The organism is Amycolatopsis sp. H20-H5 (genome assembly GCF_035828755.1).
In the GTDB taxonomy this organism is placed as follows: Bacteria; Actinomycetota; Actinomycetes; order Mycobacteriales; family Pseudonocardiaceae; genus Amycolatopsis.
In genome coordinates, this window is the sequence record NZ_JAYMZS010000045.1 from 1 (window position 1) to 56,323 (window position 56,323).

Consider the following 56,323-nt stretch of genomic DNA (forward strand, 5'->3'; position numbering starts at 1 on the left):
ATCGCCGCTGTCGAGCGTGTCGTCGGTTAGCTGATGACCGCTCCGAAGGTCGGCGCCGTGGTGGACCCGTTCCAGGCTCAGACGGTCTCCCCCGACGGCCGGGTCGCGCTCGCTCAGGTGAGCTACCTGGTCAAGGGTTTCGAACTCACGGCCGAGGACCGGCAGGCGCTGATGGCGTCGGCCAAGGTCGGGCAGCAGGCGGGTCTCGACGTCCAGTTCGGCGGCGATGCGGTCCAGGGCGCTCCGGCGACCGGCGCCACCGAAGGCCTCGGCGTCGCTGTCGCGGCCGTCGTGCTCGTCATCACCTTCGGTTCGCTGATCGCCGCCGGGATCCCGCTGCTGACCGCGCTCATCGGCGTCGGCATCGGCATGGCGGGCATCATGCTGGCCTCGGGCTCGCTCGAGCTGAACTCCAACACCCCGGTGCTCGCGCTGATGATCGGGCTCGCGGTCGGCATCGACTACGCGCTGTTCATCGTTTCGCGCTATCGGCACGAACTGGCGAACGGGCGAGAACCCGAGGAGGCGGCCGGGCGTGCCGCCGGCACCGCGGGTTCCGCCGTGGTGTTCGCCGGGCTGACCGTCATCATCGCGCTGGCGGGGCTGACCGTCATCGGCATCCCGTTCCTCGCCCAGATGGGCATCGCCGCCGCGATCACCGTCGCCATCGCCGTGCTCATCGCGCTCACCCTGCTGCCCGCCATCCTCGGTTTCGCCGGTAAGCGGGCGGCCGGTGGCCGTATCCGCGTCCGCCGCGCGGCGAGCGACACCACGCACGGCGAGCGCTGGGCCCGGTTCGTGGCCCGCCGCCGGGTGCCGGTGCTCGTGGCCGCGATCGCCGGGCTGGCGATCATCGCGCTGCCCGCGACCGGCATGCAGCTCGGCCTGCCCAACGACAGCACGGCCGCGCCGGAGTCGACCCAGCACAAGGCGTACGAGCTGGTCAGCCAGGGCTTCGGCGAAGGCGCGAACGGCCCGCTCATGGTCGTCGTCGACACCGGCACGAGCGGTAACCGGCAGCAGGCGCTGGCCGACGCCGCGGCCCGGATCGCCAAGCTCCCGGACGTCGCGGCGGTCACCCCGCCGAAGGTCAATCCGTCGGGCGACACGGCGCTGCTGACGGTGATCCCGAAGAGCGGTCCGAGCAGCAAGCAGACCGAGGACCTGGTGTCCGCGATCCGCGCGCAGTCGGGCCAGTTGCGGAGCACGACCGGCGCGAGCCTCGCGGTGACCGGGCAGACGGCGGCGAACATCGACGTCTCGGAGAAGCTGTCCGACGCGATGCTGCCGTATCTGGCGCTGATCGTCGGGCTCGCGTTCATCCTGCTGATGCTGGTGTTCCGCTCGGTCGTGGTGCCGCTGAAGGCGACGCTCGGCTTCCTCGGCTCAGTGGTGGCGACGTTCGGCGCGGTGGTCGCGGTGTTCCAGTGGGGCTGGCTGAACGACCTGCTCGGCGTGGCCTCGACCGGTCCGATCATGAGCATGCTGCCGATCCTCTTGATCGGCGTCCTGTTCGGCCTGGCAATGGACTACCAGGTCTTCCTGGTGACCCGCATGCGCGAAGAGCACGTACACGGCGCCGACCCCCAGCAGGCAATGGTGACCGGCTTCCGCCACGGCTCCCGCGTGGTCGTGGCCGCGGCGCTGATCATGATCAGCGTGTTCGCCGGGTTCGTACTGGCGGAGTCGACGCTGATCCAGTCCATCGGCTTCGCACTGGCCTTCGGCGTAATGATCGACGCATTCGTGGTCCGCATGACAATCGTCCCAGCAGTAATGTCCCTCCTCGGCAAAGGCGCCTGGTGGCTACCAAACTGGCTCGACAAGATCCTCCCGAACGTAGACGTAGAGGGCGAGCAACTCACCAAGCAGCTAGACACCCCAAACGACCCGGAGGACCGAAAGCTAGTCTCCTCCACCCGCTAAAAGTGTCATGAAAGGGTCTTTCAGGGCAAAAATTGCCCTGAAAGACCCTTTCATGACACTCGCCCCAACACACACAACAAAAACCCAACAACAGCAGTCCGCCCCAACCACAGCGTCTCCGCGAGCTTTGCGAGTGGAGACTTCACCGCCGCGCGCCCTCTTTCAGGCCCGCCAGGGCCTCCCAACTCGCGACGGCAGGTCGCCCCCCTACAAACAAAAGCCGCACCTACGCTGGAAGTCAGGGGCGACCTGGCGGCGCGAGTTTGTAAGCGCGCTGGCCAAAAAACACAGGCTTCTAGCCGCACCTCAGGACGCAACCAAAAACTACCCGTTCAACCAGACAACAGCCCCGCCAACAGCCAGCACAGCAGCCACCCCCAGCAACCCGGCCATGAACTTGGCCGTCTTCCAAGTCGTGTATACCCCGCCGATCAGGAACCCGCCGAGCGCGAGCAGCAGGACCGCGACCACTTCCTTGCTCACAGCACACCTTTCGTGGACGGAATCCCGCCCGCACGCGGATCCGGCTCGGTCGCCGCCCGCAACGCCCTGGCGACAGCCTTGTACTCGGCCTCGGCGATGTGGTGCGGATCCCGGCCGTGCAGCACGCGAACGTGCAGTGCGATCTGGGCGTGGAACGACAGCGAGTCGAACACATGCCGCGTCAGCACGAACGGGTAGTTGCCGCCGATGGTAAAAGCGTTGAACTGCTCCGGCTCCCCGAGATGCACGCAATACGGCCGCCCGGAGACGTCGATGGCGGCGTGGGCGAGGGTCTCGTCCATCGGGATCCACGCGTCGCCGAACCGGCGGATGCCGCTTTTGTCGCCCAGTGCCTGGCGCAGTGCCTGGCCGAGCACGATCGCGGTGTCCTCGACGACGTGGTGCGCGTCGATGTGGAGGTCGCCGGTCGCCTCGACTTTGAGGTCCAGCGAGCCGTGCACGCCGAACGCGGTGAGCATGTGGTCGTAGAACGGGACCCCGGTGGAGATCTCGACCTGCCCGGTGCCGTCCAGGTCCAGCTGGACGGAGATGGCGGACTCTTTGGTGGTGCGATCCACCTTGCCGATACGGCTCATCGCGGCACTTCCTTGCTCGCCTCGAGAAAGGCGTCGTTCTCTTCGGGCGTCCCGATGCTCACCCGCAGGTGGGCCTCGATACCGACGTCCCTGATCAGTACACCTTTGTCCACATAGGACTTCCAACTGGCGGGCGCGTCCTCGAACCGTCCGAACAGGACGAAGTTGGCGTCACTCGGCACCGGGGTAAACCCCAGACCCAGCAACGATTCCACCACCCTGTCACGCTCGGCGGCGAGCTTCGCGACCGAGCCGAGAGTGGCGTCGGCGTGACGCAACGCGGCACGCGCGGCGGCCTGCGTCAGGCTCGAGAGGTGGTACGGCAGCCGGACGAGCTGCAGCGCGTCGACGACGGCGGGCGCGGCGGCGAGATATCCGAGCCGTCCGCCGGCGAAGGCGAACGCCTTGCTCATGGTGCGCGAAACGATCAGCTTCGCCGGGTACTCCTCGAGCAGCGCGACGGCGCTGGGCTGCGAAGAGAACTCCGCGTACGCCTCGTCGACCACCACGACGCCCGGCGCCTCGTCGAGCACGCCGCGCAGCTCGACGAGCGGGATCGACCCGCCCGTGGGGTTGTTGGGGCTGGTGACGAACACGACGTCCGGGCGGCGCTCGCGCACGAGCTCCGCGGCCCGCGCGGTGTCGAGGGAGAAGTCCGCGCGGCGCGGCGCGGGCACCCAGTCCGTGCGGGTCCCGGCGGCGATGATCGGGTGCATCGAGTACGACGGCTCGAAGCCGAGCGCCGACCGGCCGGGGCCGCCGAAGGCCTGGAGGATCTGCTGCAGGATCTCGTTGGATCCGTTGGCGGCCCACACATTCGCCTCGCTGAGCACCACGCGCGTCGACACCGTGAGATAGTCCGCGAGGTCCTGGCGCAATGCCACGGCGTCCCGATCCGGGTACCGGTGCAGCGAGGCCGCCTCGCGCCGGATCGCGTCGGCGACGTCGTCGACGAGCGCGGCGGGCGGCGGGTACGGGTTTTCGTTGGTGTTGAGCCGCACCGGCACGTCCAGCTGCGGCGCGCCGTACGGGGTCTTGCCCCGCAGGTCCTCGCGCAGCGGCAGCTGGCCGAGCGTGACATCCTCACCCGGGATCATGAGCGCTCCCCTTCGAACCGCGCCGTGACGGCCTCGCCGTGCGCGGGCAGATCCTCGGCGTTGGCGAGCGCGACGACGCGGCCCGCGATCTCGCGCAACGCTTCCTCGTTGTAGTCGATCACGTGGATGCCCTTGAGGAAGCTCTGCACCGACAGGCCCGAGGAGTGCCGCGCGAACCCGCCGGTCGGCAGGACGTGGTTCGATCCGGCGCAGTAGTCGCCGAGCGAGACCGGCGCGTACGCCCCGACGAAGATCGCCCCGGCGTTGCGCACGCGAGCGGCGACCGCGCGGGCGTCGGCGGTCTGGATCTCCAGGTGCTCGGCCGCGTAGGCGTCCACGACACGGAGCCCGTCATCCACAGTGGACACCAGGATGACGCCGGACTGCTTGCCGCCCAAGGCTTCCGAGACCCGCTCGGTGTGCTTGGTGGCGGCGACCCGGCCGGCCAGCTCGCCGTCCACCGCGTCCGCGAGTGCCTCGGAGGTGGTGACAAGGACACTGGCGGCGAGCGGGTCGTGCTCGGCCTGGCTGATCAGATCGGCCGCGACGTGCGCCGGGTCGGCGGTTTCGTCGGCGAGGATCGCGATCTCGGTCGGGCCGGCCTCGGAGTCGATGCCGATGATGCCGCGCAGCATCCGCTTGGCGGCGGTGAGGTAGATGTTGCCGGGCCCGGTGACGAGGTCGACCGGCGTCAGTTCGCCGCCGTCGGTGTCCGTACCGCCGTAGGCCATCAGGGCGACGGCCTGGGCGCCACCGGCGGCCCAGACCTCCTCGACGCCGAGCAGCGCGGCGGCCGCGAGGATCGTCGGGTGCGGAAGGCCGCCGAACGCGGCCTGTGGCGGCGAGCACACCACGATCGAGGTAACCCCGGCGAGCTGCGCGGGGACGACGTTCATCACGACCGTCGACGGGTACACGGCGAGACCGCCGGGCGCGTAGAGCCCGACGCGCTCGACGGGCACCCAGCGCTCCGTGACGGTGCCTCCGTCGACCACCTGGGTCGTGACGTCCTGGCGGCGCTGCTCGCTGTGCACCTTGCGGGCACGGGCGATCGACTCCTCCAGCGCGGCGCGCACGGCCGGGTCGAGCGCGTCCAGCGCCTGGGAAAGGTGCGCGACAGGCACGCGGATCCGCTCGGGGCGGACCTTGTCGAACCGCTCGGCGTACTCGAGCACGGCCTCGACCCCGCGGGCGCGCACCGCCTCGACCACCGGCCGCACCTGATGCAGCGCCGCGTCCACGTCGTACTCGGCGCGCGGCAGCGTGGCGCGCAGTTCGGCGGCGGACGGGACCTGCCCACGCAGGTCGGTGCGGTTCAGCATGGGTCCAGGGTACGAGGTGACCTCATCGCGCCACGCGGGGATACTCGGTGGCGACCACCGTCCCACCATCAGGGAGGCCTCGTGCCCCGTATCGGGTTGTGCCAGCTCACCGCGAGCGACGATCCCGAAGCCAATCTGAAGCTCATCCGCGAGGGCGTGGCCGCCACGGCGGCGGACGGCGCGCGGATCGTGGTCTTCCCGGAGGCGTCGATGGCCAGGTTCGGCAGCCCCCTCAAGCCGATCGCGGAGCCACTGGACGGCCCGTGGGCGAGCGCGGTGGCCGCGATCGCCGAGGAGCACGGCGTCCTGGTGGTGGCCGGGATGTTCACCCCCGCGCCCGACGGCCGGGTCCGCAACACCCTCCTGATCACCGGCGCCGGGCACCACCTCGGCTACGACAAGATCCACCTCTACGACGCCTTCGGTTTCGCCGAGTCCGACACCGTCGCCCCTGGCACGGAACGCCGCACGTTCGACATCGACGGCACCGTGTTCGGCGTCGCGACCTGTTACGACACCCGCTTCCCGGAACTGTTCCGCGCGCTGGCCGACGACGGCGCCGACATCGTGCTGGTGCCGACGTCCTGGGGAGCGGGCGAGGGCAAACGTGACCAGTGGGAGGTGCTGGTGCGCGCCAGGGCGCTGGACTCGGGCTGCTGGGTCGTCGGCTGCGGCCAGGCGGATCCCGCGGCCAGCGGGACCTCGGTGAACCCGAAGGCCCCCACGGGGATCGGCTGTTCGACGGTCGCCGACGGGTTCGGGCGGATTCACACCCAGCTGGGCGCCGGGCCGGAGACGGTGGTCGTCGACCTCGACCCGGGTGTCGCCGCGGCGGCCCGCGGGGCGACCGGAGCGCTGGCCAACCGACGACTGCGCTGACTGCGTGGCCCCGCTCGTCCGCTCCAGAAGTCCCTGAAGCCACCATGAGGGCGTCTAAGTCCCTCATGGTGGCCTTCAGGGGCACGGGTTTCGGGCGAGTGCCGGTGGCAAGGAACGGACCGTTTATCGCAGGAGGCCCTCGCGGATGGCCACGCGGACGAAACCGGCTCGTCTGCGCTCGCCGGTCTTGTCGCGGATGCGATCCAGGTAGGAGCGGACCGTCCGGACGCTGATGCAGAGGATCTCGGCGACGTCGACGTCGCGTTCGCCCGCGGCCACCAGGCGGAGAACCTGTTTCTCACGCTCGGAAAGGACGATCTTGGGCCCGGCGTGGCGGTCCTCGCTGTCCTGGATGATCATTCCGGCCAGTGTCGGGGACACGTAGGCGTTGTCCTCCGCGATGGTGCGGATCGCGCGCAGGAGCTCGTCGCCGTCGACGTCCTTCGACAGGAAGCCCTTGGCCCCGGCCTGCATCGCGCCGAGCACCTCGGGCTGCTCGGCGTGGGCCGAGACCACCAGCACCTTGTGGCCCATCTGGCCGACCTCCAGCACCGCGGCGGCGTCGGCGACCCCGCGCAGCTTGAGGTCGAGCACGATCACGCTGCCGGGGGGCTGGTTCTGCACGGCGAAGCGGGCGACGGAGTCGGCCACCGCGCCGAGTTCGATGTCCTCGGCCTCGGTCAGGACCCTCGCGACCGCGTCGCGGTAGAGGGGGTGGTCCTCGATCACGCCGACGTGGATCCGCGTGCCGTCCGCGGCGTTCACCGGCGGCCTTCGTAGCGTGCCGGGTCCTGTTTCGAGCCGGGGGGCGCCGCTCTGCCCGCCAGGTCGCCGGAGGCTCCCGCGAGGCCGAGGCGGATGGCCACCCGGACCAGGCCGGGGCGGCGGCGTTCGCCGGTCTTGTCGCGGATGCGGTCGAGGTAGCCGCGGACGGTGCGGACACCGATGCCGAGGACGCGCGCGATGTCGACGTCGCGTTCGCCGGCCGCGACCAGGCGCAGGACCTGCTGCTCGCGGGCGGACAGTTCGACCTCGGGACGGGCCGGGCGGCGGTCGCCCGCGTTGTCCTGCATGATCATTCCGGCGACGACGGCGGAGACGTACGCCCGGCCCTCGGCCACCGTGCGGATGGCGGTCAGCAGCTCGTCGACGTCGACGAGCTTGGACACGAAGCCCTTCGCACCGGCGGCGATCGCGGCGAGCACCTGTTCGGGGTCCGCCTGCGCCGAGACGACCAGGACGTGGTGGCCCAGTTCGCAGACCTCGAGCACGGCCGCGGGGCCGTGCACGCCGGGCAGGCCGAGATCGAGCAGGACCACGCTGCCCGCGGGCTGCTCCCGCACGTGGAACCGGGCGACGGAGTCGACGACGGCGCCGAGTTCGATGCCCTCGGCCTCCTGGAGCACCCTGGCGATGGCCTGGCTGTACAACGGGTGATCCTCGATCACCGCGACCATGATCCGGCCGGCTTCCACCCGGTCTCCCGTGTCCTCGTGCGGCCTTGCCTTCGTTTGCACTGTCTCCGCTTGCATCTGCATTGACCCGTTCACCCCGTTCCGGCCGAGGGCGCGAGCTGGGCGGCCGCGGCCGGATCCAGCGCGGGTCCCGTCGGCACGAGTGCCAGCAAACCACCCGAAACCGGTTGCCTGGCCACCGAACCGTAGCCGAGCGAGGCCAACGCCATGGCGTTCACCACCGGGTACTTCATCCCCATGTCCGTAACCAGGTAGACGGTTCCCGACCCGCTTTCCGTTACCACCGCGCCCCCCGAAGGTGGGACGAACACCTCGTCGGCCACTCGCGCGTCCGCGCGGGTGCGCACCGGGATCGTCTTGCCGCCATCGGGCAGCGGCACCTGGGCGGAGACCAGTATGCGCGCCGAAGCGCCGGTTCCCAGCGCGCAAAGGGTTACCGCGTTGCCGGTCACCGGCGCCTTGGCCGGGATGCGGTCCGGGTAGTCGGCCGGATCGGCGCCGCCGCCGGGCCGGGGCCGGACGAGTTTCGGCACCGCCGCGACGTCGGCGGCGCGGACCGGCACGGGTCCAGGCCTGCCCTGATAGGCGTCGGCGTTGGCAGGCGTGGTGACCAGCAAGCTCGCCAGCGTCTGCCCGACCGGCTCGAGCCCCTCGGCCCGGACCAGGTAATAGGACGTGGCGTCGGCGGCCGAGGCCATCGCGTCCACCACGCCGAGGACCTCACCGACGCGGGTGGCCGTGCCGCCGACCCTCGGCCCTGGCTGCCCGGCGTCGTCGACGGGCAGGTAGCCGAGGTCGCGTCCGGCGGGGACCGTGTTGATCCACCGCGCCGACACCGCGATCGCCGGATAGCGGTCGAACTGCAACGTGGTCGCCGCTTCGGCGCTGAGCCGGTAGCGGCGGCCCGCCGAGACGAGGTAGCGCTCGCCGCTGGGCAGGCGGACGATGATCCCCTGGTCGCGGGGAAGCTCGAAGCCGCCAGTGGGAGCGCCGAGCAGCACCGAAGACGTCGGTTCGGCCGACGACGGCGCGTCCTGGCTGGTGCGGGAGCAGCTCGACCAGGGCGTGGTGACGAGCCCGGCGGCGGGCGGCAGCGAGTCGGGGGCGCCCGCGATGCCGATCTGGGCGCCGCGGGGCGCCTTGCCGAGGTCGCCCGCCGACACGGTCACCGTCGCGTCGCCCGCGCCGCCGGCCAGCAACCGGGCCGAGGCGTAGTTGAGCACCGGGTGCAGGGCGTTGTCCTGCCCGAGGATGAACCGGGCGCCGGTGCTCTCCTCGACGATCACCTTGCCCCCGGCGAGCCAGTCCTTGCCGCCGGAGGGTTTGAGCAGCCCGATCACGCCGAACGCGGCGGTCACCAGCACCGCGACGGCGAGGCCGAGCGCGATGCCGAGCACCAGCCTGCGGTTCGGGGCCACCGGGTGGTTGGCATCGGCGGCGACGAGCGCGGAAACCAGCCTGCGGCGGAGAAACTGGTACGCCTGGATCTGGTCCCGCTGCGTCCACACGCCGCTGTACTCCCCGGAGTTCGCAAGTCCACGTTCGAGTGACCGAATGGTAGGAGCGGGAAATACCAGCAGTGAGGGTATTTTTTACGCCCACACGCGCGCGGGCAGTGGATAGCGTCGTCGGCGGGCTCGTGGAAGGGGAAAATCGTGTCCGTCGACGCTCGCGTGGCCACTCCGGGGACAGGGTTCCCCGAGCAGGCGCCACCGACCTCCACCGAAGCAGGACAGGCCGAACCCGAAAAGACTGCAGGGGCGGCGAAAGCGCGGTGGCTGCTGCCGATCCGCCCCCTGCAGGCGGCGTTCTGGGAGATCGCGGGCATCGCGGTGCTGCTGGCGTACGTGCTGGACGGGGTCACCCAGCCGGTTCGGATCGCCGTCGCGTCGGTCGCGGGCGCGCTGATATCGGCCACCTCGCTCCGCTTCGCGGGCAAGCACACCTTCGGGTGGCTGCTCACCTGGATGGGTTACCGCCTGCGCCGCCACGACAGCCGGCGCGACAGCCCGGATCCACTGCACCGCGTCGCCGGTCCGGTGCGGGTGCGCCAGCATGTCGACCGGGCAGGGAACCGGTTCGGGGTGGCCGAGCTCGACGGCGGCTGGAGTGCGATCGTCCGGCTCACCCAGGGGCCGGGCGCGCCAGGGACGCTGACGGAGATCCTGCGCGAGCACTACCGCCGCGCCGACATCCCGCTCGCCGGCGCGCAACTGCTGACCTGGACGGTCCCCCGCGGCACCGGCGTGGTCAGGGTCCGCTGGCTCACCGTGCGCTACCGGCCCGAGGACGCCCCGATCGCCGCGCTGGCCCGTGGCGGCGGCGAACTCGGCGCCCTGCGGAGCACCGCCTGCGCCGCGCTGGGCCTGATGGGCTCGCTCGCCGAAGCCGGGTACGAAAGCACTGTGCTCGAAGCAGGCGAGCTGGCGAACGAACTACGCGTCGCACTCGGCGCGGGCGGCAGTGACGTGGACTGCGGTGTCGTGGACGGCTGGCGTTCGTGGAACGCGGGATCGTCGTCCCAGGTCTGCTGGGCGCCCCGGTCCGAGCAAGGACTCCCGCGCATCCTGGACCTCGCCGTGCCGGGAGCCGCTTTCACGGCGACCTCGTACACGCTGAGCCGCACCCCCGGCGGCAAGGAACGCAGTGAGGTGACCCTTCGCGTCGGCGCCCGGCCGGACGCCGCGGCACCCGGTGAGATCGGGATTTCGGTGGTCCCGTTGCACGGCAGGCACGCCGACGCGGTCCGCCGGACCCTGCCGCTGGCGCTGTGATCCGGCACCCGAACGACTGAGTGACAGGCGAGGTCGCACGAGCTGGCTTGCCGAGGATGGCAGGGGGAGCGAAGCCAGTAAGGCCGCGGCGATGGCCGCTGCCCGCGCTACGCGGCTGGGCGCTGTGGCAGCTGCCCAGACCCGGCCTCGCCGGTTACGTCCTGGCGGTCGATCTGGCCGCGCTCGCGGGTACCGCCGCGTTCTTCGTGACCAGCCCGGTCGGCTCCACCGACGTGTTCCCGTCCGTGGTGCTGGTGGTCGGCCTCGTGCTCGGCCGCTTCGGCGGGGAGGAGTTCGTCGTGCTCCTGCCGAACACCACCGGCCACCACGCGCTCGCGATCGCCGAACGCATCCGCGGCAGCGTCGCCGCCATCACCGTGCCCACCGGCGGGGACCTGCTCCAGAGCGTCACCGTCTCGATCGGCGTCGCCACCCATCCGGCCCACGGCGACTCACTCGACGAGGTTCTCGAAGCCGCGGATCACGCGCTGTACCAAGCCAAGACGGACGGCCGCAATCGCACCCGGGAAGCGCGGCGCGCAGGACTGCTGGAGCAGAGCAGCACTGACCGACTCGGCCAGAACTAGAGAGGTCCTAGCCGCGTACGGCTTCGTACACCCCGGCGATCATGCCGACGAACGGCACCAGCGCGAGCAGCGTGAGGAACTCGGAGATGTCCAGCAGCCTGCCCCAGTAGGGCGAACGCTGCCCGCGGGCGACGCGGGTGGCGTAGGCCAGGCAGACCACGGCCGCGAGCACGACCGCGAGTCCGGCGCAGAACACGGCCGTCCGGTCCCCACTGGCCGCGAGCCACACTCCGGCGCACAACAGTGCGACAGCGCCGAAAGAGACCAGCACGAGCCGTTGCACGCGGCCCGCGTAGGAACGCGATCGCAGCATCCAGGCGAGTCCGAGCAGCGCGGCGAGCCCCGCTTCCCACGGTCCGCCGGAGCCCGCCAGCACGATCGACGAGGCGACGACGGTGAGGCCGAGTGCCACGAGCAACCCGGTCAGCAGGGCCTGGGCGCGAGTGGTCCGGCCGACCATCTCGCTGCCGAGTGACGGCTGTTCGTTGGCACGGAAGGCAGCCATGTCGTCGGGCACCTTCGGCAGCGGGAGCTTGATCAGCCGCAGCGACAGCATCGGCGCGACCGCGGCCAGCGCGGTGGCGAGCACCGCGGCCACCGCCGCCGCGGACACCGGGCGGACGTCGGCGAGCAGCACCACCGCGGTGGTGATCGCGCCGAACCCGGCCGAGACGATCACCGCGACGAACAGCGGCAGCCGGTCGGCGACCGACACCGCGGCGAGCACGCCGTAGCTGGTGACCACGGCCAGACCCGCCGCGAGCGGACCGGCCGAAAGCGAGAAAAGCGGGTGGGGCGCCACGATCGACATCCCGGCCAGCAGCGCCGCGCCGACCCCGGCGAGCGCGCCCGCCGCACCGGCTTCGGCGTCGCCGTAAGCCCGGCTGAGCGCGCCGCCGCCGAGCAGCAGCACCAGTGCCAGCAACCCCGAGCCGATCGGGGCGAGCACGCTGCCGGAAGCGGCGGACTGCACGAGCAGTCCCCCGGCGAGCAGCAGCACGACCGAGGCCACGATGCCGGACCGGCGGGCGGTCTTCGGTCCCCAGCCGCCGGTCCCCGACTCCGCGACACTGGCGATCGAGTCGACGACGTCGTCGAACAGCAGCGGCCCGCGCGGGCGTTCACGCGGGGTCAGGTGCAGGACCTCACCGTCGCGCACCTGCGCGGCGGCGACGGTCAGGCCGAGCGCGAGCGGCGCACCGCCGAGCCGCGACAGCATCCAGCCGGGGTGTTCGGCCGACGCCTGCCCGGACGCCCCCGCCAGCCGCACGAGCTGCGGGACGAGCTCGGCGAACGTGCTCTGCTGGGGCAGCGCGACGTCCACCCGCGCCCGTGGCGTCACCACGGTGACCCGCCGGGTCGACCCCGCGATCGCGGCCGGAGCGCTCATGATCCTGATTCCCTTCGCCAGCATCGAACAACGGGACCACGGTCCCTTGATCTTTCGAGGTCGCGCGTTTTCGGCCGCCAGGTTACTGATCGCGCGATGAAAACACAGCGAATTTCGCGGAGCTGGCCTCGGCGAGCTTCTGCAGCCCGTTGTTCACGGCCTCCAGGACGATCTCGCCGAGGTTGCGCGCGTCGTACTGGCGCAGTGCCTTCGGGTCGATGTCGATCGAGGTGAACCGGCCGTCGCCGCGCAGCACGACGGTGACCTCGTTCTGCCGGGAGGCGCCCTTGACCTCCATCGCCTCGACCGTGCGCTGGATGCGCTGGACCTCGTCGGTCTGCCGCCGGACCTGCTCGAGCAGTTCGTCCATGTCCGGCATCGCGTACGGATCGGTGGTCACGGCGTTTCTCCTTCTTCGGTGGGAACATCCCGGCGGAGGCGGACAGTGCCCACGAACCGCTGGAAGTCTTCGGCGAGCTCGCGGGCCCGCCCTGGTGTCGCGGTACAGGCGATTTCGAGCACGATCCGGCCCGCCGGGTCCTGCGCGGGCACGGTCAGGTGCACCTGGGTCTGGACGAGGTCCAGACCTTCGCCGGTGCGCAGCCGCAGCACCTGGGTGAGGCCCGGCGCGCCTGCGTCGCCGACCTCCTGGCGGCTGACGACGTCGAGTCCCGCCATGGACCGGCCGAGCCGCTCGATGGCCTCGTCCGCGATCGCGGCGATCGTGGCGGCGTCGGGCCGCTGCCGGACGCTGAGCGTGATGTTGGGGATGAACTCGTCGTGCCCGCCCGCGTGCACCGCGACGAACACAGCGCCGGGCGCACCGGCCTTCGCCGGGTCGACCGGGGTCCAGCCCGCGGGGACGTCGAAGCCGAGCGGGAGGGAAACGGTGTCAGCCATCGGTCCTCACCAGGACCCGGCGTACTGGGCCGCGTCGTCCCAGGCCGCGCCGACGGCGTCGGCCGCCCCGGTCGCGGCGTGGCTCACGGCGTCGTAGGCGGCGCCGCCGTATTCCTCGGCGGTGTGCGCCATCTTCGGCAGGTCGATGTCGATCTTCGCGCCGACCCCGGCGCCGAGCCCGAACGCGACCCCGGCCTTGAAGTTGACCTTGATGTGCCCGGCGTCGTACACGGCCTGGCCGTCGAGCTGGGCGCCGAGGCCGTACTGCAGGGTGCCGTTCGCGCCGACGCCGAGGCCCGCGACGTCCGCCGCCACCTCGCCCTCGACCTTGCCGCCGACGAAGGCGTTCAGGTGCGCGCCGACGCCGTGCGCCCCGGCCTGCACCGCGCCGGTGACCTCGCCGCCGACGAACCCGGACACCTTCCCGCTGATCTCGGCGGGACCCCATTCCTTCTTGTCGCCGAGCTCGCCGTGCAGGCCGAGCTCGGCGTGGCCGGTGGCCTTGAGGTCCCAGCCCTGCGAGGAAAGCTTGGCGTCGTAGCCAGGGGTGAGGCCGTCCTGCTCGTGTTTCGTCTTCCAGTAGGTGATTTCGGTGTTGTTCCACGCCTTGTCCCGGAAACCCTCGGCCTCCGGACGGCCGAACGGGGTGTTCGCGGCCTTCGGCGCCCTGGTCCCCTGTAGCCCGTCCCAGGTGAGCTTCCGCCACTGGGAGTTGGCGAACCACGACGGGCTTTTGCGCTGGCGCTTGCTCCCGTTGAGGGGTTCGCCGTTGACCCAGTGCAGCGGCCCGGTGCCCCGCTTGCCGAGTTCGTGCTCGAGCCGCCCGGCGCCCTCCGGCGGGAACAGCTCGGCGAGGGCGTCGTCGAGCGCGTCCGCGGTCTCCTTCGCCGCCTCCGCGGCGCCTTCGCCGTACTCTCGCGCCGCCGAGATGAACGCGTTCACCGCACTCGCGTCGGCCGTGCGAGCCTGGCTGACGAGCTGCGCGGAGTACTGGTCGAACTGCTTGAGGATCGCGTCCACGCTGGCTTTCGCGGACCGCAGGGCACCGGCCGCGGTGCTCAGGCGCTGGGACTTGTCCCGCAGTTCGGTGGCGGTCTCGCCCAGCTCCTCGCCGAGTTTCCCCGCGGCGGTGGCGAACGCGGTGTACGCCGCGCCGTCCCAGTCGGCGTGCAGGCCGGTGGCCGACCGGGCGATCTCCTCGCCCTTGCCGGACACCGTCGCCGCCTGGGCCACGCACCGCTGGGCGGCCGCGCTCAGCGCGCCCGGGTCCCCGGTCACCCGCCGCTGGTACTCCACCAGCAGCTCGCGATAGCCGGCCAGGATCGACCTGACCGGGCCCGAGACGTCGACGATCCCCACCGCCTACCGGCCCTTCGCGGCGTCGGCGCCCGCGTCGATGTCGACATGTTGCTCGAAGTGTTTGCCGTTGTAGGTCAGGTCGACATCGATGTCGAGGTCCTGGCCACCGGGGGCGGTGACCGTCGACTGACCGGTCGTGAGGTCCGTCGTGATGGTCACCTGGCCCGCGCCGACACCCACGGGTGCGGGGACCGGGGCCGGAGCGGGGGTGGTGCCGGTGGTGGGGTGGTCCACCGCGATCCAGCTGTTGGCGGGGTCGCTCGCCGAGCTCGGCCAGGTACCCGAGCCGGAGCCGGACCCCGCGCCGCCGCCGGTGAGGGCGGGCGGCTGGTAGTCGGTGAACGACGGCGCCTGGCCGGGGGTGCCGCCGCCCTGTCCCCCGATGGCCTGCTGGCCGGTCGGGCTGGCGACCGTGGCCGGGGCCCGCGGGGCGGTGACCGGCGACCCCGCGACGCCGGCGTTCCCGCCCGCGGGCACCGAACCGGTCTGGCCGGAGTCGTGCCCGAACAGCTTCTGGATCTCGCCGATGATCTGGCCGAGCTGGCTGATCTGCTTGGCCAGGTCCACCGCGCCGAGCGCCTTGAGCAGCACGCCGATCGCGGTGATGAACGCCTTGAGCGACGCGCTGGTCGCGGTCGACAACGCGACCGCCGCGCCGTAGGTCCACCAGTTGGACATCAGCGCGGCGACCGTGGGATTGACCGCGGAGACGACCGCCCGGTACGCCTCCTGCGCGGTCTTGATCAGGGTGCCGGACACCCCCAGGAGTTCGGCACCCTGCTGCACGGCCTGGATGATCTTGGTGAGCTGGTCGAGCGAATCGCTGATCTTCTTCAGCGCCGAGTCCGAGGCCGAGCCGGACCAGATCTTCGAGAGCTGCTCGGCCGCCTTCGTCATGTCGTTGTAGACGCTGAGGAACTTGGCGGCCTGGCTCGCGAGCTCCAGGACGTGCTTGGCGATCTGCTCCGGCTGGCCGGTGACGATCTGCGGCAGCATGGTGATCGGCCCGCCCGAGGACGCGGTCGCGTCCATCGCACTGGAATTGGGGAACGTCAGCATGGGACCTCTCGCTTCTGGGCTGCCGGGAAGGGGACTCAGGCCGACGCGGGCCGGTACACGCTGACCTTCGCCAGGCCCTGGATGTCCGCGTCGACGAGTCCGTGGTTGTAGAGCTGGCCGCCGTCGCCGGCGATGCCGATCACCGGCTTGCGGTCGGAGAACAGCAGCGGCTCGACGACGACCACGTCGCCGCCGTGGACGCCGCCGGGCACGTCGCCGAAGTTGCGTGCCGTCCCCGCGTAGACCTCGATCACGCCGACCCTGGCCTGGTTGTCGGCGTCCCTGGCGAGCCAGTCGTTGAAGTCCGCGACGCCGGTGAAACGCGCGTCGGTGATCGGGTGCTCGCCGAGCCTGCCGAGCCGGGCGTCGCCGAGGTAGCGCAGGACGTTGCCGACCGACGCGGGCTCGCCGCCCCCGCCCGCGCTGTCGTTGATGGCCACCGTCGCCAGCTCGGACGCGTGGGAGTTTCCCCAGATCGACGAGCCCGTCCCGGCGCCACCGCCCGCCGGGTGGTTGCCGCCGTAGCCGCCCGCGACCGCCTCGTCCGCGGCCTGGTAGGCGTCCGCGCTCTTCTGCACGAGGCCGTTGATCTGCTGGAGCAGGCTCAGCAGCGTCCGGACAGCGGTGACCTGCTGGCTATGCATCGCGGCGTTGGCGGCGGCGACCGCACTGCCGAAACTCGCGAACGACATCGGCTGCAGAATGGTGCGCTCGAGGTCGGCGACGACGTTGATGCCCTGCATGACGATGCCGCCGATGTTGCCTACGGCCGAGCGCATGGCCTCGGGTTCCGCCCGGTACTCACCCGTGGTGGCCATGGCTCTCCTTGACTCGCTTGCGGGGGTCGGTGGTGTTCTGCACCGAAGCGTAAGTTCGCACCCCAGCTCGGGCGGACGGCAAAAGTACCCACCGCGATGGCGTCCTAAATAGCGAAAATGGACGGGCGGATTACCCACAAGCACCCGGAAAGACTGTTGATGAGCCTGTCCCACGATCGCCTGCCCGCGCTCGGCGAACTGCCCGGCGAGATCGTCCTGCAGTCCCCGCCGATGCTGCCGAAGAGCGGCTCCGGGGGGCTGATGCAGCTGATGATGTTCCTGCCCATGATGCTGGGCATGGGCGCGATGTCGTTCGTCTACATCGGACGCGACGGCGGGGTGATGACCTGGATCTTCGGCGCGCTGTTCATCACCGCGATGGGCGGCATGGTGGTGATGTCGCTGGGCCGGGGCGGGATGGCGAAGAAAGCGCAGATCAACGAGGAGCGCCGCGACTACCAGCGCTACCTCACCGGCCTCCGCGGCCAGGTACGGGACATCGCCGACGGCCAGCGGGCGGCGATGATCACCCGTCAGCCGGACCCGGCCGACCTCTGGGCCTATGTGGAGGCCGGGAAGCTGTGGGACCGCCGCCGCGCCGACCCGCAGTTCGGCCAGATCCGGCTGGGCACCGGGCCGCAACGGCTGGCCACGCCGCTGAAGGCGCCGCAGACCGTGCCGCTGGAGGACCTCGACCCGGTCTGCTCGACCAGTCTCAAGCACTTCATCCGCACCTATTCCACGGTCGAGGGGCTGCCGGTGGCGGTGTCGCTGCGGTCGTTCGCGCGCGTCACGCTTTCCGGCAGGCGGCCCGAGACCGTCGGCATGGCCAGGGCGTTGCTCACCCAGCTGGCGACTTTTCACTCCCCCACCGACCTGCGTGTCGCGCTGTGCGTCAAGCCCGACCGGCTGCACGACTGGGAGTGGGCGAAGTGGCTGCCGCACGCGACGGCGGCGTCCTCGGCCGACGCGACCGGGCCGCGGCGGCTGGTGGCCGACGACCTGCCGACACTGGCCGACCTGCTCGGCGCCGACCTCGGGGAGCGGCCCGCGTTCACCCGCGGTCCCACTTCGCGGACGGACCAGCCGCACATCGTGGTACTGGTCGACGGCGGGGCCGCGTTCGGGGAACCCCGGCTCGCCACCGAGGAGGGACGGCTCGGGGTCACCGTCTTCGAGATCGGCACCGAGCAGCCGCAGTCCGTGTCCTCGGAACGGCTGCTGAGCCTGCACGTGGGCCCGGACCAGCTCGGCATGGTCGTCAGCGAGGGCAGCGAAGCGCGGCTCGGGTTCCTCGGCACGCCCGACAAGCTCGACCGGGGCGCCGCGGAAGCGCTTGCCCGGATGCTCACCCCGCTGCACCAGGGCTCGGCCGTGGTCAGCGAAACGCCGATGTCGGCGACGTTCGGCCTGTCCGGGCTACTGGGCATCGGCGACCCGCGCGACACCGACACGGCGGTGACCTGGGCCCCGCGCAGCGCACGCGACCGGCTGCGGATCCCGCTGGGCGTCAACCCCGAGGGCAGGCCGGTGGAGCTCGACCTCAAGGAGTCCGCCGAGGGCGGGATGGGCCCCCACGGCCTGGTCATCGGGGCCACCGGGTCCGGCAAGAGCGAGCTGCTGCGCACGCTCGTCACCGCGCTCGCCGTCACGCATTCGTCGGAAAAGCTGAACCTGGCGCTGATCGACTTCAAGGGCGGCGCGACGTTCGCCGGGATGACCGGCCTGCCGCACACCTGCGCGGTGATCACGAACCTGTCCGACGACCTCTCGCTGGTCGACCGGATGGCGGACGCGATCAACGGCGAACTGCTGCGGCGGCAGGAACTGCTGCACTCGGCCGGGAACTACGCTTCGGTCCGCGACTACGAGAAGGCCCGCGACGCCGGGGCGAACCTGGTGCCGCTGCCCTCGCTGGTGGTCATCATCGACGAGTTCTCCGAGCTGCTGTCCTCGCGCCCGGAGTTCATCGACCTGTTCGTCGCGATCGGGCGGCTGGGCCGCAGCCTCGGCATCCACCTGCTGCTCGCCTCGCAACGGCTGGAGGAGGGACGGCTGCGCGGGCTCGACTCGCACCTGTCCTATCGCATCGGCCTGCGCACGTTCTCCGCCTCGGAAAGCCGCGCTGTACTGGGGGTCGCCGACGCCTACCAGCTGCCGCCGGTGCCGGGTTCGGCGTTCCTGAAGTCCGACAACGACACCCTCACCCGGCTCAAGGCGGCGTACGTCTCCGGTGAGCTTCCCCCGCGCAGCAAGGTCGTCCGCAGCGACGGGCAGAGCCTCGACGTGCTGCCGTTCACCCTCGCGCCGGTCCGGATACCGCTTTCAGCGCGGCCCGCCACCGAGGTCGAAGAACCGGGCAAACACGAGAAGGGCACCGGCGAGACGATCATCGGCGCGATGCTGTCGCGGCTGGAGGGCAAAGGGCCGGCCGCGCACCAGATCTGGCTGCCGCCGCTGGCCGAACCGCCGACGCTGGATCAGCTCCTGCCGCCGCTGGGCACCGATCCCGAGCGGGGGCTGTGCCCGCTCGGCTGGGGCGGCAACGGCAAGCTGATGATCCCGGTCGCCCTGGTGGACAAGCCGTTCGAGCAGCGCCGCGACATGCTGTGGGCCGACTTCTCCGGCTCGGCGGGGCACGCGCTGATCATCGGTGCGCCGCAGAGCGGCAAGAGCACGCTGATGCGCGACATCGCGGCGATGCTGGCGCTCACCCACACCCCTGCCGAGGTCCAGCTGTCCATTTTGGACATGGGCGGCGGCGCGCTGGCGCCCATCGCCGGGCTGCCGCACGTGTCCGGCTACGTCACCCGACGCGACGCGCAGCGCTGCCGCCGGGTCGTGGCGGAACTGACCACTTTGCTCGAACAGCGTGAGGAGTTCTTCTCCGCCAACGGGATCGAGTCGATGAGCGTGTTCCGCCAGCGGCGCGCGGAGTTCACCGAAAGCACCGAAGGCCGCGAGTTCGGCGACGTGTTCCTGTTCGTCGACAACTGGACGACGATCCGGCAGGAGTACGAGCAGCTGGAGGAGCAGATCACCGGGCTCGCCGCGCGCGGACTCGGTTTCGGCATCCACGTGGTCGTGTCGGTGAACCAGTGGATCGGGGCGCGGGCGCAGCTGCGCGACGCCATCGGCACCCGGTTCGAGCTGCGGCTCGGCGACCCGGCGGACTCCATGATCGACCGCAAGGTCGCGCTGAACGTGCCCGCGGGCTCACCGGGGCGCGGGCTCACCGCGGAGAAGCTGCACTTCCTCGCCGCGCTCCCCCGGATCGACGCCGACCAGCGCACCGAGACCATCGGCGCCGGCGGCCTCGACCTGACCCGGCGGGTTTCCGAGGCGTGGCACGGCGAACGGGCGCCCCGGGTGCGGCTGCTGCCGCCGGAGGTCCCGCTGGACTCGCTGGCCGCGGGACCCGGCAAACAGCTCACGCTCGGCATCGCCGAGTCGAACCTGCGCCCGGTGTACCTGGACTTCGCCACCGACCCGCACTTCCTGGCGTTCGGCGACGTCGAATCCGGCAAGAGCTCGCTACTGCGGGCGATCGCGGCGGGCATCGCCGAGCGCTACACCCCGGACGAGGCGGCGATCGTCGTCGCCGACTACCGGCGCGGCCTGCTGGGCGCGGTCAGCGAGGAGCACCTGCTGGGCTACGCGGGCGCGGAGACCGCGCTGACGCCGTTGATCGAGCAGTGCAAGACCGCGATCGGCAACCGGCTGCCCGGCCCCGGCATCACCCCGGACCAGTTGCGCAACCGCTCGTGGTGGAAGGGCCCGGAGCTGTTCGTGCTGGTCGACGACTACGAGCTCGTCGCGGCGGTGGGCCGCAACCCGTTGCTGCCGCTGCTGGACTTCCTGCCCCAGGCCCGCGACATCGGCCTGCACCTGGTGATCGCGCGCGGCAGTGGCGGCGCCGGGCGGTCGCTGTACGAGCCGGTGCTGCAGCGGATCCGCGAACTCGGCTCGCCCGGCATCGTGATGGCCGGGACGAAGGACGAGGGGGTGCTGCTCGGCGACGTCAAGCCGAGCCCGCAGCCCCCGGGCCGGGGCACCCTGGTGAGCAGGCGGCACGGCACCGGGCTGGTGCAGATCGCCTGGACGAAACCTACCGAAGGCTGACGCTGCGCCAGTTACCGACTTCGGTAGGTTACGAAAATTTCCGACCGTGCCTAGGTTGGTGAAATTCCCCCTTCCCCAAGGCCGAAGGACATTACATGCGGATGTCGAGAATTATCGCGGCGGCGGCCGGTGCGGCGGCTGTTTTGAGCATGGCTTCAGCCGGTCTCGCGAGCGCGCAGTCCGAGCCCGCCATCATCGGTGGCGGCACAGTCAGTTCCGCGCCGTGGGGCGCCCAGATCTACTGGGACGACGTGACCACGTTCGGCGGGTTCGAGTGCTCCGGCACGATCATCGCCCCGCAGTGGGTGCTGACCGCGCAGCATTGCCTGAACTCCCCCGGCATGCACGTCAAGGTCGGCAACGTGACCCTGCAGCAGGGCACGAACGCGGTGGTGGACCAGCAGAAGGCGTCGCCGAACGGCGACATCGCCCTGCTGCACCTGACCACGGCGGTGAGCACGACGTACATGAAGCTCGGCACGGGCAACCCCACGACCGGCTCGACGAACCAGATCTACGGCTGGGGCCGCACCCAGGGCCAGAGCCCGCCCTCGTCCACGCTGAAGACGGCGAACGTCAGGGTTACCGGAACGAGCACGGACGCCTTCGGCGGCCAGGCCATAGCGAGCCAGGGCATCAACGGCGCCTCCTGGCACGGCGACTCCGGCGGCCCCCAGCTCTCCGGCGGCGTCCAGGTGGGAGTCTGTTCGACAGGCTCGAACTCGGGCTCAAACCCCCAGGGAACGCAGAACTACGCCAGCGTCGCCAAGAGCCGCAGCTGGATCAAGACCACCACCGGCGTCTGACCGGACACCGCAAACACTGCCCCTGAAGGCCACCATCACGGCGTAAAACGCCGTGATGGTGGCCTTCAGGGGCAGTCAAACGGATGCTCGCTTGAGGCTTAAGCGCCAATGCCCTCGGCGGTTTTCACCCCGGGAGGCGCGGCGAGCTCACGCAGCCCGTCCTTGCCGAACGACGCACCCCCGGCGGCGGCGAACAGCTTGCCCCCGGCGATCCGCAGGTCCAGCCGATCGGCGATCGCCTGGGTGAAGTCAGCGAGCTTCCTCGTCGCCTCCGCGGCCTCTTGCGCGGACGTATGAGCCTGGCTCTTGATCTTCGCGTCCGCCTGATCGGCCTTGTCGTTCAGATCCTTGTACTTCGCGTCCATGGCGGTCTCCTTGGCCATCCTGGCCGCGTCGGGCACCGGCCCGCCGACGTAGGAGAAGGCCGTGCACCCAGCCAAAGTGGACACCGGCGCGGGCGCCAGCGCCCCACCACCCAGCGCGGCCTCCTTGGCCATCCCAGGCGTGAGCCCCCGATACCCCACCGCCCGGAAAACCTCCGGCGTCTTGGGGGCGGCACCGTCCCCTCCGGACGGCGAGGAAGAGCAGGCGACCCCACCGGCGACGACCGCCACCCCGAACACCCGCCGGAACCGGTCGATCCGCGTTTCACTCACGTAGTACCCCCCTGATTCGCCCAGAACGTACCGATCTTGCTCGAGTACCCGAGCGAACTACGACGCAGCTCACCCAACGTGGCTGAGCTGGCCCTCCACCGCGTTCCGGACCCGCAGGGACAGCACCAAAGACACCACGACGGCCACGACCACGGCCGCGGCGGCCAGCAGCGTCGGGCCGTCCGGGTGCACGATCGACTGTCCGCGCTTGGCCTGCCAGGTGAGCAGGGCGAGCATCCCCGTGTAGCCCCCCGCGGCGGTGCGGACGAGCCGCCTGCGCACCAGGTCTGAACCCAGCACCGGGTACCGCCGGGCCAGTGCCACCAGCAGGAGCGCGAGGATCGGCAACGCCTGTAGCGCGTGGAGGCCGACGAAATGCGGGATCCGCAGGTCTCCGCCGACCGTGCTCCAGCCGAGGACCGGCAGCCCGGGGCCGCCGTCGGGGACGCCGACCGTGTGCGCGCCGACGATCGGCGGCTTCTGTCCACCGTGGAACTGGGCCCGCTGCTCGGCGTTCGGGGTGAACATCAGGATCGCCACCCCCATCCCGGCCACCGACAGCGCGGTCCCGGCCCGCAGCGCCGAAGCGAGCGCGCGGTCGGGCAGCCGCTGGAACATCAGCAGCAGGACGACGACCGCGGTCGCTCCCCAGGCCGAGAACGCCCCCGTCGCGACGATGTTCTGGATGTCGAGGTCGGCCCGCGTGGCCTGGTCGAAGTGCAGCGTCCGGCCCCGGAAGATCATCTGCCAGACCAGCAGGGCCATGTCCGTGCCGATGCCGATCGCGAACACCGTGCCCAGCCACCAGCCGAACCGCCGTCCCTTCCGCACCAGGGAAAGCAGCCAGGCCAGCGTCAGCGCGTAAAGCCCGATCGACACCGTGAACTTGAACGGCTTGAGCCAGATCGGCGCGTTGACGAGCGTGCGGTCGTCGAAGATCAGACCGCCGATCGAAAGCAGGCACAGCAGGATCATCGCCCCCGCCAAGATCATCAACGGGCGATGCGGCGTGCGTAGTCCGGTCCCCCCGGATTCCTTGTCAGACATGGGATCCAGCATCTCGGCAACGACCATTCCGGACACTGGGGCCGTCCCCCGTGGCGATGGTGGGGACTACCCCAGCAGAACCCTGTCGGCAATTGTGCCGTCACCCCGACCGGCAGTTGTGCCGTTTGACCGAACCCAGTCTTTTTCTAGCGTGACATTCACAACGGGCGGCCGTCGTGATCGGGCTGCCCGCCGGGATTTCCATCGAGATGAGAAGGAGGTGGCCCGTCATGTCCAGTCCGGGATTCCAGGCAGATGCGGCTGCGATGACGCGCGCCGTCCAGGGCTTCGAGGAGACCGCGTCGAACGCCAAGACGACGATGGCCGGCTTGGAGTCGGAGCTGACGGAGTCACTGCGCAACTACAAGGGCGACCAGGCCGTCGCGTTCTGGGACCTGCAGCGCCGCCTGCAGGAGAAGATGACCGTCGCGGTCAGGGAGCTCGACAACATGTCGTCCCTGGTCCACACGACGCACGTGAACTACAACCACGGTGACGCCGACACCGGCAGCAGCTTCAAGGGCGTCGGCGGGGCTCTCGAGCACGCCAACGTGATTCCCCGCCTGAACCCCTGATCGAGAGGAAACCCCATGGCTGACGTCGTCGAAGTCAACTTCGCCGCGCTGCAGCACAGCTCGGTGTCACTGGCCGCCAAGGCCAAGGCGCTCACCTCCCAGCTGGAGCAGCTGCACCAGAACCTGCAGCCGCTCACCGCCACCTGGTACGCCTCCGGCAGCTCCGCCGGTGAAGCGGCCAGGGCCTCGGAAACCCGGCTCCGCCAGGCGACCGCCGACATCGTCGCGATCATCGCGCAGTTCGGCGGCAAGGTCAGCGAGGCCCACGACCTCCAGGCCAGCCTGGAGAGCCGCAACCAGGGCATGTTCGCCTGAAGCAGCCCCATGACGTCGTTTGGCCGGTGTGAGAACCCCCCGCTCGCACCGGCCAACCGGCTTTATTCGTCCTAGGCACGGGAGAGTCGGGATCGATGCACGACCAGTCGTACTACGTTCATCTGGAATCCTTGAAGGATTTCGTGCGTGAGCTGGAAACCCAGATCCACGCGATGGCCAGGCCCAACGATTTCCTGCTCACCCTCGGCGAGCACCCGCTGCTGTTCGGTGAGTTCGGCGAGGCCGGCTCGCTCGCCGACGCCCACCGCGCGGCCGTCGCGGAGATGCAGGGGCTGCTCGACCAGGTCAAGGGCGCGATCGCGTTCGCGCAGGACGTCACCACCACGGTCGCCGACGGCTACTCGCAGGCCGACCAGAACGTGGCGGGCGACCTGCACCAGTCCGGGCAGGAGACGGGCCTGCTCGACCCGCTGCTCGCCGGGCTCGGAAATCTGCTGACCGGTGGCCAAGGGGGTAAGAACGGATGAGCACGGCGCACACCAACTTCGCCGCGTACTCGCACCAGCAGCTGTACGCGATGCTCCAGGCTGGCGACGCGACCAGCGCGCGCACCGCGGCGGAGAAGTGGAAGTCCACCGGCATCGGGCTGCACGAGCAGGCCGAGAACCTGACCGACGAGCTGGCCGACTTCTCGGGCAGCTGGACCGGCGGCGCGGCGGACAAGTACCAGACCATGATCACCGACCTGGTGGGCGGCATCCGCAAGGTCGCCCAGACCGCGTCGGACATGAACAACCTGCTCGAGGACGCCGCGGACGCGCTGGTGAAGGCGAAGGCCGAGATGCCGCCGCCGGTCGCCGTCCCGGACGTCTCCCCCGGCGACCTCTCCCTGGCGGTGAACCCGCCGCTGCTCCCGGCGGACTCCTCCCCGGCGACCATGATCGCCGCGGCCCAGCAGCGGCAGCAGGCGATCCAGAACGTCGACGCGCAGCAGCAGGCCGCGGGCGTGGCCAACGCGGCGCACGGCAAGGCGATCGTCGTGATGACCACACTGGCCGGTGACTACACCTCCGCCGAGGAAGCCATCCCGGCGTCCCCGAACGCCGTGACGCCCAAGCCCGTCCCCCCGGGCGGAGTGGTCGGCGGAGGCGGCGCCCCGGCGGGCGGCACCAACGGTCTCGTCGACCCAGGCGTCGTGGTCGTCACCCCCGGCGGCGGACATCCGCTGCCGGTCGACGGCTCCGGCCTGATCACCCCCGGCCCGAACGGCGGCGGCTCGACGAGCAGCCCGCTGTTCGGCGACATGTTCACCGCGGGTCTCGCCGCCGCGTCGGCCGCCGCCTTCGGGCGCTTCGGCTCGATCATGCCGCGGGTCCCGCCGTGGGCGAGCGGCAAGAACCCGCAGGACGACAAGGAAGAGAAGCCCGGCACCAAGCTCGGCGGTGGCGCGGCGGGCACCGGCGGTTCCGGTGGCGGGATCCCGATCGGCGGCGGAGCGCCGCCGACGGGCGGCGGGATTCCCGGCGGTGGCGGGATGGGCACCGGCGGTCCTGGCGACCTGCCGGCGGCGCACTCCGGGCTCGCCGGCGACGGCGGCGCGGGGAACGGGCTGAACGGCCTCGCCGGCGGCGTCGCGGGTGCGGCTGGCGCGGCCGCGGCCAAGAGCGGGATGCCGATGATGCCCATGATGCCGATGGGCGGGATGGGTGGCGGCGGCGAAGGCTCCGGACGGCGCATCCCGGCCTGGCTCGTCGAGACGGAGAACGTGTGGGGCCAGTCCTCACCGGTGGCGCCCTCGGTGATCGGCGAAGAGCAGCTTCCTTGACTCCAACGGCACTACTGACCGGGAGGTCGGCTCGGTGACTTCAGCAACCACGGCCGGGGGTTACCGGGTCGCCCCCGATCGCCTCGACACGGCAGCGGGCGAACTCGACACCCGCGCGGGCGCGCTCGCGGCCGCGAAAACGGCGCTCGACGGCGAGAACGTCCCGGCGGCCGCGTTCGGCGGCGTCTCGGCGTCGAGTCCGGCGGCCGCCTCCTACCAGCGGATGATCAAGGAGCTCGCCGGGAGACTCGGCGACCAGGTCACCAGGGCCCGGACGATTCAGAGCGGGCTCGGCGCCTGCGCGACCGGGTACCGCCGGGCCGACGTCCAGGTCGCGGCGATGTACCGCGCGCTCCTTCCCGAGGACCCGCTGCCGTCGGCGGGTTCGGCGTCCGGCGCGAGCGGCCGCACCGGCGCCTGGGCAGGCGCGATCGCGGACAACCGCACGAAGGTCGCCGACGCGCTGACCGCCGAGCGAAACGTCCTGACCCAGCTGAAGGCCGACCACGCGGACGCCGGCGCGCTCGCGCGCTCGCAGCACCGGATCTCGCTCTACGAGGACATCCTCGCCAACGACCGGCAGATCCTGCGGTTCGACCCGGCGGGCACCGGCCGCATCGCGGAGCTCGTCGGGCAGCTGCGGCCGGGCACCCGCAACGTCGGGCTGTTCGTGCCGGGGATCAACACCTCGTTCGACAACTTCCAGGATTACGCCGACCTCGGCAAGAGCCTGACCGGCGCCGACCCGACCGGCCGCACCGCGATGGTCGTCTGGGCCGACGGCGAGTTCCCGCAGGGCCTGGGGCTGGACGCGGCTTCGGCGACGATGGCGCAGAAGATGGCGCCGGACCTCAAGGCGTTCGGCGACGAGCTGCAGCAGCAGATCCACGCGAACGCGGGCGACGGGGTCATCGTCACCGGCGTCCCGCACAGCTACGGCGGCGACGTGATGGGCACCGCCGAGACGCTCGGCCTGAAGGTCGACCGGATGCTGTACGTCGAAGGCGCGGGCATGGGCCACGGCGTCTGGAGCCCAGCCGACCTGCCCGCGAGCCAGGCGGGGATCCAGCGGTTCTCGATGACAGCGCCGCTCGACCCGATCGAGACCGTGCAGGGCAACACGCGTGCCCTCGAATGGGTGTCGAACTTCGGCCACGGCGCCGATCCGGACACCTTCCCCGGCGTGACGCAGCTCGAGACCGGCCGCGACGCCTCGGGCGCGCAGCAGTGGGGCTACGAGTCACACAGCGGCGTGCTGAAGCCCGGCTCAGACTCGTGGAACAACATCTACCAGGTGATCACCGGCGGCGCGACCACGCCCGAAGGCTCCTTCCAGCCCCGGGGCATCGGCGAGGCGCTGGTCGAGGGCATCAACCAGCAGCAGGTCATCCCCAGACTGGAGTCGCCGCTGTGATCACCGACCACCCGGAGCTGAGCAAGCTCGCCGAGGAGCTCACCACCCTCATCGACAGCGTCGCGGCCTCCTTCGGCACCGAATCGAACCGGACGGTCGACGGCGAGCTCGACTGCGACCCGACGCACCCCGGGCACCTGGTCTGCTGGCAGTACGGCGTCCACCTCAACGGGTCCACAGGCGCGCAGCGCTGCCTGGTGGAGGTCGTGCTGCCGTCGCTGGAGCGGACCGGCTGGCTGGCCCGCGACCGCAGCAACGCCCTCGAGCTGATCGCCCAGTTCAGCCGCGAGGGCGCCGACGTCAACGTCCACGTCGCCCGCGCGGGCGGCGGCGTCGCGATCGTCGGCTCCACCCGCTGCCTCGAAACCCCCACCCCCTGACCCCCGCTGTGTCATGAAAGGGTCTTTCAGGGCAATTTTTGCCCTAAAAGACCCTTTCATGACACTTGGTGCGCTACTGGGGTCAGGCGCGGAAGCGGGACGGGCGCCAGTGGCGGCGGCGGCCGCGGCGGACGGCGGCGGCCGTGATCCCGGCCGCGGCGGCGAGGGCGACCCCGGCCAGGGCGAGCCCGCCGGAGAACCGGTCGGCCGTCGGGCGGACGGCGGGGCCCGCGGGGACGATCGCGCCACCGGGCGCGCGTTTCGGGACGGCCGTGCCGGGGCCGGGTGCGGTGGCGGGGATCTCGGCGGAGACCGCGGCGTAGACGTCGAGCATGCCCCAGCCGCGGCGCGGGTCGTGCGCGCCGGTGGACGGGCGGTTCGCGGTGAGAGTGAGCCGGGTGACGACCTGGTCCGGGGTCAGCTCGGGGTGGTACGCGCGGACCAGCGCAGCCGCTCCGGCGACGTAGGCCGCCGCGAGGCCCGCGTCGGTCACGGGCCAGCGGTGCGCGACGGTGCCGCCCGCGCCCGCCGACGTGCTGACCAACTCGGCTCCCGGTGCGGAGATGCCGACGTAGTCCCCGGCTTCGGTCTGCACCGGCTCGCCCGCCGGGTTCGTCGAGCCGACGGCGAGTACACCGGACGTCGCCGTCGGATACGTCCGGGAACCCTGTTGGGTGGCCGCCGCCGGTGAGACGACGACCGCGCCGCGCCCGCGCGCCCGGTTCACGGCGGCGGTCAGGGCTGGACTGTCCGAAGCGGCGGGCACCGCGATCAGGATGACCCCGGCATTGCGGTCCGAGGCGGCGTCGATGGCGACGGCCAGCGCGCCGGGGTCGCCGCCCGCGGTCGCGTCGCCGCTCGCCTGGGTGTAGCGGATCGGCAGGAGCTTCACGCCGGGTGCGATTCCGGCGAAGGTGGTGGCCGGATCCTGTTGTGCGCCGACGATCCCGGCCGCGATGGTGCCCCGGCCGTCGCAGTCGTCTTCGGCCGTGCCCGCGCCGCCGAGCAGCTGGCCGGGCGCGAACTGGCCGTTGCGGCCGTCGACCCCGGTGCCGATGACCGCGACGGTCTGCCCCGCGCCGCGCGTCAGCGGCCAGACGCGGGCCGGGTCGACCAGCCGCTGTCCCCACGGCACCGCCCCGGCGTACGTGCCCGTCGGGTTCGCGCACTGGGCCTGCGGTGGCGGTGCCGCCGACGCCGGGCCGGGCGCGGCGAACACCGCCATCAGCACCAGCGTCAGCCCTCCCTGCGTCTTCACGCGGCGAGCGTAACGACACCGGGAGGGCTACCGGGCGGGGAAAAACACCGTCAGCGCAGATCCATCCCGAGGTCCAGCGCGGGCGAGGAATGCGTCAGCGAGCCGACCGCCAGATAGTCGACGCCGGTGGACGCGTGGGCCCGCGCGTTCTCCAGCCGCAGCCCGCCGGAGGACTCCAGCCGGGTCTTCGGCGAGACCGCGTCGCGCCGCACGACGGCCAGCGCGCACTGCTCGGGCGTGAAATTGTCCAGCAGCACCTCGTCGGCCCCCGCCGCCAGCGCTTCTTCCAGCTGGGCGAGGTCGTCGACCTCGACCTCGCAGTGCAGCTGCGGCGCGTGCTCACGCACCGCGGCCAGCGCCGCGGTCACCGAACCGGCCGCCACCACGTGGTTGTCCTTGATCAGCACCGCGTCGCCGAGGCCCAGCCGGTGATTGGCCCCGCCGCCGCAGCGGACGGCGTACTTCTCCAGCAGCCGCAGGCCGGGCGAAGTCTTGCGGGTGTCCCGGATCGCGCAGCCCGTACCGTCCACTTCGGACACCCAGGCGGCGGTCGCGGTGGCCACCCCTGACAGGTGGCACAGCAGGTTCAGCGCGGTGCGCTCGGCGGTGAGCAGCCCGCGCACGGGCCCGCGGATCACCAGTGCGGGCTCCCCGCCCACCAGTGCGGCGCCGTCCTGGCGCGTGGCCAGCACCTCGTGCGAGGAGCCGAGGACGGCGTCGAAGACGGCCAGCGCGACCGGGACCCCGGCGAGGACGCCGTTGACCCGCGGGGTGATCTCGGCGAGCGCGCGCGCCTCGGCGGGCACTGTCGCGGCCGTGGTCGCGTCCGGGCCGTAGCGCAGGTCCTCGGCCAGCGCCGTGGTCACCACGCGGAGCACGTCCTCGACGTCGAGACCGTCGGCGACGAGTGCCTTTTCGACACCTGCGGAGAACTCGGTCATGCCACACCCTCCAGGGAAATCGAATCGGCCAGCACCGGCTGGCCGGACGGGCTGAGCCGGATGAGCTGCCCGCGCTGCCAGGAAAGCTCGTCCCGCTCGGGGAAATCGGTCCGCACGTGACAGCCGCGCGACTCGGTGCGCCGCGCCGCGGCGGCGACAAGTGCCTGCGCCACCAGCGTGAGCGCGGCGTCCTCCACCGCCTCATGTGTCCACAGCGGACTGTCGGTTGTGGACAGATCGAGCACCGAGCCCGCCACGGCGAGACCCTCGGCGTCGCGGCCGATGGCGGCGTAACGGCTCATCACCCGCTGCAGCGAGTCCCGCTCGGCCACCCGCGCGGTGACCTGCGACGGCAGCCGCCCGCGCCGCGGGTCGGCCAGCAGCCCGGCGGCCAGGTCGGCCGCCACCGCCTCGGCCACCCGCTGCCCGACGACCAGTCCTTCCAGCAAACTGTTGGAAGCCAGCCTGTTCGCCCCGTGCAAACCGGTCCTGGCGACCTCGCCCGCGGCGTACAGCCCGGTGACACTGGATCGTCCGTCCACAGTGGTCACCACGCCGCCACAGGCGAAATGCGCCGCCGGGGAGACCGGGATCGGGTCGGCCACCGGGTCGAGCCCGATCGCCCGGCAGGCCGCGAACACCGTCGGGAACCGCTGGGCGAAGCCCTTGATGCCGGTCGCGTCCAGGAAGACGGGGTCGTCGACGCCGCCGGGCGCCGACAGCAGGTGCCGGGCGATCGCCGCCGAGACGACGTCGCGCGGCGCGAGGTCGCCGAGCGGGTGCACGCCGCGCATGACGGACGCGCCCGTGGCGTCGAGCAGGGTGGCGCCCTCCCCGCGCACGGCCTCGGTGACCAGCGGGCAGCGCCCACGCGCGCCCGGGGTGTAGAGGACGGTCGGGTGGAACTGCACGAACTCGATGTCCGCGACCGTCGCCCCCGCGCGCAGCGCCAGCGCGAGGCCGTCCCCGGTGGCGATCTCCGGGTTGGACGTCGCCTGGTAGAGCTGCCCGAACCCGCCGCTGGCCAGCAGGACCGCCGGGGCCCGCACCACCCCGGGAACGCCGTTGCGGTCGAGCACCGTCACCCCCGCGACCTCGCCGGTCGGGGTGCGCACCGCGTCGACGGCGATGTGGTGCTCCAGCACCGGCACCCGCCGGGTGCCCGCCTGGGCGACGAGCGTGCGCTCGACCTCGGCCCCGGTCGCGTCCCCTCCGGCGTGGATGACCCGGAACGCGCTGTGCCCGCCCTCGCGGGCCCTCGCGAGCTCGGAGCTCGCCGCGGACGTCGGGTCGAACCGGGCGCCGCCGTCACGCAACCGGGTGACCGCGGCGGGCCCGCCGTCGAGGATCGACCGGACGGCCGCCTCGTCGCAGAGCCCCGCACCGGCGACGAGCGTGTCCTCGGCGTGCTTGCCGACCGTGTCACCGGCGTCGTGCTGGTCCGCCAGGACCACCGCGACGCCCCCCTGCGCCCAGCGGGTGTTGCCGTCCTCCACCGCCGCCTTCGTGACGACGAGGACGTGCAGCCCGAGCTCTTGGGCGCGCAGCGCCGCGGTCAGCCCGGCGACCCCGCTGCCGACCACCACGAGGTCCGCCCGCGCGTCCCAGACCGGCGAGGTTTTCGCCTGATGAGCACTAACCTGGCCGGTCATTCGGCGCCGCCGGGCTTGCCGATCTCGATCATCCGCCGCACCGAGGCACGGGCCCTGGCCGCCGTCCCGGGGTCCACGTGGACCTCGTCGGCGCCGTCACGCAGGCACCGCAGCAGGGCTGCCGGGGTGATCATCTTCATGTACCGGCAGGACGCCCGGTCGTTCACCGCGCGGAAGTCGATCTCCGGCGCGGCCTTGCGCAGCTGGTGGATCATGCCGATCTCGGTGGCCACCAGCACCGACTTCGCCGAGGTGGCGCGCGCGGCGTGCACCATGTCCCCTGTCGAGAGGATCTTGACCCGCTCCGGCGCGACGACACCCTCCCCCGCGAGGTAGAGCGCGGAGGTCGCGCAGCCGCATTCGGGGTGGATGAACAGGTCCGCGTCGGGGTTCTCGGCGGCCCGTTCGGCGAGCTCGTCACCGTTGATCCCGGCGTGCACGTGGCACTCGCCCGCCCAGATGTGCATGTTCTCCCGGCCGGTCTCCCGCTTGACGTGGGCGCCGAGGAACTGGTCCGGCAGGAAGAGAACCTCCTGGTCAGCGGGGATCGAGGCGACGACGTCGACGGCGTTGGACGAGGTGCAGCAGATGTCGGTCTCCGCCTTGACCTCGGCCGTGGTGTTCACGTACGAGACGACGACCGCGCCAGGGTGCTCCGCCTTCCACTCGCGCAGCTGGTCCCCGGTGATGGAGTCCGCCAGCGAGCAGCCCGCCCGCGCGTCCGGGATGAGGACGGTCTTCTGCGGAGCCAGGATCTTCGCGGTCTCGGCCATGAAATGCACCCCGCAGAAGACGATGGTGGACGCGTCGCTGCTCGCCGCGATGCGGCTGAGCGCGAGGGAATCGCCAGTGAAGTCGGCGATGTCCTGAATCTCCGGAACCTGGTAGTTGTGCGCCAGCAGGACGGCGTCGCGCTGCTTCGCGAGCGCGCGCACCTCATCCGCCCAAGCCGCATTCGCCTCTACCCCGCCGAAGGGGATGAGGCCTTCCGGAACCAACGTGGTGGTCATTGAGGCCCTCCTGGACCGCTCACCGGTTTTCGCCTTATAATCGAAAACCGTGCGAAGTCATATTAACACCCACGCCCCCCTGGCACACGAGGTTCTGGGCGCAGTACTTCAGGTGCGCTGCGACACACTCCGCGTGCTGCTGTGGCGCCGCGCGCTCGATCCGCACCTCGGCCGCTGGTCGCTGCCCGGCGGCAGGCTGCGGCCCGACGAGGACGTCGAAACGTCGGTCCGGCGGCAGCTGAAGGAGAAGGTCGACGTCCGGCAGCTCAAGCACGTCGAGCAGCTCGCGGTATTCAGCGACCCGGACCGCGTACCCGGCCCGCGGGTGGTGGCGACGGCGTTCCTCGGGCTGGTGCCGTCCGATGTGGACCCGGTCGTGCCCGAGGACACCGAGTGGCACGACGTGGCCGCGCTGCCAAGGACCGCGTTCGACCACGAGGCGATCGTGCTGCGCGCGCGGGACCGCCTGCGGTCGAAACTCTCCTACACCAACGCGGGTTTCGCCCTCGCGCCCGAGCAGTTCACGATCTCCGCGCTGCGCGGGCTGTACTCCGCCGCGCTCGGCTACAAGGTGTCCGCGACGAACCTGCAACGGGTGCTGTCGCGGCGCGGGCTGCTGGTGCCCACCGGGGACACCGCGCCGCCCGGCCGCAGCGGCGGCCGTCCCGCCGCGCTGTTCTCCTTTGCGGGCAAGGGCATGCAGATCACGGACCCGTTCGCGGTGTTCCGCCCGCCCCCGGCACCGTGACTGTGCTGCGGACGGACCGGCTTCCCCGTACCTTGAACGGGTGGCGGAAGCGAAGCGGGAGACGAACGGGACGACGACGTTGCCCCTGTTCCCACTCCAGACGGTTCTGCTGCCGGGAGTACATCTCCCCTTGCACATCTTCGAGCCCCGGTACCGGCAGCTGACCGCGGATCTGGTCGGCGGCAGCGTGCCGGGCCGGGAGTTCGGGGTGATCACGCTGCGTACCTCGCTGGTCCGCGAGGTGACCAGTCAGGACCATCTCTACGACGTCGGCTGCAGCACCGTGCTGCGCGAGGCGAAGCAGCTTCCCGACGGCCGGTTCGACGTGGTCACGACGGCGCGGCGGCGGTTCCGGCTGCTCGAACTCGACACCACGTCCGCGCCGTATCTGCTCGGCTCGGTCGAATGGCTGCCCGACGAGCGGCTCCCGATGAGCGGCGTCGAGACCTACGGACGGCTGGCGGCGATCGCCCGCGCGGCGCACCGGCGCTACTGCGAATCCGCCTGGCATTCCGACGACTGGCGGGTGCCGGGGGAGGACGCCGAACTGGGCGAACTGGCCTATCAGCTCGCCGCCGACTGCCTGCTGCCGCTGGAGGACCGCCAGCAACTGCTGGAGGAGACGAACCCGGTGCGGCGCCTGCGGATGGTCTGCCGCCTCCTGACCCGCGAAGCCGGCTTCCTCGCCGCGCTCGGCGCCGTCCCCATGCCCACGAGCGAACTCGGCGACTTCAGCCAGCCGTCCAGCCTCAACTAACCCCCAGGCCGCGTGATCAGACTGCCGTCACCCGTGTTCGAACTGCCGTCACGCGTGATCAGACTGCCGCCTTTCGTCCCGGCAATCTGATCACGGGTGACGGCCGTCTGATCACGGATGCCGTGACGGCGGGTGGCCTACGCCGACTCGGGCAAAAACGATCAGCCGAGTCGGCGTCCCAGGTCATCCCGCCCGTTCCACGCCGTCATCAGCGCGTAGACCAGCGCCGTCATCAGCGGGGCGGCGAGCAGGATCCAGGACGACTCCAGCTGCGGGGCCTTCTCGATGACCGCGCCGAGCGCGGGCGGCGCGGTGATCTCGTACTTCATCGTGACGAACCAGGAGCCCATCTGGGTGCCCAGCCAGCCGGCCAGCGCCGAGCCGCCGGTCGCGGCCAGCAGCACGACCGGGCCGCGGCGTTCGCGCAGGAACCAGGCCGCGAGCCCCACCACCAGGCCGAGGCCGAGACTAAGGAAACCGTAGATCGCGAGGTCGTCGAAGCGGTGCCAGCTCTCCAGCTCCAACGGCACGGGCTTGTCCGTCAGCGAGATCACGCGCATCCGCTGCGCCGGCGCCAGCACGGACCACAGCCAGCCGAGCGGGATGCCGAGCAGCCCGGCGGTGGACAGCACGCTCACCGCGGGCAGCAGGTCGGCCTTGACCACGACCTTCGCCCGCTCCTGATGCAGGCGTGGGAACACCGGGACCGACCATGGATCGTCCACGGCCGAAGACCGGTGCGCCGCACGGTTCGTAGGCTCGACCATCCCGGACTCCCTCCCCTGCTACGTGGACAGAGCGTAACTGTCCGCGAGAAGACCAGGCTAGCCGGACAGCTCACCGTGGCGGCTGCACCGCGCCGTCCACCCCGCCGGGGTGATCTGGACGATCATGCGGCGCGCGCACCGCGCGCAGAACCGGGGCGGCTCCAGCGCGGTACGCGGGTTGACACAGCCGGGATGCGCGGCCCCGCCGTCCTCTATCTGTCCACAGTGGACGCAATAGACGGGGGGGTCAGAGAGAGTCACTGAGCGCCTTGACCGGCATCTTGAGGTCCTTCAGCATCTCCAGGTCCTGATCCGCCGAGCGGCCCAGGTTGGTCAGGTAGTTGCCGACGATGATCGCATTGATCCCGCCGAGCATGCCCTGCTTGGTGCCGAGGTCGCCGAAGGTCAGCTCACGGCCGCCGGAGAAGCGGATCAGCGGCCGCGGCATGGCGAGCCGGAACGCGGCGACCGTGCGCAGCGCGTCCTTGCCCTCGACGATCTCGTAGTGCTCGTACGGCGTGCCGGGCTGCGGGATGAGGAAGTTCATCGTGCACTCGTCCGGGTTCAGCTCGGCCAGCTGCGCGGCGAACTCGGCGCGCTGTTCGACGGTCTCCCCCATGCCGATGATGCCACCGCAGCAGACCTCCATGCCCGCCTCGCGGATCATGCGCAGGGTCTCCCAGCGCTCTTCCCAGGTGTGCGTGGTGACCACGTTCGGGAAGTGCGAGCGCGCGGTCTCCAGGTTGTGGTTGTAGCGGTGCACGCCCATGTCGACCAGGTCGTCGACCTGCTCCTGGGTCAGCATACCGAGCGAGCAGGCGATCTGGATGTCGTTCCCGTCGGCGCGGATGGCCTTGACGCCTTCGCGGACCTGGGTCAGCAGGCGCTTGTCCGGGCCGCGCACGGCGGCGACGATGCAGAACTCCGTCGCGCCGGTCTCGGCGGTCTGCCGGGCGGCCTTGACCAGGCCCGGGATGTCCAGCCACGCGGAGCGCACCGGGGTCGGGAAGCGGCCGGACTGCGAGCAGAAGTGGCAGTCCTCCGGGCAGCCGCCGGTCTTGAGGCTGATGATGCCCTCGACCTCGACCTCGGGGCCGCACCAGCGCATCCGCACGTCGTGGGCCAGCGCCAGCAGGTCGGTGAGGTGCTCGTCGCCGAGCCGCAGGACCTCGAGGAGCTGGGCCTCGGCGAGTCCTTCGCCCCGCTCCAGCACCTGCTCACGGGCCACCCGCAGGACGTCCGCGCCCACGGCGTCGAGGCTGGTCTTCTCCGGGGCTGAGGTCACTGAAGGTCTCCCTGTTCACGGCGGTGTGTTCCGGCGCCCATCATCGTGCATCACCAGGCGCGGGCGCACAGCGACGCACGTCACTTCTGGGCGGACGCGCTCCCGGCGAAGCACTCCGGGTCGAACTGCCCGCCGAACCACGGGGACAGCCCGCGCCCGGCCCCGGCGAGGAAGTCCTCGCGCCCGGCGGCGCCCAGCCCGGCCGGCAGCACGCCGAGCAGGGGCGCCCCGGCGGCCACCGGCAGGTCCTCGAGGTTGCACAGCGCGGCGAGGTCCGGTTCGTCCGGCCAGGAGCCGATGACCACCCCGGCGACGTTCAGACCGCGCTTCGTGGCCACCTCGGCCGTCAGCGCCGTCGCGTTCAGCGTGCCCAGCCCGGCCTCGGCCACCACGACCACCGGCGCGCCCAAGGCCCAGGCGACGTCGGCCAGGCTGTTGCCACGCTCGTCGAAGCGCACGAGCAGCCCGCCCGCGCCCTCGATCAGCGTGAGGTCGTGGTCGGCGTCGAGCTCCGTCGCGGCGCGGGCGATCTCCACCGGGCCCAGCGGGGCGAGCCCACTACGGCGCGCGGCGGCCTCGGGGGACAGCGGATCGGGATAGCGGCGCAACTCGCGCAACGTCGGACCGGCGCCGACAAGGCGCTCGACGTCGGCGAGGTCGCCCGGCTCACCCGGGCGTACCCCGGTCTGCGCGGGCTTCAACACGGCCACCCGGCGCCGCTGCGACAGCGCCAGCGCCGCTATCGCCGCCGTGGTGATCGTCTTGCCGACCCCGGTTCCGGTCCCGGTTATCACCAGCATGCTCACGGGCAGAGAAGTTATCGGAATCCACCGGCGCGAACACCCCCGACCCCGGCTCGGACAGGTAAACCTGCGCGCCGCCGACGTCGAAGTACATTCCGGTCAGGTGCAGCTCGCCACGCCGCTCGGCATCCGCGACCAGCGGATAGTCGCGCAGGTTGGCCAGCTGCTGCATGACGTTGTGCAGCGCGAGCCGGTCGATCTCGCGGGGCGGGGCCTGCCCGTCGAGGCTGACCTCCTCCGTCCGGCGCGCGCTCGGCGCGGCGTGCTCCAGCCAGGCGGCGAGCTGGGGCGTGTTCGCCGGGGCGCCGTGGGCCAGCGCGCTCATCGCGCCGCAGCCGGAGTGCCCGCAGATCACGACCTCCCGCACGGCGAGCACGCCGACGGCGAACTCGATCGCCGCGCCGATCGACGGGTCGGCCTGCCCGGCGGGCACCAGGTTGCCGATGTTGCGGATGGTGAACAGGTCGCCCGGTCCGCTGGTGGTGATCAGGTTCGGCACGATCCGGGAGTCACCGCAGGTGATGAACAGCGTGTGCGGCTTCTGCCCACCGGCGAGCTCGCTCAGCGTCGGCTGGACGAGCGCGGCGGTGCGGCGCTGGAACTCCGTCGCGCCGCGGCGGGTCGGGCCGCCACGCTGACTGGGCAGCCCGACATCGACGGCCTGCCAGTCCGACCACGGCGCCAAGCGGCGCGGGACGGCCCGGGAGGCGGCGTTGCGGGACAACGTCGGCTTCGCGGACTTGCCGGTCGCGAACCAGGGATGGCCGACCTCGTCGACGACGACGGTGCCCCCGGCCCGTTCGTAGGCCTGCTGCCAGCTGGTGAGGCTGTCGAACGCGGCGTGGTCGAGGTAGTCGACCACCAGTTCCAGCGTCACCGTGGTGCCCTCGGGCACCGCGCCGAGCACCTTGGACAGCCGCGGCACCGAGAGGAACGTCAGCACGCCCTCGACGACGACGCGCCACTGGTCGCCGTCGCGATGGGCGTGGATGCCCGACCACACGGTGCGGCGCAGCATCAGCACGAGCGCCAGCCCGATGCCGAGGAGCACGCCGGTGAGCAGGTCGAACACGACGACGCCGAGCAGCGTCACCAGGTACACCGCGAGGTCGCCGTGCTTGAACACCTGCCGGATGTGGGCGGGGTTGACCAGTTTCGCGCCGACGTGGACCAGCAGCCCGGCGAGCGCGGCGAGCGGGATGTTCTGGATCAGCCCGGCGAGCAGGACCACGAACACGAGCACCCAGACGCCGTGCAGGATCGCCGACGCGCGGGTCTTGGCCCCGGCGTTGACATTGGTGGAGCTGCGGACGATGACGCCGGTGACGGGCAGGCCGCCGAGCGCGCCGGAGACCATGTTCGCCGCTCCCTGGCCGAGCAGCTCGCGGTCGAGGTTGGAGCGGGCGCCGGTGTGCAGCTTGTCGATGGCGACCGCGGACAGCAGGCTTTCCACGCTGGCGATCAGCGCGATCGTGACCACGGCGACGGCGAAGCCGGTCCAGCCGGAGTCTGGCAGCTGGGGGACGAACCGGATCGAGAGCAGGTCGCCCGGCAGTTCGACGCGGGGCAGCGTCATGCCGGACACCACCGAGAGCAGGGTCGCCAGCGCGATCGCGGCGAGCGGGCCGGGGACCTTGCGGACCGCGGCGGGCAGCCGGGGCCAGAGCAGCAGCACGGCGATGGTCAGCAGGCCGATCAGGGTGGCCGAGTCGTGGTGGGCGATGACCTGGGCGGGCAGTTCGAGGATGTTGTCGATCGCGGAGCTCTGCGCGGTGCCGCCGAGCACGACGTGCAGCTGGCCCAGCACGATGGTGACGCCGATGCCGGCGAGCATGCCGTGCACGATCGCCGGGGAGATCGCCAGCGCGCCGCGGGCGATCCTGCTCGCGCCGAGCAGGAGCTGGAGCGCGCCGGCGGCGACGGTGATGGCGCAGGTGGTGGCCCACCCGAAGGTGTTGATCGTCTCGGCCATCACCACGGTCAGTCCCGCGGCCGGTCCGCTGACCTGCAGCGCCGAACCGCCGAGCGCACCGGCGACCACGCCGCCGACGATCGCCGCGATCAGCCCGGCGACGATCGGGGCGCCGGAGGCGAGCGCGATTCCGAGGGACAGTGGGACGGCAACCAGGAACACCACCAGGGAGGCGGGCAGGTCGTGTCGAAGCACGGCTCTCGTATTCATGATCACCAGGTAACCGAACCTCGTGTGAAATGTCCGCTATGTTCCACACGATCGAGTGATCAATTGTCAGATTTCCCACTTTTGGGGGACTCAAGCCCCGGCCATCGACACCCGAATTCACCCACCAGAAACCCCCGATCCGTTGACACGAAACAAACTCATGTTCGCTCAGCGGGGAACTCGGACCGACACCGGGGAACTCGGCCCCCACGGTGTGGGACTCGCCGGGCGTCGGCGAGTCCCACACTCGAGGGCCCGAGTTCTACACCGGCGGGCCCGAGTTCTACACCTGCTGGGGGGCGTTGGTGTGGACGAAGGACCGGGCGTCGGCGTCGAGCAGCGAGACCTGCGCGGCGCCGACGTCGAAGTACATGCCCGTCAAGTGGAGCTCGCCCGCGGCCAGCGCCGCCGCGACGACCGGGTGGCGCGCCAGGTGATCCAGCTGCTGCACGACGTTGTGCAGCGCCAGCTGATCGGCCTCGGCTCCGGCGCGGCGGCTGTCGAGCAGCACCGGGCCGTGCGTGGCGCGGCGGCGCAGGGTCGCGTCGCCGTGCCGAAGCCAGCTGCCGAGGTTCGGCAGCCCGCCGGGCGCGTCGCCGAGCAGCGCCTTCATCGCGCCGCAGCCGGAATGCCCGCACACCACCACTTCCCGGACCCGCAGGACGCCGACGGCGTACTCGATCGCGGCGCCGACGGAGGAGTCCGGTTCTCCCCCGGCGGCCGGGTCGGGGACGAGGTTGCCGATGTTGCGGACGGTGAACAGGTCGCCCGGTCCGCTGGTGGTGATCAGGTTCGGCACGATCCGCGCGTCACCACAGGTGATGAACAGCGTGTGCGGCTTCTGCCCGTGCGCCAGGTCGCTGAGCGTCTGCCGCAGCAGGGGTGCCGCGCGGCGCTGGAACTCCTTGGTGCCACGGCACAACGGGCCGCTCGCGGTCCGCTGGCCGGGCACGCTCGCGTGCTCGGCCTGCCAGTCCGACCACGGCGCGAGCCAGCGCGGGACCACCTTGGCGGCGACACCGCGGCGCAGCGTCGGCACCCCGGACTTGCCCCTGGCGAACCACGGGTGCCCGAGCTCGTCGACGACCACCGTGCCGCCCGCCCGGGTGAACGCGTGCTGCCAGCCGCGCAGGCAGTCGAACGCGGCGTGGTCGAGGTAGTCGACCTGCAGCTCCAGCGTGACCTCCGTGCGATCGCCGACCTCGGCGAGCACCCTGGTCAGCCGCGGCACCGACAGGAACGTCAGCGCACCCTCGATCACCACCCGCGCCCGCGGGCCGTCGTCCTCAACGCGGATGCCGGAGAACAGCATCCGCCGCAGCATCAGCGCCAGTGCCAGCACGACCCCCGCCGCGACGCCGGTGAGCAGGTTGACGGCCACCGCACCGACCAAGGTCACGAGGTACACGGAAACGTCGCCGTGGCGCAGGACTTCCTTGAGGTGGGGCAGGTTCACCAGTTTCGCGCCGACGTGGACGAGCAGCCCGGCGAGCGCGGCGAGCGGGATGGCGCGCAGGACACCGGGCAGGGCGAGGCAGAACAGCAGGATCCACGCGCAGTGCAGGACGGCGGAGGCCCGGGTGCGGGCACCGGCCTCGAAGTTGGTCATGCTGCGCACGACGACACCGGTGACGGGGAAACCGCCGAGCGCGCCGGCGGCGAGGTTCGCCAGGCCCTGCCCGGCCAGCTCACGGTCGAGGTCGGTGCGCGGGGCGTCGCGCAGCTTGTCGACGGCGACCGCCGACAGCAGGCTTTCCAGGCTGACGATCAGCGCGATGGTGAGCACCGCGACGGCGACGGCGAGCCAGCCGCTCGCCGGGACCTCGGGGACGAACCGGATCGGGGGCAGCCCGGCGGGCAGGTCCACCCGGGGCAGCGTCATCCCGGCGGCCAGCGAAAGCCCGGTGGAGAGCGTCACCGCGGCCAGCGGCGCGGGAATCCGCCGCAGCGGCTGGGGCAGCCGGGGCCAGGCGAGCAGGACGAGGATGGTCAGCACGCCGACCTGCACGGCCTGGTCGTGGTGGCCGGCGAGCTGGGCGGGCAGCGCGAGCACGTTGGCGATCGCCGAGCCCTGCGCCGTGCCGCCCAGTACGACGTGCAGCTGGCCCAGCACGATCGTCACGCCGATCCCGGCGAGCAGGCCGTGCACGATCGCCGGGGAGATGGCCAGCGAGGCGCGGGCGACGCGGCTGACGCCGAACAGGATCTGGAGCACCCCGGCGCCCATGGTGATCGCGCAGGTCACCGGCCAGCCGAAGGTGCCGATCGTGTCGGCGAGGACGACGGTCAGTGCGGCCGAAGGGCCACTGACCTGGAGTACGGAGCCACCGAAGAGGGCGGCGACCAGTCCGCCGACGACGGCGGAGATCAGGCCTGCCAGCAGCGGAGCGCCGGCGGCGTGGGCGATGCCCAGCGAAAGGGGTACGGCCACGAAGAAGACCACCAGGGAGGCGGGCAGGTCGTGACGCAGGAACTGCAGCTTGCGTAGCGGGTTGGTCCGGCGGCCCGGCGGCCCGGTGTCGTGTTCGCCACGAACGATCTCGATCATGCGGGTAGGAAACCGAAAACCCGGGCAAATGTCTGCTATGCAAAGGTTTTTCGCGTTCCGGACGATGTCGTACCGCGAGGACCCTTCGGACAATTCACCCGAAGCGCCTAGCAACACCGCGCCGACGCTAGCTCGTTCGCATGGTCATCCGAGTCAGCGACTACTCAGCGTTCCAATGTGGATACCCAACGTGCCCAGTGGTCGCCGTCACACTCGATCCGGTGAATTCGGCCGGGCTCAGGCCTTTTCGGCCACCGCGAGCATCGCCGAGGTGATCGCGGCGACGTCGGCGTCCCCGGTGACGAACGGCGGCATGGTGTAGATCAGGTCCCGGAACGGGCGCAGCCAGACCCCGTGCCCGGTGACCACCTCGGTCGCGACGGCCATGTCCACCGGATGGTCGAGCTGGAGCACCCCGATCGCGCCGAGCACCCGGACGTCGGCGACCGACGGCAGGTCGCGCGCGGGTTCGAGCCCGGCCCGCAACCCGGCCTCGATCCTGGGCACGTCGCTCTTCCAGCCGCCGTCGGCCAGCAGCCCCAGCGACGCGTTGGCCACCGCGGACGCGAGCGGGTTGCCCATGAACGTCGGGCCGTGCGCGAGCACCGGGAGCTCCCCGCGCGAGATGCCGCGGGCGATCTCCGGCGTGCACAGCGTCGCGGCCATGGTGAGGTATCCGCCGGTCAGCGCCTTGCCGACGCACAGGACGTCCGGCGTCACCCCGGCGTGCTCGGCGGCGAACATCGCCCCGGTCCGGCCGAACCCGGTCGCGATCTCGTCGAAGACCAGCAGCACGCCGTGTGCCTCGGTCAGCTCCCGCAACACGCGCAGATAACCGGGGTGGTGGAACCGCATGCCGCCCGCACCCTGCACCACCGGTTCGACGATGACGGCGGCGAGTTCGTCGGCGTGCCGCCCGATCGCCTCGTCCAGGACGTCCACATAGGACGGATCCGGCGCCGCGCCGAACCCGGCGGGCGGCGCGGGCACGAACACCTGGTCCGGCAGGACTCCCCGCCACAGCGAATGCATCCCGCCCTCGGGATCGCACACGCTCATCGGGGTGAAAGTGTCACCGTGGTAGCCGCCGCGCCAGGTGAGCAGCCGGCGTTTTCCCTTGCGCCCCAGCGACTGCCAGTACTGCAGGCACATCTTCACGGCCACCTCGACCGAGACCGAGCCCGAATCGCACAGGAACACGTGCTCGAGCCCCGCCGGCGAAAGGTCGACGAGCGTCTTCGCCAGCCTGATCGCCGGCTCATGCGTCAACCCGCCGAACATGACGTGACTCATCTTCGCCGCCTGCGCGGCGAGCGCGGCGTCGAGCACGGGGTGCCGGTAGCCGTGGATCGCGGCCCACCACGACGACATCCCGTCGACCAGCTCACGCCCGTCGGCCAGCTTCAACCGCACCCCACTCGCCTCGGTGACGACCAGCGGTGCGACGGTGCCCGGCATCGGGCCGTACGGGTGCCAGACGTGCTGGGCGTCGAGGCTGAGCAGTTCGGCGGCGTCCATGCGCCCGAGCCTAGGTCAGGGCCCCACTAAGCTCGCCGCGGTGACCACCGAACGAATCGGCCCGCCGATGCGGGCGGGCGAGCGCGAGTCGCTGCGAGCCTTCCTCGACTTCCACCGCGCGACCCTCGCGCTGAAATGCGACGACCTGTCCGACGAGCAGCTACGCAGCCGATCGATGCCACCTTCGACGTTGACCCTGCTCGGCCTCGTCCGGCACCTGGCCGAGGTGGAGCGCACCTGGTTCCGGCGGGTCATCAACGCCGAGGACATCCCCTTGCTGTGGTCGCCCGAGGGTGACTACCAGGCCGCCTACGACGCCAGCGCGTCCACGCGTTCCGAAGCGTTCGGCGCCTGGCAGGCCGAGGTCGAGCACTCCCGCCGGATCGAGGCGGCGGCGGAGTCGCTCGACGTCACCGGGTACCAGCCGCGCTGGGGTGAGGACGTATCGCTCCGGCTGGTGATGCTGCACCTGATCCACGAGTACGCCCGGCACAACGGCCACGCAGACCTGCTCAGAGAAGGCGTCGACGGAGTGGTAGGAGCCTGAGTGGCCCCTGAAGGCCACCATCACGGCGTTTTACGCCGTGAAGGTGGCCTTCAGGGACAGCGGAGGCGGACTGGGAGGGTTTCCAGGCCGTGCATCAGGGTGCTCGCGCGCCAGCGCAACGTCTCGGGGTCGGCAGTGAGGGTCAGGGCTGGGAAGCGGGTGATGAGGGCGCCCAGCGCTATCTCCGCCTCCAGGCGGGCCAGGGGCGCTCCGACGCAGTGGTGGATTCCGTGGCCGAAGGCCAGATGGCCACTGGCGGGCCTGGTGACGTCGAGCCGGTCGGGGTCCGGGAACCGGGCCGGGTCGCGGTTCGCGCCCAAGAGGGAGATCAGGACGAACTGGCCCACCGGGATCGTCACGTCGCCGACCTCGAGCGGTTCGGTGGTGAAACGCAAGGTCGCGAGGTGGACCGGGCCGTCGTAGCGCAGGAACTCCTCCACCGCGCCCGGCAGCAGGGCGGGGTCGGCACGCAGGGCCGCCAGCTGCGCGGGCTCGCGCAGCAGGGCCAGTACGGCGTTGCCGATGAGGTTGACCGTGGTCTCGTGGCCAGCGACGAGCAGCAGGAACGCCATCGACACGAGTTCGGCCTCGGACAGCGAATCGCCCTCGTCGGTGGCGTGCACCAGGTCTGACAGCAGGTTCTCGCCGGGGTTCTCCCGCTTCTCCGCGATCAGCCCGCTCAGGTAGGCGTACATCAGCCGCGCGGACTCCTGGACCTCCGTGGCCGGAGCCGAGGACACCAGGACCCCCGACCAAACGGCGAACTCGTGGCGGTCCTCCTCGCGCACCCCGAGCAGCTCGCAGATCACCGTGATCGGCAGCGGGCCCGCGAACCCGGCCAGCAGGTCGACCTCGTCGCCCGTGCCCAGCTCGTCGAGCAACTGCGCGGTGATCTCCTCGATCCGCGACCGCATCCTGGCCACCGAGCGGGCGGTGAACGCCTTGTTGATCAGCTTGCGGACGCGGGTGTGGTCCGGCGGATCCATGTTGAGCATGTGCGTGCCGAGCGACTGGGCGAACCCGCCCTGCACACCCGTCGCGCTGACCTGCGTGAACAGGCGCGCCACCTGGCCGCTGTCCTTGCTGAGCCGTGTGTCGGTGAGCAGGGCGCGCGCTTCGGCGTACCGGCTCACCACCCAGACGCGCAGCCCGCGAGGAAGCCGGGCGGGGCGGACCGGCCCCTGCTCGCGCAGCAGCGCTTCCAGCTCGTGCGATCGCTGGGCGAAGTCCTCGCCCAGCTCGGTCAGCTGATCTGGCCGCCCCATCCGCTACCCCCGGTAGGTCACCGTTCGCCGAGCGCGGCGATCACCCGCTCGGACACCTCGGTCCAGTATGCCCGCTGTTCGGCGCGCTCTTTGGCGTCCGCGGGCCATTCCTGCTGGAACCGCAGGGTCGCCTTCTGCCCGGCGGAACCGACCGCGACCCGCAGCGTCGAGTCGTGGTCCCAGTCCTTCGGCCGCCAGGTCAGCTGGACCTGCTCGCCGGCGGAGAAACTCCGGATCTCCCCCGTCGTGCCGTTCGCCGTCTCGTAGGACGCGCCGCGCCTGCTCGGCAGTTCGGCACCAGGTCCGAGCCAGATCTCCACGCCCTCCCGACTGACCAGGAACTCCCAGAGCTGCGCCGGTGTTCGCGGCACAGCCTGGGAAACCCCTACCTGCCAACCGGAATCGGCCGTCTTCCCCTCGTCTCTGCTCACCCCGCCATCATCCCATCGAGTGCGGCCGAGAGCCGTCACCGGTCCGGGTGGAGGATCATTCCCGTGCGCTACCGCCCGATTTCGCCCGCCCTTCTCGTGGCAGAACTGACCGAGCGCGTCGTGGCGGTCACCGAGCGCCGATGGATCGCGGTCGCGATCGACGGCGCCGACGGTGCGACCAACACCACAGAACTCGCCGACGCGCTGGTGGATCCCTTGCGGGTACTGGGTCGCGAGACGCTGCGCGTGTCGGCGCGGGACTTCCTGAAGCCCGCCTCACTGCGGTTCGAGCACGGGAAGGAAAACCCCGACTCGCGCTACTACGACTGGCTCGACACCGGCGCGCTGCGCCGCGAGGTGCTCGAACCACTCACGGACGAGGGCACGGGTGAGGTGCTCCCGGCGTTGTGGGACACGGTGCGTGACCGCGCCACCCGCCGTGACCGGGTGAAACTCGCGGACGGCGGGGTCGTGGTGGTCGACGGCGAGCTGCTGCTCGGCGCTGGACTCGCCTTCGACGTCACCGTGCACCTGTGGCTCTCCCCCGCGGCGCTCCGGCGTCGCCTGCCACCGGAAGCCGCCTGGGCCGCCCCCGCGTACGAGCGGTACGAAGAGGAGACCGGCCCGTCCGGCTTCGCCGACGTCGTGGTCCGGGTGGACGACCCGAAGCACCCCGCGCTCTACCTCGAGGGCGCCTGAGTCATCCGGGCGCGCAGGGCCTCGGCGGCGGGACCCGCCTCGTCGATCGGCACGATCCACTCGTCCTGCCGTACACCTTCGTCGGCGACGCGCACGCGCAGCGCGGGGCCGGCGCCCGGCGTGACGGTGTACCCGAGGCCGATCTCGACCTTCTCGCCGCCCGGCAGGTCGACAACCTCGAACGCCGCGATCCCGGCGAAGACGACCGAGTCGTCATGGTTGTCGTCCACGTGACGACGTCGTTCGCGGCGGATCCGCACGGCGATCTCGTCGTGGCGGATCAGGAACCAGCCGTCGGCCTCGTCGCGCAGCGGGAAGGACAGCTCGGCCATCGTGGCGACGAGCTCGCCCGTGGGCCTGGCCAGTACCGAAGCCGAGGCGTTGCGCACCGCGAGCCACGGGACGAGCGCGAGCACCACCAGCACCGCGCCGGCGATGAGCAGCTGATCGTCACCCAGCCTGACCAGAACACCGATCGCGCCGTAGACACCGGCGAGGACTCCGCTGATCGCGGCGACCCGGTTCCACCGCGACGGCGCGTTCCGCAGGACGTACCCGGCCAGCAGGACGATCAGCGCCATCGCGAAGAACCCGAGCGCGGGCAGCACGGCCCCGGAGCCGGGGCGGCGAAGTCCCACCAGGGATAACACGCCCAGGACGGCGAGGACGATCGGCCCCAGCAGCATCGCGATCAGGTAAGTACGCCGGGCGCGGACGAGCACGTGCTCGCTGTCGGGCGCGGACGGTGTGGTCATGGTTCTCCCCCGGAAACGGCGCTTCAGCGCGCCAGGAACGCCAGTACTCGTTGCCAGGTCAGCTCGGCCGCTTCGGCGTCGAGCGGCTTGCTCTCCCGGGTGCCAGGGTCGGTGTACAGGTGCGAAACGGCGTCGTAGCGGAAGATCTCCGTGTGCTGACGGGGTTTCAGCACGTCGAGCTCGTCTTCCTCGACCCAGTCGTCCGGGCTGGCGGCGTGCAGCGTCACCGGGAGCCCGTCGAGGCCGGTGAGCTCCGGCGAACCGTGCAGCAGCACCAACGCGGACGCGTCGCCGCGCAGCTTCGCGATGCGAGCGGCGACGCCGGAGCCCAGCGACAGCCCGGCGTAGACCGCTCCGGCGGGCACGTCGGCGACGGCGTCACGGGCGCGTTCCATCAAGACGACCATGCCGAGCTGCTGCGCCAGCGCGACCCCGTCGGCGACGTTGCCCGCGGTGCGGCCGTCGTACAGGTCGGGGGTGCGCACGGTGTGCCCGGCGGCGCGCAGCCGCTCGGCGGCCGCGCGGACGGCGGGACGCAGGCCCAGCGCGGAGTGGAAGAACACGACGTCGGCCATCAGCGCACCGCCGCGACCGGGTCGCCGTCGAGCAGGCCCGAGAGCCGCTTCGCCATGACGTCCCAGCGCCAGTTCTCGGTCACCCAGGCCCGCCCTGCCTCGCCCATCCGCCGTGCGCGGACGGGGTCTTCGAGCAACGCCACCAGCGTTTCGCGCAGCTGGTTCACGTCACGGCCGTCGACGACGTGGCCGGTGACCTCGTCGAGCACGGCCTCGGGGGCGCCGCCGGAGTTGCCCGCGACCACCGGCAGCCCGGTCGCCGAGGCCTCCAGGTAGACGATGCCGAGCGCCTCGACGTCGAGTCCTTTGCCCCTGGTCCGCGCGGGCATCGCGAACACGTCGCCCGCGTTGTAGTGCGCGGGCAGCTCCTGCCAGGGCACGGAGCCGGTGATCACCACACTGTCGCCGACGCCGAGCGAGTCGACCAGCCCGGTGAGGTGCTTGCGGTAGGGCCCGCCGCCGACCAGCAGCAGCGCGACGTCGGGAACGCGTTTGCGCAGCTCGGGCAGCGCCTGGATGAGCAGGTCCTGGCCCTTGCGGGGCACCAGCCGCGACACGCGCACACGATGGTCGGCCGGTCCGCCAGGCCGTGGCGCGAGCGGATCTCCTCGCGGGCGGCCGCGTCGGGCCGGAACAACGTGGTGTCGACCCCCGACGGGAGCATTTCCAGCCCGGCCAGCGCGCCGAACGCGGCGGCGAACCGGGTGCGCGTGTACTTGCTGACGTAGGTGAGCACGTCGGCGGTGTCGCCGATGCGGCGCAGCGCCTGCCGCGCGCCCGGCAGCATCGACCAGCCGACCTCGTGGCCGTGTGTGGACGCCAGCACCCGCCGGGCGCCCGCGCCGCGCAGGGAGTGCCCGAGCAGCGCCAGCGGAGCCGCGGCGCCGAACCAGACGGCTTCGCAGTCACGAGCGCGCATGATCTCCTTCGCCCGCTTCAGCACGTCCGGGGTCGGCAGCATCAGCGACGTCGGATGCCGGACGACCTCGAAGGGCGCGGCGGCGTCGAACTCGGTGTGCGAGCCGGAGTCGCGTTCCCAGGCCGGGGCGTAGACGACCAGGTCGTCGGCGGGAAGGCGGGTGGCCAGCGAGTTCAGGTAGTTCTGGATCCCGCCGGGCCGGGGCGGGAAGTCGTTGGTCACCAATAGCGTCCTCAGCACACCCAGCAGGCTACTGGCCGCCACGAAAACGGCCGGGGCGGTATCGCACGAACGTGTGCGACACCGCCCCGGCCGGGACGTGACGGCGGAGCTCAGGACGGGCGGCGGGCCCCGCTGTACTGGCTCTGCAGCGGCGAGATCTTGACGACGTCGCCCGAGGTGGGCGCGTGCACCATCATCCCGTTGCCGAGGTACATGCCGACGTGCGAGACCGGCGAGTAGTAGAACACCAGGTCGCCCGGCTGCAGCTGGTCGCGCGACACCGGGGTGCCGAACGTGGACTGCTCACGGCTCGATCGCGGCAGGCTGATGCCCGCCTTGTTGTAGGCCCACAGCATCAGGCCCGAGCAGTCGAAGGTGCCCGGCCCGGTGGCGCCCCACACGTAGGAGCTGCCGAGCTTGCTGAGCGCGGCGTCGATCGCCAGCTCGGCCTGGGCGTTGGGGGCCTTGACGTTCGGGGCGGCCCCGCCCTTGTCCCGCTGCGCCGCCTTGTCGAGGATGCTGAGCGCGGAGTTCGCGGCCTTGAGCTGGTTGATCTGGTCGCTGAGCGAACTCTGCCTGCCGGTGATGTCGTCCTTGAGCTTCGCCGAGGCGTCGCGGGCGGCCGTGGCGCGGTTCTGCGCGTCGGTGGCCTTCCCGGTCGCGGCCGCGGCGGCCTGGACGGCGCCCGAGAGGTTGTTCAGCGCGACGTACTTGTCGTTCGCCAGCATGTCGAGCGCCGAGGAACGCTCGAGGAACTCCTGGGTCGTGTTGCCCGCCAGCAGCGCGGAGAGCTTGTTCATCTCCACCCCGCTGGTGAAGGAGGCGCCGGCGAACTTGTCGACCTCGGTGCGGTAGGTCTCCTCGGTGCCGGCGGCCTTGGCCCCGGCGTCCTTGGCCGCGTTCACGTCGGCCGCCGCCTTGTCGAGCTCGGCCTGTTTGGCGGTGAGGTCGTCCTGTGCCTTGAGGAGGTCTTCGTTGATCTGCTCGGCCTGTGCCGCGAGTTCGCGGTACTTGGCGAGCGCTTCGGAGATGCCGCCCGCGGGCGGGGCCTGGGGGGCGGGGGCGGCGATGGCGGCGGGCTGCGTGGCTGTGACCAGGGTGATCACCGCGAACGCGGCGAGCGCACCGGACACCACGCGCTTGACTCGTTGCGACTGCACGGCCGCGTGTGTCTCCTTTGCTCATCAGCCGCCGACCGGGCACCGGCCTGCCGCAGAGGCCGGGGGCCCACTGCGGCGCTGACCAGCGAAAACACCCGCTGGCCACGCCTGGTCCCGCCGCGCTTCCGGCCGAGTTCTACCCCGGCTGGATAGGGTGCGCGGTGGTTTCCGGTACAGCTCCCCGACAAAGCTGTCTCGGCGACGATCCCGTGTCGCCGTCTTGGCGACGGCTACCGCCACGAGATCTCGGACAGGCTACGAAACCGCTGCCACCACGTCCACCACGGCACCGGGGGAAACGGCTCCCGCTGCGCCGAAACACCCCCGGACCAGCGCCGAAGGGTGACCTGTGACGGGCCTTACCTTCTGGGCATCTGCCGGCCACCGACCGTTCATCGAGCCGGATCGACCATTCGCCGCCACTAACGAAAAGGGCGTGTCGCGACGGCGTGTCGGAGGGGTTCAGGCGGGGTTCAGGCGGGCCGCGCCTCGCCCGGATCCATCCGCAGCCGCGGCATCATGCCCCCTTCGGCGAGCGCGTCGAGGGCGCGGCGCTCATCCGCGTCCCATTCGACGGCGGGCGGGGCGCCCAGCAGCACGCTGACCACGCAGTCACCGCAGGCTAGACCGCGGACCACACACCGATCGCAGTCGACGATCATCGTCTCGATCTCCTCGATGCCGACGTCGACGGCACCGACCGGGAGGTTCTCCATGCGTCACTCCTCACACTGGTTTGCCTACGGAACGCACGTTAGGCCCACCCACCGACAGTTTCCGCCGGTCAGCGGCCGGGCCCGCGCAATCGGCGGGAAACCGGCCCGGCGAGCCTCGGCACGACACGCCGTCGAAGACGGGCGATACTCGCCGGGTGACTGAGCTGACGATGCGCTTCCTGGGGCACTCGACAGTGCGGCTCGAGCTCGGCGGCCGGGTGGTGCTGACCGATCCGGTGCTCACCGCGCGCGTCGGGCCGCTGAGCAGGGTCGTCGCCCCTCCCGCGGCGCAGGCCTGGCGCGACGCCGACCTCGTGCTCGTCTCCCATCTGCACGGGGACCACCTGCACCTGCCGTCGCTGCGGCTGCTGCCCTCGGCGACCGTGCTCGTGCCGCGCGGCGCGGGCGCCTGGCTGCGGAAACAGGGCGTCACCCTGGTCGAGGAGATCGCTCCCGGCGAGACCTACACCGATGGCGACCTGCGGGTCACCGCCACCAAGGCCACCCATTCGGGTCATCGCTGGGGCCCGCGACTCACCCACGGTCCGCAGGCCCCCGCGCTCGGCCACCTGCTCACCGCGAACGGCTCGAGCGTGTACGCCTCGGGCGACACGGACCTCTTCCCCGAGATGGCGGCGCTGGGGCCGCTCGACGCCGCGCTGCTGCCGGTCTGGGGCTGGGGACCGAACCTCGGGCCGGGCCACCTGACCCCGCGCCGCGCCGCCGACGCCGTCGGGTTGCTGCGCCCGCGCCTGGCCGTCCCGGTGCACTGGGGCACGCTGGCGCTGCCGGGGATCGCCCGCACGGCACGGATGCGACGGCTGCTGGTGGAGCCACCTCGCGAGTTCGCCGCCGCGGTGGCCGAGGCCGGGCACGACACCGAAGTCGTCATCGCGCCCCCGGGCGCGGAGATCCTCGTCCCCGCACCGAAGGATCCCTCGTGAGCTGGACAGACCCGGCGTCGCTCGGTTACCCCGCGTTGTTCGGCGGCGTCCTGCTCGGTTCGGTGATCCCGATCGTGCCCACCGGTGCCGTGGTCGGCGCGGGGGCCGCCATCGCGATGACCACCGGCGACCTGAACCTGCCGCTGGTGCTCCTGCTGTCCGCGCTGGGCGCGTTCATCGGCGACGTCATCACCTTCGCCGTTCCCCGGTTCGGCAGCGAAGCGGCACTCCGCTGGGTGACACGGCATCAGAAGGCCGAGTTGCTGGAAAAGACACGTGACCGCTTCGCCCGGCAAGGCTGGCAGCTCATCGTCATCGGCAGGCTCGTGCCCGCGGGCCGGATCCCGGTGCTGGTGGCCGCCGGCTCGCTCGGCTACCCGTGGCGGCGGCTGCTCCCGGCCGCGGCCGTGGCGTGCGTCGCCTGGGCGGCCGCCTACGCGGTGCTGGGCATCGTCAGTGGCGGCATCTTCGACTCACCACTGATCGCGACCCTGCTGGCCACCGTGCTCGTGCTGCTCGTCACGGTGGTGCTCAATCTGGTGAGCAGGGCCCGCAAGAAGACCGAGACCGGAGGCAGTCCTTGACCGAGACCCAGCCACGGGGCCGCCTGCTCACCGGCGGCCGCACGATCGCCCGCGCGCTGCTTGTCGGGGCCGCCGCGGCCGGCGCGCTGCGGCTGCTCGACATGCTGCTGCCCGGGTTCGAGGTGGCCAGCGGCTGGCAGGCGATCGCCTGCGCGCTGGCGCTGGGGCTGCTCACCGCCGTGCTGTGGCCGCTGGTGCTGCGGATCGCCTGGCCGGTGGCGTTCTTCACGTTCGGCGTCGGCGGGTTCCTGCTGCTCGGCGCGGCCGTGCTCGCGGTGTTCCGGACGATTCCCGGGGTGGTGGTCCGCGACTTCCGCACCGCGGTGATCGTGACGCTGGGCATGGCGGCGGTCGGCGCGGTGATCAGCAGCGTGCTCGCCGTCGACGAGGACGAGATCTTCTTCCGCCGGGCCGCCCGGCGGCGCAAGCGGCACGCCCCGGAAGGCGGCGTGGCCGACGACGCCCCCGGGGTCCTGTTCCTGCAGATCGACGGCCTCGGCTACGACACCGTCCGCCGCGCCGTGCGTGACGGTGACCTGCCGACGCTCGCCGCGTGGCTGCGGACGGACAGCCACAAACTCGTCCCGTGGCACACCGACTGGAGCTCACAGACCGGGGCGAGTGTCTGCGGGATCCTGCACGGGTCCAATCACGACATCCTCGGTTTCCGCTGGTACGAAAAGGATCGCGACCACGTGATGGCGTGCGCGCACCCGCAGGACGCCGCCGAGATCGAACGCAGGCACTCCGACGGGAAGGGCCTGCTGTCGGGCGACGGGGCCGGCCGGGGCAACCTGTTCAGCGGCGACGCCCCGCATGTCAGCCTCACCATGAGCTCGGTTCCCTTACTGGTGCCCAAAAAACTGCGCCGCGGCCGCCGGGGCGCGGATCGCGTCGGCGCCGGGTACTACGCCTATTTCGCGAACCCGGTCAACGCGCTGCGCACGCTCGGCGTCGCGCTGATCGACGTCGCCCGCGAACTGTTCTCGGCGGCCAAGCAGCGCCGCGCCGACGTCCGGCCGCGGATCAACCGGGGCGGGCTCTACCCGCTGGCGCGGCCCGGCACCACGGTGATCGCCCGCGACGTGGTGGTGTCCGCGATCCTCGGCGACATCCTCGCGGGCAGGCCGGTGGTCTACGCCGACTTCCTCGGCTACGACGAGGTCGCGCACCACTCCGGCATCGAACGGTTCGACACCCTCGCCGTGCTGCGCTCGATCGACCAGCAGATCGCCCGTCTGCACCGGGCCACCCGGCTCGGCCCCCGGCCGTACCACGTGGTCGTGCTGTCCGATCACGGCCAGACCCAGGGCTGGGCGTTCGCGGACCGGTTCGGCGAGCCGATCGAGACGCTCGTCGGGCGGCTGTGCGGCGGCTCGCCAGCGCCCGGTCCCGGGCGGCGGCGACAGGCGGAGAGCTGGCAGGTCAACGCCGGGCTCGCGGAGGCGGCGTCCGGCGGCGGCCTGATCGCGCGGCGGCTGCGCGGCCGGGTGGAGGACGCGGAGTGCGCCGAAGACCGTCCCCGCACGACTTCCGGCGCGCCCGGCAACGTCAGCCGCGTCGCACCGGGCGTGGTCGCCGTGGTGTCCGGCCACGTGGCGATGGTGTCATTCACCGACCACGAGGGACGCGTGGAGCTGGAGACGATCGAACGCGAGCACCCGGACCTGCTGCCCGCGCTGGTCGACCACCCCGGCGTGGGGTTCCTGCTGGTGCGCAGCGCCGAATTCGGCCCGGTGGTGCTCGGGCGCGACGGCCTGCGCCGCCTGGCGACCGGCGTGGTCGTCGGCGAGGACCCGCTGACCCACTACGGCCCGCACGCCGCCGGTCTGATCCGCCGGGTCGACACCTTCCCGCACTGCGCCGACATCATGATCAACAGCCGCTACGACCCCGAGTCCGACCAGTCCTCACCGTTCGAAACCCACGTCGGTTCGCACGGCGGGCTCGGCGGCCCGCAGGCACGGGGATTCCTGGCCTACCCCAGGGAATTCCCTTCCCCCGGCGAGCCGGTGGGCGCCGAGGAGCTGCACCGGATCTTCCGTGGCTGGCTGACCTTCCTCGGCCATCCGGAGCCAGGCGAAGGCGACACCGCGACCGCCGACGACGCCCCCGCGGAGCCCGCGCGAACGTAGAACTCGCAGCCCTGAGGGTGGGACTCGCCGGGGCCTCGGCGAGTCCCACCCTCAGTAGCGCGAGTCCCCCAGTTCGGCCAGCTGTTTCAGGACCTTTCCACCGAGTCCCGCCCGGTGGCCAGCAACGGCAGCCGCACGTCCGGGGTGGGAATCCGGCCCTGCGCGTGCAGGACCCCTTTTGACCGCGCTCGCCAGGGAGCATCCGCGGCTGGAGCCGATGGTGTCGGAGGTCGGCCCGGCGGCCGTCGCCGACGCGCAGCGGGCGGGCGAACTGGACGTCGCGCTGGTCCACGAGTACCACTTCGTGCCGTTCCTCGCCGAACCCGGGCTGATCACCGAACCGCTGTGCAGCGAATCCCTTTACCTCGCAACGGCTTCACCGGCCCCGGACGCCGCCGGTGCGCGGCTCGGCCACTGGGCGGAGGCGCCACCATGCTCGCGCTGGCCGCGGCGGGCCAGGGAGTCGCGCTGGTGCCGTACCTGGGCGCGGTGGATCCGCCCGCCGGAGTGCTGCTGACCCCCGACGGGGCTCTCGGCGCGGGCGCAAGACCGTGCCTCTGAAGGCCACCATGAGGGACCCTGACGCCCTCATGGTGGCCTTCAGGGACTTGCGAAGTCGGGGCCGGTGGCGCGGGCTTCGCGAGCGTGGACGCCCTAAGCCTCCCGAGCCTCGCGGTGGGCGGCGAGGAACGGACCGGGCTCGGCGATGACCCGGTGGACGACGCGGCCCGCCGCGCCCAGCGTCGCGGCGCTGGCGCCGAGCCGGGAACTGGTCACCGTGGGCACCGAACCCCGCAACCGGCCGAGCCGCTCGCGCAGGATCTGCTCGGCGGGCCCGGACAACCAGCCGAACAGCGGGGCGAAGATGCCGCCGAGCACGATCCGGTCGAGGTCCAGGAGATTCACCGCCGATGCCAGCGCCAGGCCGAGCGCGCGCCCGGCCTCGGCGCAGGCCAGCTCCGCGCGCTGGTCGCCGCCCTTGACGAGGGCGACCAGGTCGGCGATCGTCGCCGGACCGCCCGCGGCGGCGAGCAGCGCTTCCTGACCGGCGTAGGCCTCGAGGCAGCCGCGGCCGCCGCAGCGGCACGGGGGCCCGTCCGGCGAGACCACGACGTGGCCGAGTTCGCCGGCCAGCCCGTGCGCCCCGCGAAACAGCGCGCCGTCGAGCACCAATCCGGCGCCGATGCCGACTTCGCCTGAGACGTAGAGGAAATCCAGTTCGCCCGCGCCGAACCAGACCTCGCCGAGCGCGGCGAAGTTCGCCTCGTTGTCGAGCTCGACGGGGACCGGGAGGTCGAGCATCTCGCCGGGGCGGACGTCCTGCCAGCCGAGGTGGGGCGCGCTGAGCAGCAGCCCGTCCCCGACCGGGCCGGACACGGCGAGCCCGGCCCCTGCCAGGGTGAACCCGAGCCGGTCGGCCTCGTCGAGCGCCTCGGCGGCCAGCACCTGCAGCTCGGCGAGGACCTCGTCCGGGGCGGACCCGCGGTTGTCCCTGGCGAGGCGCAGGGTCAGCCGGACCTCGCCGGCGAGGTCGAGCAGGCACACCGCGAGATAGCCGACGTTGATCTCCAGCCCGAGCGAGGCGACCCGGTTCCCGCTGAGCACCACCTCGACCCCGGGACGGCCGCGTTCCCCGGCGCGCGTGAGGCCGGACTCGGCCAGGATGCCCGCGTCGACGAGGTCGCCGACCAGCTTGGACACCGTGCTCTTGGTCAGCCCGGTGCGCTCGGCGACCGCGGCCCTGGTCAGTGGCCCGCCGCGGCTGACCTCGCCGAGCACGACCTCGAGATTGCGCGCGCGCATCGAATCGTGCCGCACCGCCTGAGTCATCGCAGTCCTCCTGCCCGGAACTCTAGTGGCCACTTGACGGGCGTGCCCGTCCCGTCGCATATTTAGTCCACAACGTGGACTAAATAGAGAGGATCCGTCATGGACGCCTACACGCCCGCCCCGGAAGACCGCTTCACCTTCGGCCTCTGGACCGTCGGCTGGCCGGCGAGCGACCCCTTCGGGAGCGCGACCCGGCCGCCGCTCGACCCGGTCGAGAGCGTCCACCGGCTCGCGGAACTGGGCGCGTACGGCGTCACCTTCCACGACGACGACCTGCTCGCCACCGAACCCGACCGGGACATCGCG

General features: G+C 71.6%; 53 protein-coding genes and 2 pseudogenes (1 of these 55 cut by a window edge). 21 read left to right on the forward strand and 34 right to left on the reverse strand.

Features of this window, described 5'->3' with window-relative positions:
- Window positions 1–33 precede the first annotated feature (33 nt).
- Window positions 34–1,926 carry an MMPL family transporter gene (locus tag QMK34_RS23865; protein ID WP_442785197.1) on the forward strand — a complete coding sequence of 631 codons (1,893 nt, stop codon included), beginning with the start codon at window positions 34–36 and terminating at the stop codon, window positions 1,924–1,926.
- A 324-nt stretch (window positions 1,927–2,250) separates the two neighbouring features.
- On the opposite strand, the gene QMK34_RS23870 is transcribed toward QMK34_RS23865, so the two are convergent.
- From QMK34_RS23870 to hisD, 4 genes are read right to left on the reverse strand one after another with little or no spacing between them, the layout of a single operon-like run.
- Complete coding sequence (locus QMK34_RS23870) at window positions 2,251–2,409, reverse strand: hypothetical protein (protein ID WP_326416514.1); 159 nt, start codon at window positions 2,407–2,409, stop codon at window positions 2,251–2,253.
- Window positions 2,406–3,005: an imidazoleglycerol-phosphate dehydratase HisB gene (gene hisB / locus QMK34_RS23875; RefSeq protein ID WP_326416515.1), complete on the reverse strand. Its 600-nt coding sequence runs from the start codon at window positions 3,003–3,005 to the stop codon at window positions 2,406–2,408. Before hisB ends, QMK34_RS23870 begins: the two co-directional genes overlap by 4 nt.
- Window positions 3,002–4,102: a histidinol-phosphate transaminase gene (locus QMK34_RS23880; protein WP_326416516.1), complete on the reverse strand. Its 1,101-nt coding sequence runs from the start codon at window positions 4,100–4,102 to the stop codon at window positions 3,002–3,004. The genes hisB and QMK34_RS23880 overlap by 4 nt, the downstream gene beginning before the upstream one ends.
- A complete protein-coding gene (gene hisD, locus QMK34_RS23885) occupies window positions 4,099–5,424 on the reverse strand; it encodes a histidinol dehydrogenase (protein ID WP_326416517.1) in 1,326 nt (441 codons plus the stop codon). Before hisD ends, QMK34_RS23880 begins: the two co-directional genes overlap by 4 nt.
- Window positions 5,425–5,505: 81 nt before the next feature.
- On the opposite strand from hisD, the gene QMK34_RS23890 reads away from it, so the two are divergent.
- Window positions 5,506–6,303, forward strand: coding sequence for a carbon-nitrogen hydrolase family protein (locus QMK34_RS23890; protein WP_326416518.1), 798 nt, complete (start codon window positions 5,506–5,508; stop codon window positions 6,301–6,303).
- A 123-nt stretch (window positions 6,304–6,426) separates the two neighbouring features.
- On the opposite strand, the gene QMK34_RS23895 is transcribed toward QMK34_RS23890, so the two are convergent.
- The 3 genes from QMK34_RS23895 to eccB form a co-directional block, all read right to left on the reverse strand.
- A complete protein-coding gene (locus QMK34_RS23895) occupies window positions 6,427–7,068 on the reverse strand; it encodes a response regulator transcription factor (protein WP_326416519.1) in 642 nt (213 codons plus the stop codon).
- A complete protein-coding gene (locus tag QMK34_RS23900; protein ID WP_326416570.1) occupies window positions 7,065–7,760 on the reverse strand; it encodes a response regulator transcription factor in 696 nt (231 codons plus the stop codon). The genes QMK34_RS23895 and QMK34_RS23900 overlap by 4 nt, the downstream gene beginning before the upstream one ends.
- Before the next feature lie 89 nt (window positions 7,761–7,849).
- Window positions 7,850–9,286, reverse strand: coding sequence for a type VII secretion protein EccB (gene eccB, locus QMK34_RS23905; RefSeq protein ID WP_326416520.1), 1,437 nt, complete (start codon window positions 9,284–9,286; stop codon window positions 7,850–7,852).
- A 147-nt stretch (window positions 9,287–9,433) separates the two neighbouring features.
- Here eccB and QMK34_RS23910 point away from each other — a divergent pair, with 147 nt between their 5' ends.
- Entirely contained in the window at window positions 9,434–10,552 is a 1,119-nt protein-coding gene (locus QMK34_RS23910) for a type VII secretion protein EccE (protein WP_442785198.1), read from the forward strand.
- A gap of 56 nt (window positions 10,553–10,608) precedes the next feature.
- On the forward strand, window positions 10,609–11,139 hold the full coding sequence (locus QMK34_RS23915) for a GGDEF domain-containing protein (RefSeq protein ID WP_326416521.1): 531 nt from the start codon (window positions 10,609–10,611) through the stop codon (window positions 11,137–11,139).
- Window positions 11,140–11,146: 7 nt separating this feature from the next.
- On the opposite strand, the gene eccD is transcribed toward QMK34_RS23915, so the two are convergent.
- From eccD to QMK34_RS23945, 6 genes are all read right to left on the reverse strand, one after another.
- A complete protein-coding gene (gene eccD / locus QMK34_RS23920) occupies window positions 11,147–12,529 on the reverse strand; it encodes a type VII secretion integral membrane protein EccD (RefSeq protein WP_326416522.1) in 1,383 nt (460 codons plus the stop codon).
- Between the two features lie 82 nt (window positions 12,530–12,611).
- Window positions 12,612–12,929 (reverse strand): YbaB/EbfC family nucleoid-associated protein, encoded by a 318-nt coding sequence (locus tag QMK34_RS23925; RefSeq protein WP_326416523.1) that lies wholly within the window; start codon window positions 12,927–12,929, stop codon window positions 12,612–12,614.
- Window positions 12,926–13,429, reverse strand: a complete 504-nt coding sequence (locus QMK34_RS23930) for a hypothetical protein (RefSeq protein ID WP_326416524.1) — start codon at window positions 13,427–13,429, stop codon at window positions 12,926–12,928. The genes QMK34_RS23925 and QMK34_RS23930 overlap by 4 nt, the downstream gene beginning before the upstream one ends.
- 6 nt (window positions 13,430–13,435) lie before the next feature.
- Window positions 13,436–14,782 carry a WXG100 family type VII secretion target gene (locus tag QMK34_RS23935; protein WP_326416572.1) on the reverse strand — a complete coding sequence of 449 codons (1,347 nt, stop codon included), beginning with the start codon at window positions 14,780–14,782 and terminating at the stop codon, window positions 13,436–13,438.
- A 9-nt stretch (window positions 14,783–14,791) separates the two neighbouring features.
- Window positions 14,792–15,847, reverse strand: coding sequence for a WXG100 family type VII secretion target (locus QMK34_RS23940; protein WP_326416525.1), 1,056 nt, complete (start codon window positions 15,845–15,847; stop codon window positions 14,792–14,794).
- 35 nt (window positions 15,848–15,882) lie between these two features.
- Window positions 15,883–16,665: a WXG100 family type VII secretion target gene (locus QMK34_RS23945; protein WP_326416526.1), complete on the reverse strand. Its 783-nt coding sequence runs from the start codon at window positions 16,663–16,665 to the stop codon at window positions 15,883–15,885.
- A 159-nt stretch (window positions 16,666–16,824) separates the two neighbouring features.
- Here QMK34_RS23945 and eccCa point away from each other — a divergent pair, with 159 nt between their 5' ends.
- Window positions 16,825–20,787 carry a type VII secretion protein EccCa gene (gene eccCa / locus QMK34_RS23950; RefSeq protein ID WP_326416527.1) on the forward strand — a complete coding sequence of 1,321 codons (3,963 nt, stop codon included), beginning with the start codon at window positions 16,825–16,827 and terminating at the stop codon, window positions 20,785–20,787.
- A gap of 101 nt (window positions 20,788–20,888) precedes the next feature.
- On the forward strand, window positions 20,889–21,593 hold the full coding sequence (locus QMK34_RS23955; RefSeq protein ID WP_326416528.1) for a S1 family peptidase: 705 nt from the start codon (window positions 20,889–20,891) through the stop codon (window positions 21,591–21,593).
- A 98-nt stretch (window positions 21,594–21,691) separates the two neighbouring features.
- Here QMK34_RS23955 and QMK34_RS23960 read toward each other — a convergent pair whose 3' ends face one another.
- Window positions 21,692–22,249: a hypothetical protein gene (locus QMK34_RS23960; protein ID WP_326416529.1), complete on the reverse strand. Its 558-nt coding sequence runs from the start codon at window positions 22,247–22,249 to the stop codon at window positions 21,692–21,694.
- Window positions 22,250–22,318: 69 nt separating this feature from the next.
- Window positions 22,319–23,296, reverse strand: a complete 978-nt coding sequence (locus QMK34_RS23965; RefSeq protein ID WP_326416530.1) for a hypothetical protein — start codon at window positions 23,294–23,296, stop codon at window positions 22,319–22,321.
- Window positions 23,297–23,526: 230 nt separating this feature from the next.
- Between QMK34_RS23965 and QMK34_RS23970 the strand changes: the two genes are divergently transcribed.
- From QMK34_RS23970 to QMK34_RS23995, 6 genes are all read left to right on the forward strand, one after another.
- Window positions 23,527–23,871 (forward strand): WXG100 family type VII secretion target, encoded by a 345-nt coding sequence (locus QMK34_RS23970; RefSeq protein ID WP_326416531.1) that lies wholly within the window; start codon window positions 23,527–23,529, stop codon window positions 23,869–23,871.
- Window positions 23,872–23,886: 15 nt separating this feature from the next.
- Window positions 23,887–24,186, forward strand: a complete 300-nt coding sequence (locus QMK34_RS23975; RefSeq protein WP_326416532.1) for a WXG100 family type VII secretion target — start codon at window positions 23,887–23,889, stop codon at window positions 24,184–24,186.
- A gap of 95 nt (window positions 24,187–24,281) precedes the next feature.
- Window positions 24,282–24,674, forward strand: a complete 393-nt coding sequence (locus QMK34_RS23980) for a hypothetical protein (protein ID WP_326416533.1) — start codon at window positions 24,282–24,284, stop codon at window positions 24,672–24,674.
- Window positions 24,671–25,972, forward strand: a complete 1,302-nt coding sequence (locus QMK34_RS23985) for a WXG100 family type VII secretion target (protein ID WP_326416534.1) — start codon at window positions 24,671–24,673, stop codon at window positions 25,970–25,972. The genes QMK34_RS23980 and QMK34_RS23985 overlap by 4 nt, the downstream gene beginning before the upstream one ends.
- Window positions 25,973–26,006: 34 nt before the next feature.
- A complete protein-coding gene (locus tag QMK34_RS23990; protein ID WP_326416535.1) occupies window positions 26,007–27,386 on the forward strand; it encodes an alpha/beta hydrolase in 1,380 nt (459 codons plus the stop codon).
- A complete protein-coding gene (locus QMK34_RS23995; protein WP_326416537.1) occupies window positions 27,383–27,766 on the forward strand; it encodes a hypothetical protein in 384 nt (127 codons plus the stop codon). Before QMK34_RS23990 ends, QMK34_RS23995 begins: the two co-directional genes overlap by 4 nt.
- Window positions 27,767–27,848: 82 nt before the next feature.
- Here QMK34_RS23995 and QMK34_RS24000 read toward each other — a convergent pair whose 3' ends face one another.
- The 4 genes from QMK34_RS24000 to nadA form a co-directional block, all read right to left on the reverse strand.
- On the reverse strand, window positions 27,849–28,991 hold the full coding sequence (locus tag QMK34_RS24000; protein ID WP_326416573.1) for a S8 family serine peptidase: 1,143 nt from the start codon (window positions 28,989–28,991) through the stop codon (window positions 27,849–27,851).
- Between the two features lie 83 nt (window positions 28,992–29,074).
- Window positions 29,075–29,965: a carboxylating nicotinate-nucleotide diphosphorylase gene (nadC, locus tag QMK34_RS24005; protein WP_326416538.1), complete on the reverse strand. Its 891-nt coding sequence runs from the start codon at window positions 29,963–29,965 to the stop codon at window positions 29,075–29,077.
- Window positions 29,962–31,617 carry an L-aspartate oxidase gene (locus QMK34_RS24010; protein WP_326416539.1) on the reverse strand — a complete coding sequence of 552 codons (1,656 nt, stop codon included), beginning with the start codon at window positions 31,615–31,617 and terminating at the stop codon, window positions 29,962–29,964. Before QMK34_RS24010 ends, nadC begins: the two co-directional genes overlap by 4 nt.
- Window positions 31,614–32,627, reverse strand: coding sequence for a quinolinate synthase NadA (gene nadA, locus QMK34_RS24015; protein WP_326416540.1), 1,014 nt, complete (start codon window positions 32,625–32,627; stop codon window positions 31,614–31,616). Before nadA ends, QMK34_RS24010 begins: the two co-directional genes overlap by 4 nt.
- 112 nt (window positions 32,628–32,739) lie before the next feature.
- On the opposite strand from nadA, the gene QMK34_RS24020 reads away from it, so the two are divergent.
- Window positions 32,740–33,375 (forward strand): NUDIX hydrolase, encoded by a 636-nt coding sequence (locus QMK34_RS24020; protein WP_326416541.1) that lies wholly within the window; start codon window positions 32,740–32,742, stop codon window positions 33,373–33,375.
- Window positions 33,376–33,415: 40 nt separating this feature from the next.
- Window positions 33,416–34,132 carry an LON peptidase substrate-binding domain-containing protein gene (locus tag QMK34_RS24025; RefSeq protein WP_326416542.1) on the forward strand — a complete coding sequence of 239 codons (717 nt, stop codon included), beginning with the start codon at window positions 33,416–33,418 and terminating at the stop codon, window positions 34,130–34,132.
- A 161-nt stretch (window positions 34,133–34,293) separates the two neighbouring features.
- On the opposite strand, the gene QMK34_RS24030 is transcribed toward QMK34_RS24025, so the two are convergent.
- The 7 genes from QMK34_RS24030 to QMK34_RS24060 form a co-directional block, all read right to left on the reverse strand.
- Entirely contained in the window at window positions 34,294–34,899 is a 606-nt protein-coding gene (locus tag QMK34_RS24030; protein WP_326416543.1) for a DUF2567 domain-containing protein, read from the reverse strand.
- A gap of 57 nt (window positions 34,900–34,956) precedes the next feature.
- Window positions 34,957–35,160, reverse strand: a complete 204-nt coding sequence (gene bsaP / locus QMK34_RS24035) for a biotin synthase auxiliary protein BsaP (RefSeq protein ID WP_326416544.1) — start codon at window positions 35,158–35,160, stop codon at window positions 34,957–34,959.
- On the reverse strand, window positions 35,147–36,184 hold the full coding sequence (gene bioB, locus QMK34_RS24040) for a biotin synthase BioB (RefSeq protein ID WP_326416546.1): 1,038 nt from the start codon (window positions 36,182–36,184) through the stop codon (window positions 35,147–35,149). The genes bsaP and bioB overlap by 14 nt, the downstream gene beginning before the upstream one ends.
- A gap of 80 nt (window positions 36,185–36,264) precedes the next feature.
- The gene (bioD, locus tag QMK34_RS24045; RefSeq protein ID WP_326416574.1) at window positions 36,265–36,942 is read right to left on the reverse strand and encodes an ATP-dependent dethiobiotin synthetase BioD; all 678 of its coding nucleotides are present in this window, start codon (window positions 36,940–36,942) and stop codon (window positions 36,265–36,267) included.
- On the reverse strand, window positions 36,851–39,169 hold the full coding sequence (locus QMK34_RS24050; protein ID WP_326416547.1) for a bifunctional SulP family inorganic anion transporter/carbonic anhydrase: 2,319 nt from the start codon (window positions 39,167–39,169) through the stop codon (window positions 36,851–36,853). Before QMK34_RS24050 ends, bioD begins: the two co-directional genes overlap by 92 nt.
- Before the next feature lie 283 nt (window positions 39,170–39,452).
- Window positions 39,453–41,717, reverse strand: coding sequence for a bifunctional SulP family inorganic anion transporter/carbonic anhydrase (locus QMK34_RS24055; RefSeq protein ID WP_326416549.1), 2,265 nt, complete (start codon window positions 41,715–41,717; stop codon window positions 39,453–39,455).
- A 237-nt stretch (window positions 41,718–41,954) separates the two neighbouring features.
- The gene (locus tag QMK34_RS24060) at window positions 41,955–43,235 is read right to left on the reverse strand and encodes an adenosylmethionine--8-amino-7-oxononanoate transaminase (RefSeq protein ID WP_326416551.1); all 1,281 of its coding nucleotides are present in this window, start codon (window positions 43,233–43,235) and stop codon (window positions 41,955–41,957) included.
- A 40-nt stretch (window positions 43,236–43,275) separates the two neighbouring features.
- On the opposite strand from QMK34_RS24060, the gene QMK34_RS24065 reads away from it, so the two are divergent.
- On the forward strand, window positions 43,276–43,782 hold the full coding sequence (locus QMK34_RS24065) for a DinB family protein (protein WP_326416552.1): 507 nt from the start codon (window positions 43,276–43,278) through the stop codon (window positions 43,780–43,782).
- A gap of 50 nt (window positions 43,783–43,832) precedes the next feature.
- Here QMK34_RS24065 and QMK34_RS24070 read toward each other — a convergent pair whose 3' ends face one another.
- Window positions 43,833–45,047 (reverse strand): cytochrome P450 family protein, encoded by a 1,215-nt coding sequence (locus QMK34_RS24070; protein WP_326416553.1) that lies wholly within the window; start codon window positions 45,045–45,047, stop codon window positions 43,833–43,835.
- Between the two features lie 17 nt (window positions 45,048–45,064).
- A complete protein-coding gene (locus QMK34_RS24075) occupies window positions 45,065–45,418 on the reverse strand; it encodes an SRPBCC domain-containing protein (RefSeq protein WP_326416575.1) in 354 nt (117 codons plus the stop codon).
- Between the two features lie 123 nt (window positions 45,419–45,541).
- Here QMK34_RS24075 and QMK34_RS24080 point away from each other — a divergent pair, with 123 nt between their 5' ends.
- Entirely contained in the window at window positions 45,542–46,177 is a 636-nt protein-coding gene (locus QMK34_RS24080) for a uridine kinase (protein ID WP_326416554.1), read from the forward strand.
- Here the strand turns inward: QMK34_RS24080 and QMK34_RS24085 are convergent.
- The 5 genes and pseudogenes from QMK34_RS24085 to QMK34_RS24105 all read right to left on the reverse strand — a co-directional run bounded on the left by QMK34_RS24085 (window position 46,159) and on the right by QMK34_RS24105 (window position 50,524).
- Complete coding sequence (locus QMK34_RS24085) at window positions 46,159–46,932, reverse strand: hypothetical protein (RefSeq protein ID WP_326416555.1); 774 nt, start codon at window positions 46,930–46,932, stop codon at window positions 46,159–46,161. The two genes, QMK34_RS24080 and QMK34_RS24085, sit on opposite strands and share 19 nt — an antisense overlap.
- Before the next feature lie 23 nt (window positions 46,933–46,955).
- On the reverse strand, window positions 46,956–47,507 hold the full coding sequence (locus tag QMK34_RS24090) for a dienelactone hydrolase family protein (protein ID WP_326416557.1): 552 nt from the start codon (window positions 47,505–47,507) through the stop codon (window positions 46,956–46,958).
- Window positions 47,507–48,666: pseudogene (locus QMK34_RS24095) on the reverse strand (glycosyltransferase family 4 protein). Before QMK34_RS24095 ends, QMK34_RS24090 begins: the two are co-directional and overlap by 1 nt.
- Window positions 48,667–48,758: 92 nt before the next feature.
- Entirely contained in the window at window positions 48,759–49,808 is a 1,050-nt protein-coding gene (locus QMK34_RS24100) for a C40 family peptidase (RefSeq protein ID WP_326416558.1), read from the reverse strand.
- A gap of 473 nt (window positions 49,809–50,281) precedes the next feature.
- Window positions 50,282–50,524 (reverse strand): hypothetical protein, encoded by a 243-nt coding sequence (locus QMK34_RS24105; protein ID WP_326416559.1) that lies wholly within the window; start codon window positions 50,522–50,524, stop codon window positions 50,282–50,284.
- 170 nt (window positions 50,525–50,694) lie between these two features.
- Between QMK34_RS24105 and QMK34_RS24110 the strand changes: the two genes are divergently transcribed.
- From QMK34_RS24110 to QMK34_RS24125, 4 genes and pseudogenes are all read left to right on the forward strand, one after another.
- The gene (locus tag QMK34_RS24110; protein WP_442785199.1) at window positions 50,695–51,468 is read left to right on the forward strand and encodes an MBL fold metallo-hydrolase; all 774 of its coding nucleotides are present in this window, start codon (window positions 50,695–50,697) and stop codon (window positions 51,466–51,468) included.
- A complete protein-coding gene (locus QMK34_RS24115) occupies window positions 51,465–52,052 on the forward strand; it encodes a DedA family protein (RefSeq protein ID WP_326416561.1) in 588 nt (195 codons plus the stop codon). Before QMK34_RS24110 ends, QMK34_RS24115 begins: the two co-directional genes overlap by 4 nt.
- Window positions 52,049–54,187, forward strand: coding sequence for a phage holin family protein (locus tag QMK34_RS24120; protein ID WP_326416562.1), 2,139 nt, complete (start codon window positions 52,049–52,051; stop codon window positions 54,185–54,187). The genes QMK34_RS24115 and QMK34_RS24120 overlap by 4 nt, the downstream gene beginning before the upstream one ends.
- A 169-nt stretch (window positions 54,188–54,356) precedes the next feature.
- Window positions 54,357–54,704 (forward strand): annotated as a pseudogene (locus tag QMK34_RS24125) (LysR substrate-binding domain-containing protein); the annotation flags it as partial.
- A 137-nt stretch (window positions 54,705–54,841) separates the two neighbouring features.
- Here the strand turns inward: QMK34_RS24125 and QMK34_RS24130 are convergent.
- A complete protein-coding gene (locus tag QMK34_RS24130) occupies window positions 54,842–56,017 on the reverse strand; it encodes an ROK family transcriptional regulator (RefSeq protein WP_326416564.1) in 1,176 nt (391 codons plus the stop codon).
- Between the two features lie 99 nt (window positions 56,018–56,116).
- On the opposite strand from QMK34_RS24130, the gene xylA reads away from it, so the two are divergent.
- Window positions 56,117–56,323: the 5' portion of a xylose isomerase gene (xylA, locus tag QMK34_RS24135; RefSeq protein ID WP_326416565.1), read on the forward strand. 942 nt of this gene lie beyond the right edge of the window; the window shows 207 of its 1,149 coding nt (coding positions 1–207); the start codon lies at window positions 56,117–56,119; its stop codon lies beyond the right edge, outside the window.

Excerpts from the sequence above, each read along its gene's own strand:
- QMK34_RS24060 (WP_326416551.1), bottom strand. The coding sequence starts at position 43,235 with ATGGACGCCGCCGAACTGCTCAGCCTCGACGCCCAGCACGTCTGGCAC.
- QMK34_RS23880 (WP_326416516.1), bottom strand. The coding sequence starts at position 4,102 with ATGATCCCGGGTGAGGATGTCACGCTCGGCCAGCTGCCGCTGCGCGAG.
- QMK34_RS23970 (WP_326416531.1), top strand. The coding sequence starts at position 23,527 with ATGTCCAGTCCGGGATTCCAGGCAGATGCGGCTGCGATGACGCGCGCC.
- QMK34_RS24000 (WP_326416573.1), bottom strand. The coding sequence starts at position 28,991 with ATGGCGGTGTTCGCCGCGCCCGGCCCGGCGTCGGCGGCACCGCCACCG.
- nadA (WP_326416540.1), bottom strand. The coding sequence starts at position 32,627 with ATGACCACCACGTTGGTTCCGGAAGGCCTCATCCCCTTCGGCGGGGTA.
- eccD (WP_326416522.1), bottom strand. The coding sequence starts at position 12,529 with ATGAGCGCTCCGGCCGCGATCGCGGGGTCGACCCGGCGGGTCACCGTG.
- QMK34_RS24085 (WP_326416555.1), bottom strand. The coding sequence starts at position 46,932 with ATGACCACACCGTCCGCGCCCGACAGCGAGCACGTGCTCGTCCGCGCC.
- QMK34_RS23985 (WP_326416534.1), top strand. The coding sequence starts at position 24,671 with ATGAGCACGGCGCACACCAACTTCGCCGCGTACTCGCACCAGCAGCTG.
- QMK34_RS24010 (WP_326416539.1), bottom strand. The coding sequence starts at position 31,617 with ATGACCGGCCAGGTTAGTGCTCATCAGGCGAAAACCTCGCCGGTCTGG.
- QMK34_RS23980 (WP_326416533.1), top strand. The coding sequence starts at position 24,282 with ATGCACGACCAGTCGTACTACGTTCATCTGGAATCCTTGAAGGATTTC.
- QMK34_RS23940 (WP_326416525.1), bottom strand. The coding sequence starts at position 15,847 with ATGCTGACGTTCCCCAATTCCAGTGCGATGGACGCGACCGCGTCCTCG.
- QMK34_RS23865 (WP_442785197.1), top strand. The coding sequence starts at position 34 with ATGACCGCTCCGAAGGTCGGCGCCGTGGTGGACCCGTTCCAGGCTCAG.
- QMK34_RS24110 (WP_442785199.1), top strand. The coding sequence starts at position 50,695 with ATGCGCTTCCTGGGGCACTCGACAGTGCGGCTCGAGCTCGGCGGCCGG.
- eccCa (WP_326416527.1), top strand. The coding sequence starts at position 16,825 with ATGAGCCTGTCCCACGATCGCCTGCCCGCGCTCGGCGAACTGCCCGGC.
- hisD (WP_326416517.1), bottom strand. The coding sequence starts at position 5,424 with ATGCTGAACCGCACCGACCTGCGTGGGCAGGTCCCGTCCGCCGCCGAA.
- QMK34_RS23955 (WP_326416528.1), top strand. The coding sequence starts at position 20,889 with ATGTCGAGAATTATCGCGGCGGCGGCCGGTGCGGCGGCTGTTTTGAGC.
- QMK34_RS23900 (WP_326416570.1), bottom strand. The coding sequence starts at position 7,760 with ATGGTCGCGGTGATCGAGGATCACCCGTTGTACAGCCAGGCCATCGCC.
- QMK34_RS24130 (WP_326416564.1), bottom strand. The coding sequence starts at position 56,017 with ATGACTCAGGCGGTGCGGCACGATTCGATGCGCGCGCGCAATCTCGAG.
- QMK34_RS23945 (WP_326416526.1), bottom strand. The coding sequence starts at position 16,665 with ATGGCCACCACGGGTGAGTACCGGGCGGAACCCGAGGCCATGCGCTCG.
- QMK34_RS23975 (WP_326416532.1), top strand. The coding sequence starts at position 23,887 with ATGGCTGACGTCGTCGAAGTCAACTTCGCCGCGCTGCAGCACAGCTCG.
- QMK34_RS24050 (WP_326416547.1), bottom strand. The coding sequence starts at position 39,169 with ATGAATACGAGAGCCGTGCTTCGACACGACCTGCCCGCCTCCCTGGTG.
- nadC (WP_326416538.1), bottom strand. The coding sequence starts at position 29,965 with ATGACCGAGTTCTCCGCAGGTGTCGAAAAGGCACTCGTCGCCGACGGT.
- QMK34_RS23915 (WP_326416521.1), top strand. The coding sequence starts at position 10,609 with ATGGCAGGGGGAGCGAAGCCAGTAAGGCCGCGGCGATGGCCGCTGCCC.
- QMK34_RS24070 (WP_326416553.1), bottom strand. The coding sequence starts at position 45,047 with ATGGGGCGGCCAGATCAGCTGACCGAGCTGGGCGAGGACTTCGCCCAG.
- hisB (WP_326416515.1), bottom strand. The coding sequence starts at position 3,005 with ATGAGCCGTATCGGCAAGGTGGATCGCACCACCAAAGAGTCCGCCATC.
- QMK34_RS24105 (WP_326416559.1), bottom strand. The coding sequence starts at position 50,524 with ATGGAGAACCTCCCGGTCGGTGCCGTCGACGTCGGCATCGAGGAGATC.
- QMK34_RS24030 (WP_326416543.1), bottom strand. The coding sequence starts at position 34,899 with ATGGTCGAGCCTACGAACCGTGCGGCGCACCGGTCTTCGGCCGTGGAC.
- QMK34_RS24055 (WP_326416549.1), bottom strand. The coding sequence starts at position 41,717 with ATGATCGAGATCGTTCGTGGCGAACACGACACCGGGCCGCCGGGCCGC.
- QMK34_RS24090 (WP_326416557.1), bottom strand. The coding sequence starts at position 47,507 with ATGGCCGACGTCGTGTTCTTCCACTCCGCGCTGGGCCTGCGTCCCGCC.
- QMK34_RS23965 (WP_326416530.1), bottom strand. The coding sequence starts at position 23,296 with ATGTCTGACAAGGAATCCGGGGGGACCGGACTACGCACGCCGCATCGC.
- QMK34_RS23930 (WP_326416524.1), bottom strand. The coding sequence starts at position 13,429 with ATGGCTGACACCGTTTCCCTCCCGCTCGGCTTCGACGTCCCCGCGGGC.